The 56,262-nt window shown below is 52.3% G+C and carries 59 protein-coding genes and 2 pseudogenes (2 of these 61 running past the window's edge); 13 read left to right on the top strand and 48 right to left on the bottom strand.

Annotated features, from left to right (window positions below; genetic code table 11):
- From GQY55_RS23930 to metH, 4 genes are all read right to left on the bottom strand, one after another.
- Positions 1 to 470: the 5' portion of an Fpg/Nei family DNA glycosylase gene (locus GQY55_RS23930; RefSeq protein WP_160044430.1), read on the bottom strand. The gene continues 346 nt to the left of window position 1, outside the view; 470 of the gene's 816 nt are visible here — the first part of the coding sequence; its start codon is at positions 468 to 470; its stop codon lies off the left edge, out of view.
- A gap of 63 nt (positions 471 to 533) precedes the next feature.
- On the bottom strand, positions 534 to 1,337 hold the full coding sequence (locus tag GQY55_RS23925) for a TIGR01457 family HAD-type hydrolase (RefSeq protein ID WP_160044429.1): 804 nt from the start codon (positions 1,335 to 1,337) through the stop codon (positions 534 to 536).
- Between the two features lie 311 nt (positions 1,338 to 1,648).
- Entirely contained in the window at positions 1,649 to 2,584 is a 936-nt protein-coding gene (rnz, locus tag GQY55_RS23920) for a ribonuclease Z (protein ID WP_160044428.1), read from the bottom strand.
- A 163-nt stretch (positions 2,585 to 2,747) separates the two neighbouring features.
- A complete protein-coding gene (gene metH, locus GQY55_RS23915; protein ID WP_160044427.1) occupies positions 2,748 to 6,191 on the bottom strand; it encodes a methionine synthase in 3,444 nt (1,147 codons plus the stop codon).
- A 170-nt stretch (positions 6,192 to 6,361) separates the two neighbouring features.
- Between metH and GQY55_RS23910 the strand changes: the two genes are divergently transcribed.
- Positions 6,362 to 6,904 carry a 1,2-dihydroxy-3-keto-5-methylthiopentene dioxygenase gene (locus GQY55_RS23910; protein ID WP_160044426.1) on the top strand — a complete coding sequence of 181 codons (543 nt, stop codon included), beginning with the start codon at positions 6,362 to 6,364 and terminating at the stop codon, positions 6,902 to 6,904.
- Positions 6,905 to 7,002: 98 nt separating this feature from the next.
- Here GQY55_RS23910 and GQY55_RS23905 read toward each other — a convergent pair whose 3' ends face one another.
- The 5 genes from GQY55_RS23905 to GQY55_RS23885 form a co-directional block, all read right to left on the bottom strand.
- Positions 7,003 to 7,416, bottom strand: coding sequence for a FixH family protein (locus GQY55_RS23905; protein ID WP_160044425.1), 414 nt, complete (start codon positions 7,414 to 7,416; stop codon positions 7,003 to 7,005).
- A 231-nt stretch (positions 7,417 to 7,647) separates the two neighbouring features.
- On the bottom strand, positions 7,648 to 8,451 hold the full coding sequence (locus GQY55_RS23900) for an HAD family hydrolase (RefSeq protein ID WP_160044424.1): 804 nt from the start codon (positions 8,449 to 8,451) through the stop codon (positions 7,648 to 7,650).
- A gap of 36 nt (positions 8,452 to 8,487) precedes the next feature.
- Positions 8,488 to 9,030, bottom strand: a complete 543-nt coding sequence (locus tag GQY55_RS23895) for a hypothetical protein (RefSeq protein WP_160044423.1) — start codon at positions 9,028 to 9,030, stop codon at positions 8,488 to 8,490.
- A gap of 33 nt (positions 9,031 to 9,063) precedes the next feature.
- Positions 9,064 to 9,258 (bottom strand): DUF896 domain-containing protein, encoded by a 195-nt coding sequence (locus GQY55_RS23890; protein WP_160044422.1) that lies wholly within the window; start codon positions 9,256 to 9,258, stop codon positions 9,064 to 9,066.
- Between the two features lie 100 nt (positions 9,259 to 9,358).
- Entirely contained in the window at positions 9,359 to 9,733 is a 375-nt protein-coding gene (locus GQY55_RS23885) for a LysM peptidoglycan-binding domain-containing protein (protein ID WP_160044421.1), read from the bottom strand.
- A 194-nt stretch (positions 9,734 to 9,927) separates the two neighbouring features.
- On the opposite strand from GQY55_RS23885, the gene lexA reads away from it, so the two are divergent.
- Positions 9,928 to 10,554 (top strand): transcriptional repressor LexA, encoded by a 627-nt coding sequence (gene lexA / locus GQY55_RS23880; RefSeq protein WP_160044420.1) that lies wholly within the window; start codon positions 9,928 to 9,930, stop codon positions 10,552 to 10,554.
- A gap of 65 nt (positions 10,555 to 10,619) precedes the next feature.
- On the opposite strand, the gene GQY55_RS23875 is transcribed toward lexA, so the two are convergent.
- From GQY55_RS23875 to GQY55_RS23830, 11 genes are all read right to left on the bottom strand, one after another.
- The gene (locus GQY55_RS23875; protein ID WP_160044419.1) at positions 10,620 to 11,660 is read right to left on the bottom strand and encodes a serine hydrolase domain-containing protein; all 1,041 of its coding nucleotides are present in this window, start codon (positions 11,658 to 11,660) and stop codon (positions 10,620 to 10,622) included.
- A 217-nt stretch (positions 11,661 to 11,877) separates the two neighbouring features.
- Complete coding sequence (locus tag GQY55_RS23870) at positions 11,878 to 13,071, bottom strand: response regulator (RefSeq protein ID WP_160044418.1); 1,194 nt, start codon at positions 13,069 to 13,071, stop codon at positions 11,878 to 11,880.
- Positions 13,068 to 14,810: a sensor histidine kinase gene (locus tag GQY55_RS23865; protein ID WP_236575827.1), complete on the bottom strand. Its 1,743-nt coding sequence runs from the start codon at positions 14,808 to 14,810 to the stop codon at positions 13,068 to 13,070. Before GQY55_RS23865 ends, GQY55_RS23870 begins: the two co-directional genes overlap by 4 nt.
- Before the next feature lie 138 nt (positions 14,811 to 14,948).
- The gene (locus tag GQY55_RS23860; protein WP_160044417.1) at positions 14,949 to 15,827 is read right to left on the bottom strand and encodes a carbohydrate ABC transporter permease; all 879 of its coding nucleotides are present in this window, start codon (positions 15,825 to 15,827) and stop codon (positions 14,949 to 14,951) included.
- A 15-nt stretch (positions 15,828 to 15,842) separates the two neighbouring features.
- The gene (locus GQY55_RS23855; RefSeq protein ID WP_160044416.1) at positions 15,843 to 16,733 is read right to left on the bottom strand and encodes a carbohydrate ABC transporter permease; all 891 of its coding nucleotides are present in this window, start codon (positions 16,731 to 16,733) and stop codon (positions 15,843 to 15,845) included.
- A gap of 94 nt (positions 16,734 to 16,827) precedes the next feature.
- Positions 16,828 to 18,174: an extracellular solute-binding protein gene (locus GQY55_RS23850; RefSeq protein WP_160044415.1), complete on the bottom strand. Its 1,347-nt coding sequence runs from the start codon at positions 18,172 to 18,174 to the stop codon at positions 16,828 to 16,830.
- A 179-nt stretch (positions 18,175 to 18,353) separates the two neighbouring features.
- On the bottom strand, positions 18,354 to 18,530 hold the full coding sequence (locus GQY55_RS23845) for a hypothetical protein (protein WP_160044414.1): 177 nt from the start codon (positions 18,528 to 18,530) through the stop codon (positions 18,354 to 18,356).
- A gap of 39 nt (positions 18,531 to 18,569) precedes the next feature.
- Positions 18,570 to 18,737 (bottom strand): hypothetical protein, encoded by a 168-nt coding sequence (locus tag GQY55_RS23840; protein ID WP_160044413.1) that lies wholly within the window; start codon positions 18,735 to 18,737, stop codon positions 18,570 to 18,572.
- Between the two features lie 3 nt (positions 18,738 to 18,740).
- The gene (locus tag GQY55_RS31090; protein ID WP_201452218.1) at positions 18,741 to 18,911 is read right to left on the bottom strand and encodes a hypothetical protein; all 171 of its coding nucleotides are present in this window, start codon (positions 18,909 to 18,911) and stop codon (positions 18,741 to 18,743) included.
- Between the two features lie 128 nt (positions 18,912 to 19,039).
- Positions 19,040 to 20,413: a Na+/H+ antiporter NhaC gene (gene nhaC / locus GQY55_RS23835; RefSeq protein WP_160044412.1), complete on the bottom strand. Its 1,374-nt coding sequence runs from the start codon at positions 20,411 to 20,413 to the stop codon at positions 19,040 to 19,042.
- A gap of 576 nt (positions 20,414 to 20,989) precedes the next feature.
- A complete protein-coding gene (locus tag GQY55_RS23830) occupies positions 20,990 to 21,109 on the bottom strand; it encodes a dihydroorotate dehydrogenase (protein ID WP_160044411.1) in 120 nt (39 codons plus the stop codon).
- A 149-nt stretch (positions 21,110 to 21,258) separates the two neighbouring features.
- Between GQY55_RS23830 and GQY55_RS23825 the strand changes: the two genes are divergently transcribed.
- Positions 21,259 to 21,570, top strand: coding sequence for a hypothetical protein (locus GQY55_RS23825; protein WP_160044410.1), 312 nt, complete (start codon positions 21,259 to 21,261; stop codon positions 21,568 to 21,570).
- A gap of 56 nt (positions 21,571 to 21,626) precedes the next feature.
- On the opposite strand, the gene GQY55_RS31600 is transcribed toward GQY55_RS23825, so the two are convergent.
- The 5 genes from GQY55_RS31600 to GQY55_RS23805 form a co-directional block, all read right to left on the bottom strand.
- The gene (locus GQY55_RS31600; RefSeq protein WP_236575826.1) at positions 21,627 to 21,764 is read right to left on the bottom strand and encodes a hypothetical protein; all 138 of its coding nucleotides are present in this window, start codon (positions 21,762 to 21,764) and stop codon (positions 21,627 to 21,629) included.
- Between the two features lie 12 nt (positions 21,765 to 21,776).
- Entirely contained in the window at positions 21,777 to 22,112 is a 336-nt protein-coding gene (locus GQY55_RS23820; RefSeq protein ID WP_236575825.1) for a VOC family protein, read from the bottom strand.
- A 195-nt stretch (positions 22,113 to 22,307) separates the two neighbouring features.
- Positions 22,308 to 22,919 (bottom strand): IseA DL-endopeptidase inhibitor family protein, encoded by a 612-nt coding sequence (locus GQY55_RS23815; protein ID WP_236575824.1) that lies wholly within the window; start codon positions 22,917 to 22,919, stop codon positions 22,308 to 22,310.
- Positions 22,920 to 23,031: 112 nt separating this feature from the next.
- Positions 23,032 to 23,256 carry a hypothetical protein gene (locus tag GQY55_RS23810; protein WP_160044408.1) on the bottom strand — a complete coding sequence of 75 codons (225 nt, stop codon included), beginning with the start codon at positions 23,254 to 23,256 and terminating at the stop codon, positions 23,032 to 23,034.
- On the bottom strand, positions 23,246 to 23,458 hold the full coding sequence (locus GQY55_RS23805) for a hypothetical protein (protein ID WP_160044407.1): 213 nt from the start codon (positions 23,456 to 23,458) through the stop codon (positions 23,246 to 23,248). The genes GQY55_RS23810 and GQY55_RS23805 overlap by 11 nt, the downstream gene beginning before the upstream one ends.
- 282 nt (positions 23,459 to 23,740) lie before the next feature.
- Here GQY55_RS23805 and GQY55_RS23800 point away from each other — a divergent pair.
- The 4 genes and pseudogenes from GQY55_RS23800 to GQY55_RS23785 all read left to right on the top strand — a co-directional run.
- A pseudogene (locus GQY55_RS23800) lies at positions 23,741 to 24,409 on the top strand (FAD-binding oxidoreductase); the annotation flags it as partial.
- Positions 24,410 to 24,412: 3 nt separating this feature from the next.
- Positions 24,413 to 24,469, top strand: a pseudogene (locus GQY55_RS32155) (BBE domain-containing protein); the annotation flags it as partial.
- A 463-nt stretch (positions 24,470 to 24,932) separates the two neighbouring features.
- Entirely contained in the window at positions 24,933 to 25,451 is a 519-nt protein-coding gene (locus GQY55_RS23790) for a hypothetical protein (protein WP_160044406.1), read from the top strand.
- A 326-nt stretch (positions 25,452 to 25,777) separates the two neighbouring features.
- Positions 25,778 to 25,954 (top strand): hypothetical protein, encoded by a 177-nt coding sequence (locus GQY55_RS23785; protein ID WP_160044405.1) that lies wholly within the window; start codon positions 25,778 to 25,780, stop codon positions 25,952 to 25,954.
- 201 nt (positions 25,955 to 26,155) lie between these two features.
- Here the strand turns inward: GQY55_RS23785 and glnA are convergent, their stop codons facing one another.
- The 15 genes from glnA to GQY55_RS23710 all read right to left on the bottom strand — a co-directional run bounded on the left by glnA (position 26,156) and on the right by GQY55_RS23710 (position 44,833).
- Positions 26,156 to 27,484 (bottom strand): type I glutamate--ammonia ligase, encoded by a 1,329-nt coding sequence (gene glnA / locus GQY55_RS23780; protein WP_160044404.1) that lies wholly within the window; start codon positions 27,482 to 27,484, stop codon positions 26,156 to 26,158.
- Positions 27,485 to 27,517: 33 nt separating this feature from the next.
- A complete protein-coding gene (locus GQY55_RS23775) occupies positions 27,518 to 27,931 on the bottom strand; it encodes a MerR family transcriptional regulator (protein WP_160044403.1) in 414 nt (137 codons plus the stop codon).
- Positions 27,932 to 28,015: 84 nt separating this feature from the next.
- Positions 28,016 to 29,269, bottom strand: coding sequence for a methionine gamma-lyase family protein (locus tag GQY55_RS23770; RefSeq protein WP_160044402.1), 1,254 nt, complete (start codon positions 29,267 to 29,269; stop codon positions 28,016 to 28,018).
- Positions 29,270 to 29,300: 31 nt separating this feature from the next.
- On the bottom strand, positions 29,301 to 30,590 hold the full coding sequence (gene hflX, locus GQY55_RS23765; RefSeq protein WP_160044401.1) for a GTPase HflX: 1,290 nt from the start codon (positions 30,588 to 30,590) through the stop codon (positions 29,301 to 29,303).
- A 43-nt stretch (positions 30,591 to 30,633) separates the two neighbouring features.
- Positions 30,634 to 31,620, bottom strand: a complete 987-nt coding sequence (spoVK, locus tag GQY55_RS23760; protein WP_160044400.1) for a stage V sporulation protein K — start codon at positions 31,618 to 31,620, stop codon at positions 30,634 to 30,636.
- A 79-nt stretch (positions 31,621 to 31,699) separates the two neighbouring features.
- The gene (locus tag GQY55_RS23755) at positions 31,700 to 32,359 is read right to left on the bottom strand and encodes a YdcF family protein (RefSeq protein WP_160044399.1); all 660 of its coding nucleotides are present in this window, start codon (positions 32,357 to 32,359) and stop codon (positions 31,700 to 31,702) included.
- Complete coding sequence (locus tag GQY55_RS23750; RefSeq protein ID WP_160044398.1) at positions 32,356 to 32,913, bottom strand: DUF402 domain-containing protein; 558 nt, start codon at positions 32,911 to 32,913, stop codon at positions 32,356 to 32,358. The genes GQY55_RS23755 and GQY55_RS23750 overlap by 4 nt, the downstream gene beginning before the upstream one ends.
- A gap of 233 nt (positions 32,914 to 33,146) precedes the next feature.
- Entirely contained in the window at positions 33,147 to 35,822 is a 2,676-nt protein-coding gene (locus GQY55_RS23745) for a PBP1A family penicillin-binding protein (protein ID WP_160044397.1), read from the bottom strand.
- 187 nt (positions 35,823 to 36,009) lie between these two features.
- Complete coding sequence (gene hfq / locus GQY55_RS23740) at positions 36,010 to 36,249, bottom strand: RNA chaperone Hfq (RefSeq protein ID WP_160044396.1); 240 nt, start codon at positions 36,247 to 36,249, stop codon at positions 36,010 to 36,012.
- Positions 36,250 to 36,269: 20 nt separating this feature from the next.
- Positions 36,270 to 37,262 (bottom strand): tRNA (adenosine(37)-N6)-dimethylallyltransferase MiaA, encoded by a 993-nt coding sequence (gene miaA / locus GQY55_RS23735; RefSeq protein WP_236575823.1) that lies wholly within the window; start codon positions 37,260 to 37,262, stop codon positions 36,270 to 36,272.
- The gene (locus GQY55_RS23730; protein ID WP_160044395.1) at positions 37,246 to 38,031 is read right to left on the bottom strand and encodes a class I SAM-dependent methyltransferase; all 786 of its coding nucleotides are present in this window, start codon (positions 38,029 to 38,031) and stop codon (positions 37,246 to 37,248) included. Before GQY55_RS23730 ends, miaA begins: the two co-directional genes overlap by 17 nt.
- Positions 38,032 to 38,085: 54 nt before the next feature.
- Complete coding sequence (gene mutL / locus GQY55_RS23725) at positions 38,086 to 40,101, bottom strand: DNA mismatch repair endonuclease MutL (protein ID WP_160044394.1); 2,016 nt, start codon at positions 40,099 to 40,101, stop codon at positions 38,086 to 38,088.
- 44 nt (positions 40,102 to 40,145) lie between these two features.
- The gene (gene mutS / locus GQY55_RS23720; protein WP_160044393.1) at positions 40,146 to 42,833 is read right to left on the bottom strand and encodes a DNA mismatch repair protein MutS; all 2,688 of its coding nucleotides are present in this window, start codon (positions 42,831 to 42,833) and stop codon (positions 40,146 to 40,148) included.
- A 65-nt stretch (positions 42,834 to 42,898) separates the two neighbouring features.
- Complete coding sequence (locus GQY55_RS23715) at positions 42,899 to 44,149, bottom strand: putative amidoligase domain-containing protein (RefSeq protein ID WP_160044392.1); 1,251 nt, start codon at positions 44,147 to 44,149, stop codon at positions 42,899 to 42,901.
- Between the two features lie 123 nt (positions 44,150 to 44,272).
- Positions 44,273 to 44,833: an outer spore coat protein CotE gene (locus GQY55_RS23710; protein ID WP_160044391.1), complete on the bottom strand. Its 561-nt coding sequence runs from the start codon at positions 44,831 to 44,833 to the stop codon at positions 44,273 to 44,275.
- A 208-nt stretch (positions 44,834 to 45,041) separates the two neighbouring features.
- On the opposite strand from GQY55_RS23710, the gene GQY55_RS23705 reads away from it, so the two are divergent.
- A complete protein-coding gene (locus GQY55_RS23705) occupies positions 45,042 to 45,464 on the top strand; it encodes a hypothetical protein (protein ID WP_160044390.1) in 423 nt (140 codons plus the stop codon).
- An 89-nt stretch (positions 45,465 to 45,553) separates the two neighbouring features.
- Here the strand turns inward: GQY55_RS23705 and GQY55_RS23700 are convergent, their stop codons facing one another.
- The 5 genes from GQY55_RS23700 to GQY55_RS23680 form a co-directional block, all read right to left on the bottom strand.
- Positions 45,554 to 46,534 carry an aromatic acid exporter family protein gene (locus GQY55_RS23700; protein WP_160044389.1) on the bottom strand — a complete coding sequence of 327 codons (981 nt, stop codon included), beginning with the start codon at positions 46,532 to 46,534 and terminating at the stop codon, positions 45,554 to 45,556.
- Between the two features lie 148 nt (positions 46,535 to 46,682).
- Complete coding sequence (locus tag GQY55_RS23695) at positions 46,683 to 47,531, bottom strand: ABC transporter permease (protein ID WP_160044388.1); 849 nt, start codon at positions 47,529 to 47,531, stop codon at positions 46,683 to 46,685.
- Between the two features lie 6 nt (positions 47,532 to 47,537).
- Entirely contained in the window at positions 47,538 to 48,314 is a 777-nt protein-coding gene (locus GQY55_RS23690; protein WP_160044387.1) for an ABC transporter ATP-binding protein, read from the bottom strand.
- Positions 48,315 to 48,343: 29 nt separating this feature from the next.
- On the bottom strand, positions 48,344 to 49,354 hold the full coding sequence (locus tag GQY55_RS23685) for an ABC transporter substrate-binding protein (RefSeq protein ID WP_160044386.1): 1,011 nt from the start codon (positions 49,352 to 49,354) through the stop codon (positions 48,344 to 48,346).
- Positions 49,355 to 49,582: 228 nt separating this feature from the next.
- Positions 49,583 to 51,100, bottom strand: a complete 1,518-nt coding sequence (locus GQY55_RS23680) for a carboxypeptidase M32 (protein ID WP_160044385.1) — start codon at positions 51,098 to 51,100, stop codon at positions 49,583 to 49,585.
- A 131-nt stretch (positions 51,101 to 51,231) separates the two neighbouring features.
- Here GQY55_RS23680 and GQY55_RS23675 point away from each other — a divergent pair, with 131 nt between their 5' ends.
- From GQY55_RS23675 to GQY55_RS23655, 5 genes are all read left to right on the top strand, one after another.
- Positions 51,232 to 51,567, top strand: a complete 336-nt coding sequence (locus GQY55_RS23675) for an iron-sulfur cluster biosynthesis family protein (RefSeq protein WP_160044384.1) — start codon at positions 51,232 to 51,234, stop codon at positions 51,565 to 51,567.
- A gap of 25 nt (positions 51,568 to 51,592) precedes the next feature.
- Complete coding sequence (locus tag GQY55_RS23670; RefSeq protein WP_160044383.1) at positions 51,593 to 52,168, top strand: beta-class carbonic anhydrase; 576 nt, start codon at positions 51,593 to 51,595, stop codon at positions 52,166 to 52,168.
- 136 nt (positions 52,169 to 52,304) lie between these two features.
- A complete protein-coding gene (locus tag GQY55_RS23665) occupies positions 52,305 to 52,865 on the top strand; it encodes a PadR family transcriptional regulator (protein ID WP_160044382.1) in 561 nt (186 codons plus the stop codon).
- A 121-nt stretch (positions 52,866 to 52,986) separates the two neighbouring features.
- Complete coding sequence (locus GQY55_RS23660) at positions 52,987 to 53,433, top strand: hypothetical protein (RefSeq protein WP_236575822.1); 447 nt, start codon at positions 52,987 to 52,989, stop codon at positions 53,431 to 53,433.
- A 6-nt stretch (positions 53,434 to 53,439) separates the two neighbouring features.
- Positions 53,440 to 53,736: a YxcD family protein gene (locus GQY55_RS23655; RefSeq protein ID WP_160044472.1), complete on the top strand. Its 297-nt coding sequence runs from the start codon at positions 53,440 to 53,442 to the stop codon at positions 53,734 to 53,736.
- 161 nt (positions 53,737 to 53,897) lie between these two features.
- On the opposite strand, the gene GQY55_RS23650 is transcribed toward GQY55_RS23655, so the two are convergent.
- From GQY55_RS23650 to GQY55_RS23640, 3 genes are all read right to left on the bottom strand, one after another.
- Positions 53,898 to 54,851, bottom strand: a complete 954-nt coding sequence (locus GQY55_RS23650) for an aminoglycoside phosphotransferase family protein (RefSeq protein WP_160044381.1) — start codon at positions 54,849 to 54,851, stop codon at positions 53,898 to 53,900.
- Positions 54,852 to 55,174: 323 nt separating this feature from the next.
- Positions 55,175 to 55,981 (bottom strand): D-alanyl-D-alanine carboxypeptidase family protein, encoded by an 807-nt coding sequence (locus GQY55_RS23645; protein WP_160044380.1) that lies wholly within the window; start codon positions 55,979 to 55,981, stop codon positions 55,175 to 55,177.
- 216 nt (positions 55,982 to 56,197) lie between these two features.
- Positions 56,198 to 56,262, bottom strand: partial view of a carbohydrate ABC transporter permease gene (locus GQY55_RS23640; protein ID WP_160044379.1) — the end only. Its footprint extends 772 nt past the window's final position; 65 of the gene's 837 nt are visible here — the last part of the coding sequence; the start codon falls outside the window, past its right edge; the stop codon is at positions 56,198 to 56,200.

The following is a 56,262-nucleotide window of genomic DNA, read 5'->3' as shown; positions in this document are numbered from 1 at the left end:
AGGCTTTTTAAGGAACCGCGCCGGCCCTTCACCAGCGCTATAAAACGCTCCTTGTTCATTCGGCGGTCCAGCAGCTCCGGCCCGAGCGGCTTCAACGTTTCTTCGGTTTCCTTCGCAGACAGCAGATGAAGATACCCGAGGCGAAGCCCGATAAAATAGAGCGTACTTGACCCGAAAGCGATCTCTACCTGCGTATTCCGGCTTGGACGCTCTTCTTCGGTTCCGTAAAACAGCATGCCGCCGAGCATCAAATGCAGCAGCAAACGCCGGCCGTTGTTCAAATGGAACACAAGGAATTTGCCCCTTCTTTCCACGAAAACAACGCGCTGGCCCATCAATTCCTGAATAAAACGTTCGGCCGGGACATTCAGCGACTTCTCCCGATTGATCACCACCCGGGTGATCGGTTGGTTAATGATATGTTCCGTCAGCAGTCTTCGGTAATTTTCCATCTCCGGCAGTTCCGGCATTCGTTCATCTTCCTTTCGTTTACAGCATGGATGACTTATAGGATATCAAAATCTTTGTCAGGCCTATGATTTCGAACGGATCATTTCCGTTAACTCGTGCAGGTTTTTGCAAATGACATCCGGTTTAACGCCGGCCCCTTCGATTTGCGCCTTCAGGTTCTCTTCGGTCGTTAATCCCGTTAAAACCAAAATCGTCTGGCATCCCGCTGCCGCTCCGGCAGCGATATCCGTGCGCATGTTGTCGCCCACCATCGTCGCTTCCCCCGGGGAAATGCCCAGCCTGTCCGTCGCATATTTGATGAGATGTCCCGACGGTTTGCCGATAACGACCGGCTCCGCGCCCGATGCGGCCCGTATGGACGCGGCAAGCGAACCCGCGCCGGGAACGAGCCCATGGTCCGAAGGGAGCAGAAGATCCGGATTGGTCAACACGTATGCGGCGCCCGCGCGGATCCATTGCACGGCTTGGGCCAAACTTTCATATGTAAACGAACGGTCGATTCCTTGCACCACATATTGCGGGTTTTCATCAACGATATGTAATCCGGCATCGAGCAGCGCCTCTCTCAATCCTTCTTCTCCTAGCATAGCCACCGATGCTCCGGGTGATTCCCCGGCGACGTATTCGGCGGCGGCAAGCGACGATGTGCATACGTCTCCGGGTTCGGCGGGAATCCCCATCCCGTTTAGATGCGACGCTACGCCTTCCGCTGTTCTGGAAGAGTTGTTCGTCACAAACAGATAAGGAACCCCTTGCTGCTTTAACGTCCGGATCAGCTCGTCCGCACCGGGGATCCGGTGTTTGCCGTGGTACAACGTTCCGTCAAGATCGATCAAAAGAGCTTTTGTCTTTTCATTTTGGGCCATAACAGCTTCCTCTTTTCTTCGAAAACCTTGGCAATCATAGAGGGGATTTCCCTCATGACGCCAGTTCTATTTTAAAAAAATTGAAGGAATGCCGCAACTTCTCCGTACTTCTTGCCCCCACGCCGCGACTCATTAAACATTTTTTCTGCGAGGTTCGCCAAAGAACGTCCGCTGACACAACCGCCCGATGGCAGGTGCTGGTGCCTTATGTCATTTCCTGCGCTTTCCCGGAAAATAATTTGATTTCCCCGGCAATCCAAAAAGAAAAGAACTCCTTGCGGAGTCTTTCTGTAAATGGGGATTTCGTCTTTTTATCCTTCATCATGCCTTCTCACGGGGAACAGCATCAGCTCTTCGGCAAGAAGCGTCTTGGGAAACACGGACTGGGCTTCCTCCAGCAGCGGTTTTAAATGCTCCATATCCTTATACCGCGAACTGAAATGAGTCAGGATGAGTTCCTTGGCTCCGGCGGCGGCCGCCGCTTCGGCAGCCTGGACGGACGTGCTGTGATGGTAGTTGTACGCCGATTCCTTGAGATCATCCATAAACGTTGCTTCATGCACAAGCAAATCCGCGTCCCGGGCGAGCTTCAACACATTGCCGCATGGACGGGTATCCCCCAATACCGTGACGGTCCGCCCCTTCTTCGGAGCTCCAAGCACGTCGCTCGGATGGAGGGTCATTCCGTTTTCGAGGTCGATGCTTTCGCCTCTTTTAAGCCGTCCGTAGGCGGGTCCAGGTTTCAGACCGTATTCGGCCAGCCGTTTCAAGTCGAGGCTTCCCGGCTTGTCCTTCTCCGTGATGCGGTAGCCGTAGCTGTCGATCCGGTGATCCAGCAGCAGCGACTCGACGGCGATGTCCTCGTCTTCGTATACGAGTCCCCCGGCGTGTTCGACCACCTCAAGCTCATATTCGATTCTGGATTGGCTAAGCGTGAGGCTTACGTCGATATACTGTTTGATTCCCGGTGGCCCGTACACGGTCAATTTCGTCGTGCCGCCTTGGTATGCCCGGCTGGACAGCAGTCCGGGGAGCCCGAAGATATGGTCGCCATGCAGATGCGTTATAAAAATTTTCTCCAATTTGCTGAGCTTTAACGAAGATCGCAGAATCTGATGCTGCGTCGCTTCCCCGCAATCGAACAGCCAAAACGTTCGCCGCTCTTCGAACATGCGCAGAGCCATCGACGTGACGTTCCGCTGCAGCGAGGGCACTCCGGCATTGGTCCCCAAAAATTCAAGTTCCATAACAAGCAACCTTCTTTCCCTATATGTCAGCACAAGAAACGGCCGCTCCCGTCTTCATCAAGCGGCCGTTTCCTCGAAACAAGCCTGGCAGCTTTCATTTCGGCAAAAAAACCTCCCGAACAGGAGGATTTTTTGCCCGCTTCATCCGTTTAGGATCCGTAGATCATTTTGCCTTGTCAACATTAAAATAACGCGCTTCCGGATGGGCAAACACCATGGCCGAAACCGATGCTTCCGGTTCCATCATGAAGCCTTCCGTCAGATGAACGCCGATGTCTTCGGGCTGCATCAGCTTGAACAGAGGACCCTGATCTTCGAGGTCCGGACAAGCCGGGTAACCGAACGAAACGCGGATCCCTTGGTAACGGGCGCCGTGCCGCTGTTTCATCGTCATATCCGCCGGATCCGGGAATCCCCAAGTATCGCGCATGATATGGTGCACGCGCTCGGCGAGCGCTTCGGCCGTTTCAAGCGCCACCGACTGCAAGGCATGGGAGCGGAGATAATCCCCTTTGTCCTTCCACTCGGACGACAGTTTCGAAATGCCTTGGCCGGCCGTGACCACCAAAAATCCGACATAGTCCATCTGCCCGCTGTCGTGCGACTTCAGAAAATCCGCAAGACATAGGAACGGCGGCACGTTTTGACGCGGGAAGGTGAACGTATGAAGCACTTTGCTCACGTCTTCTGGGTCGTAAATGACGATATCGTTCCCCCGGGATTGGGCCGGGAAGAAACGGTACATCGCATGCGCCTGAATGATGCCTTCGGAAACCGCCTGCTCAAGCAAGCCGTCGACCGTCGCTTTCAATTCCAAAGCCTTTTCGTTGCCTTCGGTCAAAAGCTGCTCCACCTGCCCGCGCAGCCCCAGATGATGCCCTAGAAGCATCTGCATATTCATGTATGGAACGATGTGGGATATCGGATAATTCCGGATGATATGACGCTCCAAGTCCGGCGGCATAAACACCGGTACGTCGGTCGATACGTTGGACTTGGCCGCGCGCGTAATTTCAGGCAGCTCCTGGCGTTTTTCGCCTTCCGCCTTGAGCGCTTCTAATTCGGCGTCCATTTCCGCCTTCATCGCTTCGCGCTGAACCGGGTCCATCAGCTTGTTCGCCAAATCGAGCCCGTCCATCGCGTCTTTGGCGTATACGACAAGCCCGTTGTATTCCGGACGGATCCGGGTCTTCGTGAACTTGCGCGTCAACGCGGCGCCGCCAACCAAAATCGGCACATCCACGCCCGCGTTTTTCAAATCCTGGGCGGTAACGACCATTTGCTGCGCCGATTTGACCAACAGTCCGGACAAGCCGATCAAATCGGCTTTTTCCCTGCGGTAAGCTTCGATAATTGTTTCCGGTGCTACTTTTATGCCCAGATTGACAATCTCGTAACCGTTGTTGGACAAAATGATTTCCACGAGGTTTTTCCCGATGTCGTGCACGTCGCCTTTGACGGTCGCGAGCAGCATTTTGCCTTTGACCGAGGTTTCGTTTTTCTCCATGAACTGTTCCAGGTACGATACGGACGCTTTCATCACTTCCGCGCTCTGCAGCACCTCGGCGACGATCAGCTCATTGTTGTTGAACAACCTGCCGACTTCTGCCATGCCCGTCATCAGCGGTCCGTTGATGATTTCCAGCGCGCCGTATTTTTGAAGAGCGGCATCGAGATCCGGAATCAGGCCTTCTTTGGAGCCTTCCACCACATAGGACGCAAGTCGTTCTTCCAGCGTCAGGTTGGACAGCTTTTCTTTCTTCTCGACCTTTTTATTCCGGAATGCGGCGACAAACGCAGCGAGCGTTTCGTCGTTCGTGTCATAAATCAGCGCTTCCGCGAGCTTGCGCTCTTCTTCCGGAATCGAGGCGTAACGCTCCAGTTTTTCCGTGTTGACGATCGCGTAATCCAAGCCGGCCTTGGTGCATTCGTAGAGGAATACCGAATTGAGCACCTCGCGCCCCGCCTCCGGCAACCCGAAGGACACGTTGCTGATCCCGAGAATCGTATGGCATTCCGGCATCGCTTGTTTGATCAACCGGATGCCCTCGATCGTTTCCCTGGCGGAGCCGATATACTGCTCGTCCCCTGTCCCGACAGGGAAAACGAGCGTGTCGAAGATGATGTCCTCCGGCGCCAGCTTATACTTGTTTACGAGAAGATCATAAGATCTTTGGGCGACTTTAAGCTTGTCGTCGCGATGTATGGCCTGTCCGGTTTCGTCAATGGTCCCGACAACGACGGCCGCACCGTATTTGTGGATGAGCGGCGTCACCTTTTCGAATTTTTCTTCACCATCTTCAAGATTAATGGAGTTAATGATCGATTTGCCCTGCGAATATTTTAAGGCCAGATCAATGACCGCCGCATCGGTCGTATCGATCATGAGCGGCACCTTGACCTTTTTGACGACCAACTCCAGGAAGTTTTTCATGTCCTCCGTTTCATCCCGGTCCGGGTCCTGAACGCACACGTCGATGACATGGGCGCCGTTTTTCACTTGGGCGCGGGCGATTTCGGAAGCTTCCTCGAATTTGCCTTCGACGATGAGCCGCTTGAATTTGCGGGAGCCGAGGACGTTCGTTCTTTCCCCAACCATATACGGGCGGTTATCCTGCTCGATATAAACCGGTTCGATGCCGGAGATCGCCGGCGCGTGGAAACCTTCCAGCGGACGCGGTTCGTATTTCGCCATCGCCTCGGACATCGCCCGGATGTGATCCGGCGTCGTTCCGCAGCAGCCGCCCGCAATGTTTAACCATCCGTGCTTCGCGAAATCTTCCATCTTGTGTGCCAGCGAATCCGGCGATTCGTGGTAATTTCCGTTTTCATCCGGCAGTCCGGCGTTCGGATAGCAGCTTATGGCCGTCTTGGCCATGGCGGACAAAGACCGGATATGGTCCCGCATAAATTCGGGGCCTGTCGCACAGTTGAGACCGACCGAAATCGGGTTCAAATGCTCCAGCGAAATATAAAAAGCTTCGATATTTTGCCCGGCAAGTGTCGTACCCATCGGTTCGATCGTGCCCGAGATCATGACCGGCAGCGTCGTGCCGCTGCTTTCAAACGCTTGGCGGATGCCGATGCTCCCGGCTTTGACGTTCAGCGTGTCCTGGCTCGTTTCAAGCAGCAGCGCGTCAACGCGGCCTTCGATTAAAGCCATCGCCTGCTCCTTGTAGCTGGCAACCAGTTCATCAAACGTTACGCCGCCGGTTACCGACAACGTTTTGGTCGTCGGCCCCATCGCTCCGATCACGTATCTCGGCTTGTCCGGCGTGCTGAACTTGTCTGCCGCCAGGCGGGCGATTTCCGCCGCTTTCAGGTTGATTTCCGCGGCTTTTTCAGGTATATCGTATTCCGCCAGCACAACCGACGTTGCGCCGAAGGTATTCGTTTCGATCAGATCCGCTCCTGCTTCCAGATATTTTTCATGGATCTCTTCGATGACATCCGGACGCGTCAGCACGAGCATCTCGTTGCAGCCTTCGAGTTCTTCTCCTCCAAAATCCTGGGGACCGAGCTGGACCTGCTGGATCATGGTACCCATGGCACCATCGAGTATCAATATTCGGTCTTTCATGATTTCCTGCAAGCTAGGTCTGTTCATTCATTTTCCCCCTCGCGAAACGTTAAATTCTAGTTTAGCAGAATCCCTACCTTTAGAAAAGTGCCAAAAACGGCGGTCCGGCTGCAATCAACGCGAAAGAAACGCATCGACAAAAAATGGCGGCCTCGTTATAATATGAATTAATCCAAGTGGAAAAGAGGGGAAAGCACATGGCTGAAATTGTAATCCGCAATACGAACGAAAGAATCACCGGTGACGATAATGTTCGTGAATTTTTAAACAAACAAAATGTGTTGTTTGAAAAATGGGACGCCTCCAAGCTTCCGGCCGAGCTTCAAAATAACTACCAATTAAACGATGAGCAAAAAAACGAAATTCTGAAGGTGTACGACGAGGAAATCCGCGATTTGGCGGCGCGCCGCGGCTATCAAATCTGGGACGTGATCACGTTGTCCGAGGCGACGCCGAACTTGGAAGAGCTGCTGAACAAGTTTGAAGAGGTTCATACCCACACGGAAGATGAAATCCGCGCGATCGTCGGCGGCAAAGGCATTTTTGTCATCAAAGGCAGCGGCGATCTCGGATATTTCAACGTGGAGCTGGATGCCGGCGACGTCATTTCGGTTCCCGAAAACACCAACCATTTCTTCACGCTGATGGACAACCGCCAAATCATTGCCATACGTCTCTTTATCGAAAAGAACGGCTGGGTGGCTTACCCCGTCGAAGACCCAAGCTTCCAAAAAGCCTAACGCACGACAATAAACGAACATGCATTTTTCAGTCATTTTCAAAGCCAAAAACCCCGCTCCTTGATCAAGGGCGGGGTTTTGCTTTGCTTAGAATGCATTTATTCGCTGACCGTCAACGTTTTGGTCGGCATCGTATGCTGCGGTCCGTAGGTTACATGAGAGGTGATTTTATAGTCTCCGGCGCTGTCGAACGTTTTTTCGAGCACGTATTTCCCGTCTCCCGCATTTTTCGCCGGCACCTTTTCATGCACGCTGCTGTCTCCTTCTTTAACGATTTCGATCTCCACTTTGTCCGCTTTATCCACGTTTTTATCCTTTTGCGTGACATGGGCTTCGATCGAAACCTTTTCTCCCACTTTCGCCTGCTCCGGCGTCAAGCTTAAATCGACTTTCAAAGGCTCCATCATGCCTTCGTCCATATTCATGCCGTCATGTCCGCCGCTGCTGCCGCAGCCGGCTAAAGCCAATACGACAAGCAAAGCGACTCCGGCCAAGCCCAATTTGTTTTTCATTTCCTGCCACTCCCTTACGTATTCTGCATGTATGTATGCGTTTCACGTCGCCTCAAAATATTATACATGTTTTTAATGCTTCCAAAACGGCGGCACGTTCACAATTTATTGACAAATCATGATGAAAGCATACGGCCATTTTCTTAGGCACAAAAGAAAAAGTCTGCGCATGCAGCGAATAGACGCGTATGGCAGACTTTGATTCACATGGTGAAACTCTTTACATTCGGCTTATCTTTGTTCCTTCAACGACTCCAAAATGCCGTGAAGTTCGGATAGATGTTTGATTTCATAGTGGGGCTGGATGTTGGAATGATAAGGTTTTCCGTTGCGGTTGATCCAGACGGTCGTCAATCCGGCGGCCAAACCGCCTTTAATGTCGGTGGAAAGCTTGTCGCCTACCATGACGGCTTCTTCCGGCGCTACGTCCATACGGGAGAGCGCATGTTCAAAAATGCCCGGATCCGGCTTGCCTTTTCCGAAATTACCCGAGATGACCACTTCATTAAAGAAAGGGGCAAGTTCCGGCACGCCGTCCAGCTTTTCCTGCTGCAGGCCGGGACAACCGTTTGTCAGCAGCAAAAGCTTGTAGTTCCCCTTCAGCTCCTTCAGCACCTGAAACGTTTCCTCATAAACGTGGGGACGGGCCCGTCTTTCCACCCCGAATTGCTTCGCCAACTCATCGGCCAGCTGTTCGTCTTCGACGCCAAGCTCGGCTAACCCGCGGCGCCAGGATTCCTTCCGGTACTCAGGAACGATTTCGGCCATGCGGCGGAATTCGGGCTGCTGCCCTACCGTAAAGTCGCCCCATAAAGCTTCGAACGGATTAATGCCGATCATCGCCGTAAATGCATACGTATCATACGTTTCGTACAACGCCCGCGCTTCCTTGCGGACGGCCGCTTCAAGTTCGTCGGCATCGATTCCCGTTTTGGCTGCCGCTTTTTCGCAGGTTGCCCGGAAAGCTTCCTTCACGCTTCGTTCGTCCCACAACAACGTATCGTCCAAATCAAAAAAAACAGCGGATACACCCATCTTCCCCATCCCTCTCCCAACAAGTTATCTATTTTATTATTTTTCAAACGGAATCTTGTGTGCTTCGGCAAAACGTTCGAGACGCGCAGCCATGGCATCGGTATCGTAACGGTTGATCAAGCGGGTGAACACCCAGTTTCCCCCTTTTGAAACCTTGCCGTTTTTTCCTTTCGTGCCTTGAAGTTCGATCACGATCGAGCCGGATCCGGCTTTGATTTTTGCGATTTGATCCGCGGTCAAGCGGCGGTCGCGATTGAACTTGACCGTCGAAAGCGTGTTTTTGTCCACTTTAAGAAACGGACGGCGCAGAAAAATCATCACCGCCAGCAGGACATACAGCCCTACAACGATCCAATTCAGCGAAGTGTTCATCGAGGCCTGCTGGCTCGCCATGCCGAGCAAAAGGTAAACTACGGCAAGCGCCACCAACGTGATCGGAAGCACGAAGTTGCGCCCTCTGAATATGTCGGCCGTGGCGGATCCGTTCGAGGAATAAAGCGAAGGCTTGCCTTGCTTTTTGCGCTGTTTGTTTAGTTGTGTCGAGTTTTTCTGAACCATTCTTTCCCAGGATCGGGACATCGTTTTACCCCCTTAACCATTCAGTTCCTTATTTTATTTGCGCTTTCCGCCTTCACGATCTTCAACCCATTCGATCGAATCCAATTGGGCTCTGAAATTGCGGCGGACGTTTTGGAGATATCTTTCGCGCAGTTTGGCGCGTTCCTCGGTTTCTTCCTTCGTCAGACCCGTTTCCTTATCCTTCCGGGCAAGTTCGTTAATGCGCTGAACTAAGCTGTCGATATCCATGTATAACTCCTCCATTAATCAATTCATACCTAACTTTGCCATGAGAAAAAGAGCTTGTCAAGGCGTTAACCTTACCAAGCTCTTCGGCGTAAAACGACTATTAATATATAGGAAGAGAAAGAACATCGCCGGCTTGTATGCCGCTGGTCTTTAGATGGTTCATCTCCTTAATCATCCGAATATAAGCACGGGTATCCATGTTTTTCGGTTTGTGGTTCAACGCGATCTCCCATAGCGTATCTCCCTGGGCAACGACAACCTGCTCCACTTGCGTATCATCTTGTGGAGAACCTGCAAATACGCGCACCATGCCTGTACATCCTGCGGATATGATGACGACTGCGAGCAGCAGCTTCAGCATCAAACGGCGCGTGAGCATGACCCGCAGCACCGGCAACCGGTCCATCAAGCCGCCGCGTCCCGTTTCCGTCATTTCATGATTATATATGCTTTGGTATGTACTATATTTTAACATGTTAACTGTTCCTCCAAACGTTTGTTCTTGTATGAGAACAATATAACACGAACACATGTTTTGTTCAATAGTTTTTTCGAACAATTGTTCTTACGAAAGGAAAATTCATGTTCTCATTTTTAGAACTTGTGTTTGTACGAACGGAAGTTCTATGGTATACTTTTACCAAACGTTACTAATGGGGTTGATGGGGAATGTCGAAGATATCTAGCCGGCAGCAAGCGATACTGGAATTTATAAGGAACGAAGTCCGGGCCAAGGGGTATCCGCCTTCCGTTCGCGAAATCGGCGAAGCCGTGGGTCTGGCTTCCAGCTCGACGGTTCATGGCCATTTGGACAGGCTTGAGAAGAAGGGGTTGATCCGCAGGGACCCTACGAAACCTCGGGCCATTGAGATTTTGGGTCAGGAAGAGTCCGAAAGCAGCAACCTTTTCACGCAAACGATCGCGCGTGTTCCCGTAGTAGGTAAGGTTACGGCCGGCGTACCGATTACCGCTACGGAGAATATCGAGGATTATTTCCCTCTGCCTCAGCATTATGTCGGGGATGAGAAAGTATTCATGCTTTCCGTCGTCGGAGACAGCATGATCGAGGCGGGCATTCACAACGGGGACTATGTCATCGTCCGCCAGCAGCAGACCGCGGATAACGGCGATATTGTCGTTGCCATGACCGATGAGGACGAAGCTACCGTAAAAACGTTCTATAAAGAAAAGGATCACATCCGTCTCCAACCGGAGAATCCTTCTTATGAGCCTTTGCGCTTGAACCACGTCACGATCCTCGGCAAAGTTGTCGGTTTGTTCCGTGACATTCATTAATCCTTTTTTTGGATTCATCAACGGACAAGCCCTTGTTCTTTTTCAGGAGAACAAGGGCTTGTATTTTATGCGCCGGAATTCTCCTGCTGCCACATGTTTGCGATATATCCGAGCAAGCTGTCCGTTTGATGCACTCCCGGATCCGCGTTCATCATCAGCACCGCTCCCCTGCCTTTCCCGGGATAAGCGGTCATCATGCATTGAAAACCTTCTCCCCATCCCAGAGAGCTTAGCTCCAATTCTCCGTTCGAATCTTCCATAAATACGCCAAGTCCAGCCCATTTAAAGCCGCCTTGCGGCTTGATCATTTCTCGAGCCGTCTCCGCGGAAATGCCCAGTTTTCCTTTCCCCTGCAGCGAAAACATAAGCTCGTCCATCAACAAAGCCAGGTCCGTCGGCGTTGACCACAAACCGGCAGCCGCGGCAAAAGGATAGATGGGGTAACCTTCCAGCCGGATTCCGCGTTTGTTATGCCCTGCCGCCGATCCGTTCCGAATTTCGGACGCGTTCGTTACGAAACGGCTGTTTGCCATCTGCAGCGGCTCGAATATTTTGGTGCGCATGAGTTTATCCCAGGCTTCCCCTGTCGCCTCTTCGATCAGCAGCTGAAGGATGCAAAACCCCGTATCCGAGTATATGAACCGGCTTCCTGGCTTTGCTGCCAACGCAGCGGGCTGCTGCCGATAGGGCGTCAAACCTTTCAACAATTCCGCCATGGATGGAGTCCCTAGCGTTTTGCCGTATGTACCGAAACTTCCGTCAGGATCGGCAAATCCGCCTTGATGGCCGAGCAGCCTGCGGAGCGTAACATCGCCGGAATCAAACTCGGGATGATCGGGTACCCGCCATGACAGAAGCTGTTGGTTCACCGCTTGGTCCAAATGTAGGACGCGTTCCTCTACCAAAAGAAGGGCTAACATGCCCGCCGCAAATTTGCTGATGGAACAGGCATTAAACATCGTACTCTCGCCGACAGGTTCTCCGCTCCCGGCAGTCCGTTCTCCCCTACATTCGCGAGAAACGATTCGGCCATCTTCAATGAAAGCGATGCTTAATCCAGGGATCCGATCCTTCCGCATGCGCTCCCCGACGTTCCATCTATCCATGATGACGATTCCCCCTTGTGTGCCCCAAACGCTTTGCATCATAATAATTCAATTATAGAACATCTGTTCCCATTTGGCAATAAGCAGTCTTCTTAAGCTGACAAATCCGCACTGAAGCGGATTTCCCAACTGGCATAAGCACACAGCGAAAAGCCCTGCCGCTTGAACGGCAAGGCATCGACTATAAGATCAAACTTCAGCATATTACGGTCAATCATTACGGGCAAATCCGATTCAATCCGGCTTCCCTCCCAAATTGCTGGCGATATTCCGTCGGAGTCATGTTCATTCGCTTGCGGAAAACCTGGGTGAAATGCTTTACGTCCTGGTAACCGATTTTTTCGGCGATGTCCGCCAGCTTAAGCTGCGTATGCGCCAACAGCTCCGCCGCCTTTTCCATGCGCAGCGCGGTGACGTATTCCTTGAACCCGCTCCCCGTTTTTTGCTTAAAAACCTGGCTTAAATACGCCGGATTCAAAAAGACGATGGAAGCGACCTTTTCCAGCGTGACGTCCGTATTGTAATGGGCCCGTATGTATTGAACGGCTACTTCGACGGCCCGGTTGCCTCCCGGTGCGTAATATTCGAATTCAAGCGCGCCGGAGTTCCGTCCCATGCGCCGGATCATCGCCGGAATGCCGTTGAAATCGTTCATTTCTTCGGACAGCTGAATTTGGAACGGAACCTTCACGTATTGCTTCAGATGCTGCCGCAGCTCATCGTTCAATCGCCTCGCCCCGTCCTGCGATTCCGCGGTGACGAGTCCCAGCAGGCTTTTCCCGTCCAGACTTGCAACAAAACCTTCCCCGTATCGTTCGATAAGCTCGGTCATCACGTTTTCGACGATAAAATGCTCGAGATGAACGGCTTCGTCGCTTTCCATTTTCACGAGGACCAGATGGAACCGGGAATGCTTTTCCACAAACGGGGCGATATCCATATTCCCGATGTCCAGCCCCGCCGCCCAACGCTGAAAAACCGCCTCCCGCAAAAACTTCAGGCTGCTGTGAAGCATTTTCGCCTCCTGCTCCTGTTCGGCGTCCCGCTCCACCTCCTCCCCGAGCTGCGCGATCATGGAAATAAGCGTATCCTTTCCGATCGGTTTCAGCATATAATCTTTAGCCCCGAGCCTTACCGCTTCTTTGGCATAAGCGAATTCGGAATAGGCGGAGATAATGACCCATTTCACGTGCGGATAACTGCTTCTCGACAGCTGCATCAGCTCCAGCCCGGTCATGCCCGGCATCAAGATGTCCGTCAACACGACGTCGATTTGACCGCCGCGGAGTATCCGCGCCGCTTCGTCCGGTCCTTCCGCCAATTGCACGCCGTGCTCCGGAAACGCCCTGCGGATCGTGCGTTTGATGCCTTCCCGGATTACGCTTTCGTCGTCCACGACCAATATGTTCATCCTTCACCCTCCCCTTCTGCCGGAATCGGAATGGCGACGACCACCGTCGTGCCGTGCATCAACTCGCTCTCGACGCGCAGCCCGTAAGTTTCGCCGAACATCATGACAAGGCGGTCATGAACGTTTCGAAGCCCGATGCCGCGCCTTGGCCCCACATCTTTGGCGCCCGCATCCCGCTGATGTTTCGCTGCCATCGTCTCCCTCACCCTTTTCAGCGTTTCGCCGTCCATGCCCATCCCGTTGTCTTCGATTTTGATCAGCAGCTTTTTTTCCCGGACCTCCGTACTCACTTTCAGCAGGCCGACGCCTTCCTTCGGCTCCAGGCCGTATTTGACCGCATTTTCGATGATGGGCTGGATCGTCATTTTGGGAAGAGGGGCGTTCATCCACTTTTCATCCGCGGCAATCTCCGTTTGCAGCCTTCCGCCAAGCCTCGTTTCGATGATGGTCAAATAATGGCGGATTTGCTCCAGCTCGCGCCCAAGCGTCGTTCGGGCCGCTTCCTCCCAGTTGCTGCTGTACCGGAACATTTGCGAGAGCGCCAGGACAACCCTGCTTAGCCGTTCATTTTCCTGCTCGTCCAGCATCCAATAGATCATGTCCAGCGTGTTGTAGAGAAAATGAGGATTGACCTGCGCCTGCAGCGCTTGCAGCTGCGCGTTTTTTTCGCTGACCGTCGACGCTTTGATCGTTTCGATCAGCTCGTCCATGCGGTGCACCATCCGGTTAAACGAGGAGACCAGGCTGTTGATTTCCTCGAAGGAATCGACGTTCACGGATCCGCTGAAGTTCCCCATCTCCACCTTTTTCATCTCCCGGATCAAAAGCTTCAGCGGGGACGCAATGTTCCGCGACACGATCGAAGCCAGCACCGTGGACAAAATAATGAGCACAAGCACGACGACGATGAGAAATTTCGTTGTCCGGTAAACCTCCGCCTGGATGTCTTTTTTGGGTGTCAAGCCGTAGATGGTCCATCCGGCCAGCGACGCGTTCGCCGCGACGATCAATTCTTTCGAGGTGCCGTCCGCCACGATTTTTTCGTCCTCCGAAGGTTTCGGCAGCTTTTCCAGCTCCGGGCGTTTCGTTCCCTTTTGCTCGGAGGAAGCGATGATTTTGCCGTCATCGTCCACAATGTAAACCTGAGTTCCGGGACTGATGCTTACGTTCGATAGCGCTTCCATGATTGGCGACGGGTTCGTTTCGATCATCAACATCCCGATCTCTTTGTGGTTATCCAGATCGTACAGCTTGCGCCCGAACACGAACACCCGCTTCTGGGGCTGCATCGTGTTGATCGGCGAACCCGGGTAAAGTCCGAGCCAGACCATGTTGCCGGAAGATTCCCCCAGCTTTTTGTACCATTCGGTCTGCGCGTAATTGTTGTCGATGACGCCGGCGAACTGCCTTTCGTAGCTGTACACCTTGCCGTCCTTCGATAAAATGTGGATGCCCAGCACGTCGTCCCGCGAATAATAGGCTGCTCCGATAATATTTGTAATGGTCCGTTCATTGATAATCGAAACCGCCGGATTGGACGACTTCTCCTGGAGCAGGCGGGTAAGCTCGTAATTGCTGTTCAGCGACTTGGACAAGCTGTTGTAGCCTTGCAGCATCAGGTTAAAAAGACCCGCGGTCTGGGAAATGTTTTTTTCGGCGATGTCGCTCACCTTCGTGTGGATGATCGATAACGTCCGATTGTAATAGAGGAAGCTCATCAAAATCAAAATACCCGTCATGCATCCCATAAAAAGCAGGAACAAGCGGCTGCGTATGGATCGGAAGCGTCTCACGGACGTAACGTCCCCCTTTCAAGCATTCGACATTTCGTGACCATTTTAGCATACGCTCCGCTTGTTCCGTACGTTTTTTACAGACTAACCTTTGACCGCGCCTGCCACCATCCCCTGCGTAATTTTGTCGGCAAGGAGGAAGTAAATGATGATGACCGGAAGCGCGCCAAGCACGAGAAAAGCTCCGATCGCGCCATAGTTGACGGAATATTGGCTGACGAAGCTGTTGACGCCAAACGGCAGCGTTTTTAGCTTTTCCGATGAAATGAACGTGGCCGCCAAAATGTATTCGTTCCAAATGTTGATGAAAGTCAAAATGCACACCGTCATCACGGGCGGCACGGACACCGGCAAAATGATGCTGCGGAAAATGCGGATGATGCTGGCGCCGTCGATGACGGCCGATTCTTCGATCTCGTGCGGAATGGTTTTCATGAACCCGCTTAAAATAAACACCGCGATCGGCATCGAAAAAGCGACGTAAGGCAATATAAGCGACAAATGCGTGTTCAGCACGTGAATGTTCTTGAAAATGATCATCAGCGGCAGCAGCGTCGCCTGCATCGGAATCATCATCCCGATCAGGAACAGCAGCATCACGGCCTGCCCGCCGCGCCACCGGAACCGGCTGATCGCATACGCGCACAGCGAGCTCAGCAAAATGACCGTGATCATCGTCACCGACGTGACGAACAAGCTGTTCAGCAAATACCGAAAATAATTCCCTTCAAGCGCCGCGCTGTAATTGCTCCACTGCGGCGCATGCGGCAGGGCAAAGAAGCTCCCCGACAAAATCTCCTCGTTTGTTTTCAGCGAATACAGCACAAGCCAAAGCAGCGGGTATACCTGCGTCACCACGAGGATGGACAAAAGCAGGATGACGATCGTCTTCTGAATGGAAAACCGTCCGCGGCGGGCGGCGGCCGCCGGCTTGTTCAACGTTACGACAGAGCTGGAATCCATGGCGTTTTTCCCCCTTTACGAAAACCGTTTCTCCAGTTTGTTGAATATGAGGTTGATCAGGAACGTGGCGGCAAGGCACAGGACGACCAAAAACGCCGCGATCGAGCTGCCGTAGCCGTATTTCATGGACAAAAAGGACATGTTGTACATATGGGTCGAGATGACGTCGGTCGCATGCGCGGGTCCGCCCCCCGTCATGACCATCACCATGTCGAACGCCTGCAGCGAGCCGATAAACGCCAGCACGATCGATATTTTGAAAATCGGGATGATGTTCGGGAACGTGATGTAACGGTCGGCGGCAAAACCTTCGGCGCCATCGATGCGCGCAGCCTCGTAAATCTCTTCGGGAACGTTAAGAATCCCCGTATATTGAATCAGCGTATGGTAACCGAGGTATTGCCACAGCGCCACGAAATACAGCGAAAACATCGCGACCGAAGGATCGGTAAGCCATTCATGGGCCCATGATCCGAGACCGACCGCCTGGAGCACCTGATTCAGCATGCCGCCCATCGACGCGGGGTTGTAGATCGTTTTCCACAACTGGCCAACGACGACGACCGACAAAATGACAGGCAAAAAATAGCTGGAAACAAGAAAATTCGGCCTGCGGATGTATCGTTTCAGCAAAATGGCCACAAGCAGCGCAACCGGAATTTCCGCCATCGAAAAAACGGCGAACATCAACGTTCTTCGTACGGACGGCCAAAAGACCGGATCATGAAAAAACAGGTTTTTGAAATTTTCGAAGCCGATGAACCTGGACTCCCCGATGCCGTTCCAATCCAGCAGTCCGCTGTACATCGAAACGAGAATCGGAACAAACACGATTCCTACGTAAATGATCAAGCAAGGCAGCACAAACGCGGCGATCGTGATGCGGGAAACCTTGAGCACGTTCATGGCGAACCCCTCCTCTATTGGTGCTGGTCTTTATGGAGCAGAAGGGAACGGCATGCCGCCTAAAGCACGCGTTCCCTTCACTTGAGCGTCAATCTTATTTGTTGTTCGCTTCAAAGGCTGCCTGATGTTCCTTCGCAACTTCGGCCGAGTCCTTTTTCTGAACGAACAGGTTTTGGATGCTGGTGAGATGCGCCTGGGCCGTACCCGGATTCATCGTGTTGTCGAACGCCAGGTCCCCGCCTTTCACCCCTTTAAACAGGTTGAGCACTTCCATCGCCATATCGGAGTATCCGGCGGCTTTGAAGTCGCCGTCCACCTTTTGCCCGATCCCTACTGCGCCTTTGGCTTCAAACGCCTCTTTCGGGAAATTCACCATGAACCAGTTCAGGAACGCCTTCGTTTCATCCAGATGCTTACTGTCCGCGGAGATCGCAAACGCACTTCCCGGCGCCAACATAAACTCGTCCGGATTGCCTTTGCCGTTGATCGTCGGGAACTTGAAGACGCCGACTTTTCCGTTCACGGATGAGGTTTCGATGCCGCCCGTCGCCCAAGTGCCCATAAAATACATGGCCGCTTTGCCGGTTTTGAACAAGTTTTCGCCGGCGTTGTAGTCGAAGGACGTCACGCCCTCCTGGAAGGCGCCGGCTTGGATCAGGTTTTGGAACGCGTCCACCGCTTCCTTAAACGCCGGGTCTTCAAACGTTTTCTTTTTGTCCAATACGTCTTTCAGAAAACCCGGGCCGTTGTTGGTGCGAAGCAGCATGTTCATAAAAAGGAACGATCCCGTCCACGTATCTTTTTCGCCGATGGCCATCGGCTGGATGCCTTTTTGTTTTAACGTTTTGACGACATCCAGCATGTCCTCGAACGTCGTCGGCACGTTGACGCCTCCTTTTTCGAAAAGCTCTTTGTTGTAATACACCACGCCGATGTTGTTGCCGTCCGGCACCGCGTAGGTATGGCCGTCAAAGCTGTACCAGTCGAGAAGCCCGTCCTGGAACGTGCCCCGCAGCCCGTTTTGATCCAGCATGTCGTCAAGCGGCGCCAGCAGCTTCGCTTCCACGAATGGCTGCATTTGCGCGGCCGGGTTCACGACGGTAATGTCCGGAACCTCCTTCGATGCCGCCTGTGTTTTCAGCTTCAGCTTTTGCTGGTCGGTATTGAGGGAATCAAGCTCGATCTTGATGTTTGGATGCTCCGTTTCGTATTGCTTGACGAGCTTGTTCATCAGCTTGTTTTTCGGATCGGTCGGATCCGGATAAATATTTTGGAACGTAATCGTCACGTTTTTTTCCTTGACCGTTTCCGTCTTTTCCCCGCCGGACCCCGCATTCGAAGAAGCGCTGCCGTCACTCGATTTGCTTCCGCCGCATGCCGTCAAACTGAGGGCCAACGTGCCTGCCATTACCAGGCTGAACCATTTGGACATTTTCGCCATCGTTTATTCCCCTTTTTGTTTGGTATGAACCCATTATGCAGGGAATCGGCGGACAACGGGAGGTGAGAAATTCAGGTTTTAGGTTTGTATTCTATAGATTCTATCCAAAACGACAAAAAATCCCCCGAAACGGAGGATTCAGTGCATGGTTATGATATGGTCGGCTTGCGTCGCTGCCGTTAAGATGCCGATACGAATTGCAAAATTCCCAGTAAAATCAAAGCTAAAAAAATGCCAAAAATAACGTACAAAACGATGCGCAGACCTTTGGAACCCTTTCGCGATTCATAGAGCTGCTGCTCTAAGTCGGCCACACGCTCTTCCAACGCCCGGTAACGTTCATCCTGCTCGCTCATCATTACGCTCCTTTCGCCCCAGAATCGATTTCTATTAGATTACAGAAGATGGATCGATTTGTAAATCCAAAGCGATCCGAAACATCCCGGGTCTTCGGCTCGGGATCGGTCGGATTCCGTAAAATGCGGGGTTCGTCGTTCGATCAGCTGCCGGTATGTTCCCAAAAAAAGCACGCAGCAGGTCGGCCTGTGCGCGCTTTTTTCCATTCGTCATTTTTCTTCCAGCTCATCCGGTACGTCGTATTTATTGATATGCGAGGTCATCGCCGCAACGGCGTCGTCGACATTGGTCGTGGCGGGTTCGCGCCGAACGACATCGTCGGTCTTATCGTGAAAGTTCAAGCGGTCCGCTTCGGCTTCTTTATATTTGTTCGTTTCCATTAGCAATGCTCCCTTCTTTTTGCCTGTTTCTGAAAAGCTCCCCTATAGGGATCGCTTTTACTATGCTCTAAGGCTCCAAACCTTATGTGCGCGAAGCGGTGATGATTTGCCGGGTTACGCCGAACCTTTTAATGCTTACCCAGCGAGTTTTTCTGCAGCATCGGGATGAGCGCCAAAGCAAACGTAAACAGCGGGCTGACCCACAAAAAGGTTGCGTATGGAACGTATTCGGTCACCGGAACGCCCAGCGCAGCCGCAAAAAAGGCGCCGCTGACGCCCCATGGGACAAGCGGGTTCACGAGCGTGCCGCAGTCTTCGAGCGTTCTGGCCAGCGTTTTGGCCGGTAGGTTTCTGCGCTCGTATTCGTCCTTGAACATCTGTCCGGGTAAAAGGATCGAAAGATATTGCTCGCCCGTCATCGCGTTTACCGCGATCGAAGACGCCCCTGTCATCAGGACGATGCTGCTGCCCTTCTTCAGCGGCTGGATTGCCTTGCGGAAAAAAGCTTCGATCACGCCGCAATGCTGAAGCAATCCGCCAAGCGATAACGCGATCAGGATCAGGGAAACGGACCACATCATCGACTGCAAACCGCCGCGGTTGACGATGGAAGCGACCGTTTCATTGGCGATGGCGCTTTTATAGCCGCTTTGCATCACATCGAACCAGACGTCGACGGCTGTTTCATGCTGAACGATTGCGGTCACGAGCAGGCCGGCAGCGATGCCGACGATCAATGTCGGAAGAATCGGAATCCGTTTGACGGAACAGGCAATAACGGCAAGAGGCGGCATAAGCGTTAGCCAATGAATATGAAAGCCTTCTTTTAATGCAAGCTTCATTTGTTCGATGGACGATAAATCGAGCTGACCGGCATGTGGCGCACACAGAAAAAAAGCCGTCGTTACGATCAATGCCGGAACCGTCGTGTACATCATGTTGCGGATATGCGTAAAAATGGAGATGCCGGCGACGGCCGGGGCAAAATTCGTCGTATCGGATAGCGGCGACATTTTATCGCCGAAACACGCCCCGCAAATCACCGCTCCGGCGGCCAAAGCCGGGGAAACTCCCGTCGTGGCGGCAATTCCCATAAAAGCGACGCCGACCGTGCTTACGGTCGTAAAGGAACTGCCGGTAAACATGGAGACGACGATCGTAACATATAGCGCGCTCACCGCAAAATAATGCGGGTTGATGTAATCCATGCCGAAATATAAAATCGTTGGCACGGTGCCGCTCATCATCCAAACGGCGATCAGTATGCCGATGAGCGACAAGATGAGAATCGGAATAATGGCCGTCTGGATGCCTTGAATAATGGCGGCTTCGAGTTTTTTCCAAGGCGAACCGAACAACCGCAGCAGCACGGCCGTCCCCACCGTCGCTGCAAGCAGCGGAAGATGCGGCTCCGCCTTAAACAGAAAAATCGATACGAACAGAAACGCAAGAATAAACATGATGATCAAGATGCTTTTCGGAAAGCTTAGCTGTCGGTTCATGCTGATGATACTCCTTTACGTTGCTAAAGCGAAAACATGGTTTTGGCCTTACTGAAATCAAGAATTGCCTTTTTCACTTTTAAGCTTTTTGGCTTTTTTGCATTGAAGCACAGGGAAACAATATATACCATAACAATAAAGGCGTCAATGTTAGCAACATGCAGGACAGGATTTTTCCGCCAAAAACGGCCAAATCGCCCCGCAACAAATCTGCAGGTTCACGCGTTTAACCTATGTAAGTATTTTGAAAAATTCGATTCCGACCGCTCCCGGGTACAATTTAATAGACGAATGAAACCGTTTCGCTCTTTATATTGCTGATTAATAGTCGCTACTTGAATTTTTGCAAAATCCTGATTGTAAATGGTTTCGAAGGAGGGGCAAGCGCCATGGGCAAAACTTGGAAAAATCGGATCATCGTTATCGCAATCGGCTTACTCTGCTGCATCCCGCTAGTTTTATTGTACTTATGGCATATTTTCGCCAGCATGCCGCTGATGCCTTAAAAGACGCAATGCAGCACGAAAAGCCCCTGACGGCGTCAAGCCGGCAAGAGCTGTAAAGATTATGATTCTCTTAGTAAATGAAAGCTCTGGTGATAATAACGAGCAAAATAAAGAGCACCAGAATTGCACCTACACTGCCATACCCGCCATAGCCGTATCCTGCGCCAACGCCTCCGACGACTTCACTCATGTTTTCACCCTCCTTTTCAGAAGCATACGTTATTTTATGAGAAAGCTGTAGGGAGGTCAGGGCCAAACGGTAATGTTGCGGATAAATCGTTATTAGTCTATCAACCAAGCCGTTCGACGGCTCACTCGAAGGATTCGGAGGGAAGGGAATTGACCAGATTGCTGAATGGGATCGGATGCGTATTGATCCTCGGAGGGATCGTCATGGGATTTATTTTCGGGTTCAAAGATGATCCCGGTATTCATTGGCCTGAAGCGTTCTCCTGGTGGTTCGGCGGCACGGTTTCCGGCGTATTGTTCTTCGCGTTTAGCCTGATGCTGGAATACCTTGAGCAAAATAACGAGTTCCTCAGGGAACTGCTGGACCGCACTCAGGAGCAAGCTCAGCCGCCCCCGTCTTTAGGAAACTCGAAAGCATCGCTAAAATCGCTGCGCGGGTATAAAATGAAATCCAGGGACTAAGAAAATGAACGGAAATGGCGGATTAAAAAGTGGGCGCCCTCTTATGGATAAGCGGGTTAAAGCTTCAAAGAATTTTGAACGTATTTCATCGCTTCAACATACTCCGGCCGGCTTGCCCGTTCGGACAATTCATCGGGATCCAGTTCTTCGATCCGCTGATGGATCCACCAAACGTTGCCCAAAGGGTCTCGCACACGTCCAACCCGTTAGCCGAAGAACATGTCGGTCATTTCCGTCATCGTGGTCGCTCCCTCCTGAAGCGCCCTCCGGAATGCGGCATCGCCATCCTCAACGTAAAGGCGGAGAAAAGCCGGCGTATCGGGCCATTCTTTTTTGGCGTCAAACATCATGACTACGGCGTCGCCGATCCGAATCTCCGCATGTCCAACCGAACCGTCTTCATTGTACAACCGGGCGATTTCCTCGCCGTCAAACGTCTTTTTCATAAAGTCGATCAACCGGGCCGTGTTTCGTGAGATGATCCAAGGAGTAATAGTTGTATAACCTTTTGGGATTTTTGTCATCGCGGAATTATTTTTCACCTTTCATTCTCCTTTAAACCGTTATTGTTGTTTGGACCTTTCATAACTTCATTGTAATAAGGCATATTTGACAACGGTCTGTCAGTGTTTTGAAATATTTGCATAGACCCAACAAGCCCAATATTTACCGCAACCACAAAAAAAAGACCCTGTCATCAGGATCTTTTTTATCGATTTTATTTAAGATAAGGCCGTTTAAAAAATAGCATGCGGCGCTGTTGCCACACGCCAGTAATCGCCGACCTTCTCAAACTTCACGGTAATGTATTCTGGGCCTTGCCGGTGTTCCGGATAGGGGACGCACAGCTTGTAAACCCGTTGTGTCGGAGTCATGGACAGCATTTTGGCGGTAGCCTTGCCGAACTCGAGAATGTTGCCCGTGTCGGCATCAAGCTGGGCGAGACGCCCCTCGTGGGTAATAAAATATTTGTCCACGAAAAAAGCTGCTGCTTGCTCGGTATAAGACTGCTTCAGGTAATCCATCAGCTTTGCGCGGGTTCCGATGTCATCGGAGAGATAACGGTACTGCCGTCCGTTCAGTTCGAAGCTTTCGCTTCCCCCTTTGCCGCCGCCCATGGCATAAAAATATCTTTTTTCGGCTTCGACGACCAATGGCGCAACGCTCGTACTGTTCAGCTTCGTGATGATCGTCGGATTGGTAACGATGACTTTTTCCGCCGTATTGGCAGGCAGAGGAGCTTGTTTATTCCCCGATGCCGCTCCGGCTGCTCCGGCGGTTGCCGACAGCATGCTTACCGCCAAAACCGCTGTTGTCAGTGTAAACCCTATTTTCTGATTTAATTTCATATGTATCGCCTCCACCATCTATACGAAACAAAGTTGGAATAAGTTTCACTTTCCCGGGTTAATCCGACAATTTTTTTAGAGCCCAAAACAGAGACCGATTGCCGCCTCCGTTTTAGCCCTCCCGCTCCCACCCTTGCAAAATCCGAATCGATTCCACATGGCGTCGATCCTCCCAAAGAATGTACGACTGTTTTTCCAATTGAATCAGCGATTGCATTATATGCTGCTTGGATTTGCCGGTTTTGATCATAAGCTCATGCATCGACGGCATACGCCGCCGGCCGCTGGAATAGTTGTACAGGATTCGGAGAATCTTTCGTTCGATGTCAGCAAGCATTCGGTCTCCGCTCTCCTTTCGGAACAGGTTTCCAAGCCAAAATGTTCTCTGCCCAAAACGTGCGGGGCGCTGTGGACGTCAAACAGATGGCTCTCACGATGCCATCGCGGATCCCTTTCACCTCGATTTTCCGCTGCGTAATTTTGCCTGTGCGATCCAAATACACGATTTCAACGATTTGCCCAACGCATTTGATAGGCATGAGAACCACCCCTTTACAGGAACGTTTGTTCTTATTATATGCAAACATGCGTTCGATATTCAATGGCATAAAATTCCTTCCGCTGTTTTTACAAGGTGTAAGTAAAAGGCCCCTCGAACCTTTCGGCGCAAGGGTTTTCGAATGAGTAACGCGTAATATTGATCTCGTTCCATATCTTTCGAGGAGACCCTGGTTATGAAGCAGCTCGCAGGAATTGGGATTCGCATACGGACAGATTCCCGAAAGTTTTTGTGTTCGCTCGAAAAACACAGGATGTAGCAAACCGTATTTCACATTACTTGGCCATGGGCTCAGTTCGAAAAGGTCGTTAAAAAATGGCAAGTATGGGCTCCTAACGCTAGCACCAAGTGGGGCAGCGAATTAAGCGTCGGTCCCAAAAAAGGCGGAAATGTCAGCATGCTGGGGTTGTACCTCGGATCAAAAAGCGAAGCTCTCCGCCAGCTGGAACCTATTCTTAGCGTAGGAACGCCTACGCAAAAAATCATCCGGTTCCTGCCATACAGGGAAGCCACGAAGTTTTTGTTAGCCCCCGATCCAGTGCTTACCCAGAAGTTCAGCAACCAGTTTTCCAGCGGCTTCGGCAGACACCCATTCCCTGACAAAGCTTTTCAAGTCATGCGCGAGTTTCTGGAAAAAGCAGAGGGAGGCACTCCAGCCAGCTTTTTCTTCCTTAACTGGGGCGGCGCCGTAAGCCGGATCGCACCTCGAGCCACCGCATTCTTCTGGCGAAAAGCTAAATTCTACGTCGAATGGAACAGCTCATGGGTGAAGCCATCCCATGCCGCGAGAAATATCGCCCTAGTTCGGAACACGAGAAAGAAGCTGCAGCCATATATTGTCGGCTCCGATATTAACGTTCCAGACCAAGGTATCAAAAATTCGGGCCCGGTCTATTATAGAAAGAACTATGCCAGATCGAAAAGAGTATAGAGGAAATACGATCCGAATAACGTATTTAACAATCCGCAAAGCATTCCGCCAGCTTTATGAAAGAAGAGCTGACATCGGAGCTATATAATTAGATTCAAAAAATTAGTTGCAAAAAAAACTAACGATCACAATCCAAAAAGAACAAGCCGAGTGGCTTGTTCTTTTTGGTTGGCCTGGACTTGACCAAGAATGTATGATTTTACTGCTTCATAAATTTAGCCATTATTCATATCTCAAATTTAATTTCATGTAAGGAACAGTGACCTTTAACTTTTCATTCAAAAATTCCTTACCTATTAACATAAAAAAACGCATTACCTTCGAAGTAAATTAAGCGTTTATTGAGTAAATGGGATTTAACTTTGGAAAACATTGCCGGTGCACTAATGAATCGTATTAAACCATTTTACAATTTTTAACCAATTCTATTATATAAGTGGAGTTTTATTCAACAAAGTATATTAGATATGGAGCTATGAACAAAACTTACATGATAACGGGCAAGTTGGAGGAAAAGAGAATTATGAAAAAGAAAAAGGCAATATTAGTTTTATCCTTGGTTCTGGCAACAACGGCGGTAACTGCTTGGGCCGCTTCTCCAGGTAGACAACAAGATGCGAATGCTTCGGAATCTATAGTCGGATTTCATCCCGTGGATTCAGAAAATAATACTCATGTTAGTGATGATGGCATTGTAACCCCTGATGTCATCGACAAGGCATGGAGTGCCAAAATGATTAATGGGTCGGGGTCATCTGCAAACTCTTATTTTTCCGTTAACCCTGGAAATGGTTATCTCAAGCTTCATTTGGCTAATTACTCTAGCGCTTCAGTAAGAGTTACCGTGACGCATATAGACTCTGGATATGTATACTACGATAAAACCATTAGTCCTACCAGCTCCAAAGATTACTTCAGCTGGCTTGAAGGAGCTCCTCAAGGACTGCGTACAGGAAGCTATCTTATACAGTACATTGGTGGAGCACATTCAGTAAATGGGGAGCATTGGGGAAAACTCGCTTCATCTACTACTGATTTTTAATTATACGGACAGAAAAAAGCCGAATTTACGCCACATACCAATTACATCAATAATCACAGCGAATTGGTCTGCATACAGCGTTCGTATACTTTTATTTGTGTATCATCCCATCCATCATGCCCGTGGGAGGCCGTACTATTAGGCTGCTTTTTCTTTGTCTTTATCTTTAACTTTACACCTACACCCCTGCCCGCCCATCCCTTTCCAGATACAAATAAGCCCTCAAAAAGGCGGCTCAATCTATCAAATAACTGTTCACCTAAATAAATATATAATGGTAATTATTAAATACATATTATCCCGACAAAACTAAAGGAGGATACTTCATGAACGAAAAGAGCGTGAAATCGCTTCTAACTTCAAAAAGAAAAGTAACATACATTGCAGCATTTATAGGAAGCGCGATTCTTTCCATGTCTACACCTTGGTTTATTTGTCTCCCTGTATTATTAGTCGTTATAGCAGCAGATCTTTATTTAACGAAAAAGTCGGAACATAGCTAGGCGGGGAGTAAGATTTTTCCCTTCCTTTTCAATTAAATAATCACAAATGTCTTTTTCTAACCAGTGACTCTTTAATTTCAATTCCATTCCTGAACGGTTGAACTAGTTCATGTAACTTTGCATCTCTACACGCCTACACCCCTCTCCGCTTTCCACAAAATTAAAAACCCCTCGCACCATACGGTGCAAGGGGTTTTCGTATTAGTAAAGCGTCATATATTGATCGCGTTCCCATTGATGAACTTGCGTGCGGTACATATCCCATTCGATTTCTTTCAGTTCGTAGAAATGGGCCATGGCATGCTCGCCAAGCGCTTCGACGATGACTTCGTCGCGAACGAGCTCGTTCAGCGCTTCTTTCAGGTCAGCCGGCAAGCTTGGGATGCCTTCTTCGATGCGTTCTTCTTCGGACATCACATAGATGTTGCGGTCGATCGGCGCCGGAAGCGGCATCTCTTTGCTGATTCCGTTCAGGCCTGCACGGAGCATCACGGCAAGCGCCAAGTAAGGGTTCGCCGCCGGATCCGGGTTGCGGACTTCGACGCGGGTGCTAAGGCCGCGGGAAGCCGGGATGCGGATCATCGGGCTGCGGTTGCTGCCGGACCATGCGACGTAGCAAGGAGCTTCGTAACCTGGAACGAGACGTTTGTAAGAGTTCACGGTCGGGTTCGTAATCGCGGCAAACGCGCGCGCATGCTTAAGGATCCCCGCCATGTAATGGCGTGCTTCTTTGCTCAGGCCAAGCTCGTCTGACTCGTCATAAAATGCATTGACGTTGCCTTTGAACAACGATTGGTGGCAGTGCATGCCGGAACCGTTCACGCCGAACAGCGGTTTGGGCATAAAGGTCGCATGAAGGCCATGCTGGCGGGCGATGGTTTTAACGACCAGCTTAAACGTTTGGATCTGGTCCGCCGCTTTAACGGCATTTTCATATTTAAAGTCGATTTCGTGTTGGCCCGGCGCCACTTCGTGATGGGAAGCTTCGATTTCAAAGCCCATTTCTTCCAGCGTCAGCACGATTTCGCGGCGGCAGTTTTCGCCAAGGTCCGTCGGAGCCAGGTCGAAGTATCCGCCTTGGTCGTTCAGTTCCATCGTAGGGTTGCCTTTGTCGTCGGTTTTGAACAGGAAAAATTCAGGTTCAGGACCCACGTTCATGGAAGTATAACCCATTTTTTCGGCTTCTTTCAAGTTGCGTTTCAAAATACCGCGCGGATCACCCGCAAACGGCGTGCCGTCCGGCATGTAAACGTCACAGATCAAACGTGCGACGCGGTCCTCGGTGACCCAAGGGAAAATAACCCATGTATCCAGGTCCGGATACAGGTACATATCGGATTCCTCGATGCGAACATAACCTTCGATGGAGGATCCGTCGAACATCATTTTATTGTCGAGAGCTTTTTTCAATTGGCTCACGGGAATTTCAACGTTTTTGATCGTGCCGAGCAAGTCGGTAAATTGAAGACGGATAAAACGGACATTTTCTTCCTCTGCAATGCGAAGAATATCTTCTTTTGTGTAGCTCACAGGATCCTCTCCCTTTCCAATGGTGAATGTTGTTTATTTTTTATTAAAAAACCGGGACAATTCGCCTTGGATCAAAGATACCTGACCCGGTCTCTTACCCGAAACAAGCTGCTGCTTCAGCAGGCGGTGCAATTGCGATTCCGTCATTTCCTTCCGCTTCACTTCCGTGTCCGCGGTAATGACCGTCGCTTCCTCCGATTCCTTGGTCACCGGGTTCATCACTTGCTTAATGCCGGCGATATTGACTCCTTTTTCGATCAACGATTTGATTTCAAGCAATCTTTCCACGTCGTTAAAGGAGAACAGCCTTTGATTGCCCGAGGTGCGCGCAGGAACGATCAGGTTATGCTGTTCATAGTACCGGATTTGTCTTGCGGACAAATCGGTCAATTTCATCACAATCCCAATGGGGAACAATGCCATGTTTCTGCGGATCTCATCACCCATGACTCATCTCAACCTTCCAGTAAACTTTTCTCACTCATATTGTACCTTTCCTGATCTCATGCGTCAATGACATGTCAGAAAAACTTACAATAAATTTCGCTCTTCCATCCGCTGCAACGCCAACATGACCCCAAACTTGACATGGGAGTAAGTCAAACCGCCCTGCATATACCCTATAAAAGGTTCCCGGATCGGCGCGTCCGCGGACAATTCCAGACTTCCGCCCTGAATGAAGGTGCCTGCCGCCATAATGACCGGATGATCATAGCCAGGCATGTCCCACGGCTCGGGAACGACATGGCTGTCCACCGCTGCGGCCCGCTGAATGCCCTGCACAAAAGCGATCAAATGCTCCGCGCTCGTAAACGAGATGGCCTGAATCAAATCCGTGCGCGGTTCGTTCCAAGCCGGCTTGGTCACAAACCCCGCCTGTTCGAACATCGCCGCCGCAAAAATGCTGCCTTTCAAGGCTTGTCCCACCAGCGTCGGAGCCAAAAACAGCCCCTGGTAAATGCCGCGCGTCGTTCCGAGCATGGCTCCGACCTCGGCGCCGATGCCAGGAGCCGTCAGCCGGTAAGCGCACAAATCCACGTACCGCTGCCGCCCGCAAATATATCCTCCGGTTTCGGCTATGCCTCCGCCCGGATTTTTGATCAGCGATCCCGCGATAAGATCGGCGCCCACTTCGGTCGGCTCCATCATTTCCGTAAATTCCCCGTAGCAGTTATCGACAAACACGATGACGTCAGGTTTGATCTCTTTTACTTTTCGGATCATCTCGCCGATTTCGCCGACGGTAAAGGACGAACGCCAATCATATCCTCTCGAACGCTGAATGCCGATAACCTTCGTCGACTCATGGATTCCGGCGCGCACCGCATCCCAATCGATCCCGCCTTCCGCCGTTAGCGCCGCTTCCCGGTACGCGATGCCGAAATCCCGAAGCGAGCCCGTTCCGTCGCCTTCTTTTCCGATCACTTTATGGAGCGTATCGTAAGGGCGTCCGGTAATGTAAAACAGCTCGTCGCCCGGTCTTAACACGCCGAAAAGGGCTGTCGAAATCGTATGCGTGCCGGAAGCAAAATGCGGGCGCACCAGGGCGGCTTCAGCCCCGAATACGTCCGCATATACCAAATCAAGCACTTCTCTTCCCCGGTCGTTATAAGCATATCCCGTCGAACCCGCAAAGTGGAAATCGCTGACTTGATGGCGCTGGAACGCTTCGATGACTTTCCATTGATTGTGGTCGATGACGCGATCCAGCTTCCGAAATTGCTCCGTGATCCGCTCTTCCGCGGCTTCTTTCCATTGTTCCAACTGTTCTGCGAATTGTACCATGTCTTTCGAATTTCTCCTCTACATATCCCATTTAATCCTTGATCAGGTACGGCTCCACCATATGTCCCCATTTTTCGTAATCGGGTTTGTGAACCTGCACCTTATAGATCATATCATGTTCATCCGGTTTTTGCTCCAATACATCGCCGATCCGGTACAACATGGCCATGGCGTTGCCGTCCGCCGGCGGTACCCGGAACGACAGAATCCCCCCGGCCAACCGGTCCTGGATCGCCTGCTTGAGGGCCTGCAAATCGCCTTGGTTCAATGCGCTCATTTTCATGTATCCCGGACCTGAAGGAAGCATTTCAAGCTGCTCCGGCGTGCAGGCATCCTTTTTGTTGAACAAAATCAGCTGCGGTTTATCCGCGGCCCCGAGTTCTTCCAAAATGGCATCGACGACCTTCATCTGCTCCTCCCGCATCGGCGACGAAGCGTCGACGACATGCAAAATCAAATCCGCCTCGTTGGCTTCCTCCAGCGTCGCCCGGAATGGCGCGACAAGATCATGCGGAAGGTTTTGGATAAACCCGACCGTGTCGGTCAAAATGACCTCGCTCCCCCCGGGAAGCTCCAGCATGCGCGAGGTCGGATCCAGCGTTGCGAACAGCTGGTTTTCGATATAAACGTCTGCGTTTGTTAATTGCTTCAGCAGCGTCGACTTTCCGGCATTCGTATATCCGACGAGCGCGATTTGGATGGCTCCGCTTTTTTGCCGTCGGCCCCGGTACAGCTTGCGGTGTTTGATGACCGCTTCGAGCTGCTTTTTCAAATCGCCGATGCGGCCGCGGATATGGCGCCGGTCAGTTTCGAGTTTGCTTTCGCCCGGACCGCGCGTTCCGATGCCGCCGCCCAGCCGCGACAAATTTTTGCCGTGGCCGGAAAGGCGCGGAAGCAAATAAGAGAGCTGCGCCAGCTCGACCTGAATGATCCCTTCGCGCGTTTTGGCGCGCTGGGCGAAGATGTCCAAAATAAGCTGCGTGCGGTCAATGATTTTAACGTCCAGACTTTGCTCCAAATTGCGCACTTGCGCCCCCGACAGATCATGGTCGAAAATGGCGGTGTTCGCCTGAACCGCAAGTATGGACTGCCGAAGCTCCTCGACCTTGCCTTTGCCGATCAGCCAGCGGGCATCCGGCACGTCGCGGTTTTGACTCATGACGTCAAGCACTTCGACGCCGGCCGTCTCCGCAAGGCTGACCAGCTCCTGCAGCGAATGCTCCGGGTCGATGCCCGAACGTTTGACCTCGTCGGTCACGAGGCTGACCAGCACAGCCCGGTCGCGTGTCGTCATATTGGTATCGTATGTCGTATGTGCCAATGAATAAGTGCCCCTTTTCCGCAGCCTTCAGCTCTTCCTAGCATCATGTCGAACCCTTGGCTTCGAGCTTGAAGTCCTCCGTTCTGAGCGTCATCAGCTCAAGCTTGCCCGGATTGGTGTTCGAATACAGATTCAGCAGCCGCACGGCCTGGTTGCGTATCGATTTTTCGATCATGTTGCGCACGTATCTGGCGTTGCTGAAGGCATGTTCGGTTTCGTTTTTTTCCTGAATCAAGTGCTGCCTAAGTTTCATTATCGCCTGCGGCATCAAAATGTAATCCCGTTCCTTCGCCATCAGCTCGGAAATTTGAATCAACTGGTCCACCGTGTAATCCGGAAACTCTATCTGAATCGGAAAGCGGGAAGGCAGCCCCGGATTCGTCTGCAAAAAATAATCGATTTCGTCCGAGTAGCCCGCCAAAATAAGCACGAACTGATTTTTATGGTCTTCCATCGCTTTGACCAGCGTATCGATCGCTTCTTTGCCAAAGTCTTTTTCCCCGCCGCGGGCCAAGCTGTAGGCTTCGTCGATGAAGAGGATGCCTCCGAGCGCCTTTTTGACCAGGTCCCTCGTTTTCTGTGCGGTATGCCCGATGTATTCCCCAACCAGATCCGCCCGCTCCACTTCGATCAAGTGCCCTTTGCTGAGCACCCCCATCTTTTGAAAAAGCTTTGCGATGATCCGGGCCACCGTCGTTTTCCCCGTTCCCGGATTTCCTTTGAAGACCATATGATATACCTGCCCTCCGCTGACCAGACCCGCTTCCTGACGCAAATGCGCGATTTGCAAAAGGGCGTAAATTTCAAACACGAACTCCTTAATGTTTTCGAGGCCTACCAGTTTATCCAGCTCTTTCTGAATTTCCTGGTACAAGGTGTGCTGTACCACGCTTTTTTGCGCCGGCGCAGGTTCCTTTTCGGGAACGGCGCTGCTAAGTACAGGAGGCTCCTGGCTGCGTAAAATCACATTGATTTGTCTGGATGGCCTGCCTTCCGGCCGGCCGTTCGCGGCCGCAACACGCCCGTTCATGCATCCATCACCTCATATCTTTTCGCAAGTTGGTTTCTCTATTCAATGTATTCTAGTTCGGTGACGGTTATTAGCAGTTTCAGGCCTTTTTCCATCCAAGCCACAGCAGGAACTCATCGAGCTTCCACTTCGTATAGGCCAGCACCTCGCGCGGCTTATGATATTTCATTTGGAGCGTTTTGGACTCGGTTAACCCGAGCTTCGGATCGTCATAGTTCAAAAAGTCCGCAATATCCTTCGAGCGCATGCCGTGATATTGATGCGTCACGATCACCGCGCTTTTGAAGCCGCGGTCTTTCATGATTTGTTTGCTGAACAGAAGATTTTCGTAAGTGCTTCGCGCTTTGTTTTCCAAAATGATAGCCGATTCCGGGACGCCTTGCTGAACGAGATAGTTTCTCATCCCTTCCGCTTCGGTATATTTGTTGCCGGGCTTGTCCAGTCCGCCGCTGACGATCATGACTCCGAATTTCTTATCCTTATAAAGGATAAGCGCTTCGTCCAGCCTTTCCTTCAGCCCCGGACTTGGGGCGTCGCCCCACATGGAAGCTCCCAAGACGATGCCGACATCACGCGGTTCGTTCAGCGCAGAGCTTGCTGCGTGATCCATTTTCCACCAGACGTACCCGCACCACAGAAGTCCTGCGATGACCAAAACGGCGATGGCTGTCAGTACTCGCTTCACGGGTGAGCGCCTTTTTCTGGTCACGACAATCGGTCCTTGCTCATAACGGTTCATGTTTTCCTCCTGAAATCTCCATTCTCGAACAGCCGCTTGCGGTGATCCAGCGACATTAGGAAGTAAGGAAACGTATGGGCGTTTATCGCATGCAGCACTTCCCTGGCGGTCGTTGTCGCAAGCATGTAGTCCTCTTTCGTAATGACGCCGCGGGCGAGCGCTTCCTCCAGCTCATCCTCGTCGAGCAGAAACACCTCTCCGTTTCTCAGGACGACGATATCCAAGTACAGATCGTCGAACCAGGGAACCCCCTGTTCGGTTACGCCCTGGGTCTTGCACGTGTCTATATACCACTGAATGATTTCTTGTTTTTCATCAAACATGGCGGTCACGATATAATGGCTGTTTTTGGGGAAATACTGCAGCCAGGAGTAGCCCTTATCCGCAATCCGATACGTATGGGTTCCATAATGCTTCCAAAGCGGCTCTTTTAAGTTGTAAATGGTGTATAGCGTTATGTAGCCGGTAAATTTCTCGCTTTCAACATAACGGCAGGCAAAACGCCGGCGGGAAATCCGGCGCCAGTTCGCGCGATCTCCAAATTTTCGTTTCATGGAAATTTCCCTCTCCAATATGTTAGCTTCAGCTTATCACATTTAAGAAACACACTCAAAATATATACCACTACTATAGCGCAACCACGGGCCCGAGGAGAAGAAAAACATGATGGATACAACTCCATCCCCTATAGGACCTGCATGCGTAAATTCATTTATCCTTTCCCCAGCCTAAGAAAAAAGAGCCTCCAATCCGTGATTGGAGGCTCTTGATATCTTTTTTTGGTGATTTAAGGGTTGGTGGTCTCGCCCTCTACCGTACCGGTACTGAAGTTATCCACTCTTTGGGCTCCATCCGTGCTTCCCGGATCGGACGAGCCGCCGTTATCCGGCGGAACGGTTGTCCCTGTGTCTCCGCTTCCGGAGCCGGCTCCGGGATCGCCGCCCTGATGGGCGTTCCCGTTCCCGTTACCATTACCGTTCCCATTCCCGTTGCCAATGCCATGTCCATTGCCCTTACCATTGCCATTTCCATTTGAGTTGCCGTTATTGCTTTGGTTTCCGTTGCCGTCGGTGCTTCCGTTACCCGGATTGCCGGTGCCCTGACCGTTATCGAAGCCGCCGTTCTGGTTCGGATCCTGGCCGGTCATGTCGTCGCCGTTCTGCCCATGGTCCCCCATGTTTTCATCCGGCGGCGGGAGCTGCTCATCCTGCTGCGGCTGGATCGTGACGGTCACCGTGTTCGACGGATCGGACTCTTGGCCGGTGTCCGGAGAAACCGCGACCACGTAATACTGGTAAGATTCGCCGGCAACCGTGCCGATGTCATCGATGCTTGTCGTCCGGATGCCGTCCTGCAGCACCGTGAAGTCCCCTTCGGATGCCGCCTTGCGGTAGAGGCGGTAAACGGCGTTGCCGTTCTCGTCACCGTTCCACGATAAGGAGACGGTTTGCGTGTCGGGACTGTAGCTTGCGATAAGCCCGCTGACATGGAGTTGTGGCGTCTCTTGAGCAGGCGGTTCCGGTTCCTTCTCCTTCATGTCGGCCGGCACTTTAAATTCCTTGGCCGGGAAGTTTTCGAGTGCCTGTTTCATCACTTTGCCCCAGAACGCCGCGGCAAGCGGACTGCTGTTGTGCAGCAGATGATCTTTGTCCGGGTTGTCATAACCCATCCACACCGCTGCCGTCAGCTCCGGCGTATAACCGACAAACCAAACGTCACGGTTGGATTTGTTGCCTTTAATGCCGCTTTGCGTCGTACCCGTTTTGCCTGCGACGGGGCGATTGATTCTGGCCTTTTTACCTGTGCCGCTGTCGACGACGTTTTCCATCATCCGGGTCATTTGATAGGCCGTGCTTTCTTCCATCACTTTTTTGCCGCTGTCCTTGTGCTCAAACACGACTTTGCCGTCGCTGTCCACGATTTTCTTAATCGAAAACGCTTTGTAGAACGTTCCGCCGTTGGCAAACGTGCTGTATGCCTGAGCCATTTCCAGCGTGTTGGTGCCTTTGCTGATCCCGCCGAGCGCCATCGCGAGGTTTTTGTCCTCGTCCGTCAGCTGGATGCCCAGCTTCGTCGCGAAATCGTACCCCGCTTTGACGCCGATTTGGTTCAGCAGCCAAACCGCAGGAATGTTCTCCGATTTCGTGATCGCTTCCTCCATGCTGATGGTGCTGGAATATCCATGCAAGTTCGTCGGGCAATATTTGCCGAAGCATTGCTTCTCGTTGCTTAGCGGCGTATTGATGTTGAACTTTCCGGATTCGAGCGCCGGCGCGTAAGAAACGATCGGCTTGAACGCCGAACCCGGCTGACGGCGGCTGTTCGTGACGCGGCTGTAGCCCTTCCGCTCGTAATCGCGGCCGCCGAGCAAGGCCACCAAAGCGCCGTTCTCCTGGTTCATGATGACCATGGAACCCTGAACCTGCTTATCGTCCTTGCTTTTTTCGAAGTTGGACGCGTCCGCGAATTCCTTTTCAAGCACTTTCTGCGCATTGGCATCCATCGTGGTGTAAATTTTGTAGCCGCCGATGTTCAGGTCGTCTTCGCTGAGGCCCGTTACATCTTCGGCTTCGTTCATGACGTAATCCATAAAGTTCTGGTAATTTTGCTTTTTCTTCGGCGGTTCATAGTCATAAACGACCTTTTTCGCCTGTTCCGCTTCTTCGGCGGTAATATATCCTTGCTCGGCCATCAGGTTCAATACGACCGCGCGGCGCTGCATGGAAAGGTCCGGATTGCGGAGCGGGTTGTATTTGGACGGGCCTTTCGGCATCGCCGCCAGCGTGGCCATTTGCCACAATTTCAATTCTTTCAAATCGGATACTCCGAAGTAATATTTCGACGCTTCCTTGATGCCGTAAATCTGGCCGCCGAAATTGATCCGGTTCAAGTACATCGTCAACACTTCGTCTTTGGTCAAATTCCGGTCCAAAGCCAGCGCGATCGACACTTCCGTCGCTTTACGGAAAAACGTCTTGTCGCGCGTCAGGAAAATGTTTCTCGCCAGCTGCTGCGTGATCGTGCTGCCGCCTTCCACTTTGGAACGGGCGATCACGTCCTTGACGGCCGCACGGCCGATCGACCAGAGATCGACGCCGCTGTGTTCATAGAACCGTTTATCCTCCGTCGCGACAAAAGCTTCCTTCAGCAGCTTCGGAATGTCCTCGCTGTTGACCGGGTCGCTTTTCTGCAGCGACAGCTCGCCTATCACGTTCCCGTTGCGGTCATACACCTTGGAGTTTTCATGCAGCGTAATTTTGTCCTTGTTCGCCTGATACAGCCGTTCTCCGTTGACGGAGATGTACAAGTATCCTGCCAACGCGCAAAAAACGGCGATGGCGCATGTAAAAAACAAAGTCCAAAATATGCGTTTGCCCGACAGTTTTCTTTTCTTCTTTTTAGGCGTCTTGGACGGCTGTTCTTTGTTTTTGTTGCCTGTCCGCGACAGCTTATTGTTATCCATGGTGCCTCCTGACTCCCTTTAGGATGAATTTCGAGTTTTGGAATGAAAAGAACAACCTTGTCAAGGTTGCTCCGCTCCAGTTTCTATGCCTACAGACATCGCAGCAAGCTGCGTACCGGCCGCTTCGCTTGCCCGCTGTCTATATACTTAAACGAAAATCATCCAGAAAAGTTTCAAAATACGTCCGTTAGCCCTCTTGCTGGGTTTCCTGCATCAATGAAACATTGCGTTGAGGCGTAACCGTAGAAATGGCGTGTTTGAACAGCATTTGCTGCTTACCGTCGGTATCCACGACGACAGTGAAGTTGTCAAACGCCTTGATGGTGCCGCGAATCTGAAATCCGTTCACGAGAAAAATGGTCACTGGGATATTTTCCTTACGCAGCTGGTTTAAGAATGTATCTTGGATATTAATGGATTTGTTCATTTATCCGTACCCCCAACGTTTCATTTAGATTGTTTTGAAGTATATTCAAGATTTGAGAGAAACTTTCCTGCTATTATATCACGGATTTCCGCCATTTTCGCAGAAAAATTTACGGGCTCCGTGACGTCCACCCATGAGATTTCCTTCATGTGGCGGAACCAGGACAGCTGGCGTTTGGCAAACCGGCGGGTGTCTCTCTTGAGGATCGCGACCGCGTCTTCAAGGGATTCGCGACCTTGAAGATAGCTTGCGATCTGTTTGTAACCGAGTCCCTGCATCGAGACCAGGTCGGTTCCGTAGCCCTTGTTCAGCAGCAAAGACACTTCTTCCACCAAACCCTGCTTCAGCATTTCGTCAATGCGGGCTTCAATACGTTTATATAGCATTTGCCTATCCATTGTCAAACCGAGCAGGCATAATCGGTACGGAGACTCCCGGGTTTGCCCTTCAAGTTGGGCCGATAGGGGGATACCCGTCAAATGAAAGATTTCCAAAGCCCTAATAATCCGTCTTTGATCGTTGGGATGAAGCTTTTCCGCGCTGGCCGGGTCCACCGCCTTCAGCCTGCCGTGCAGCGCTTCCGCCCCGTTTCCCTCGGCGAAGGCGGCCTGCTCGTCGCGAAATGCCTTGTCTTCCCCCACCTGCGCGAATTGATAATCGTAGCAGACAGATTCGACGTATAAGCCTGTTCCTCCGACGATAAAAGGGAGTTTGCCGCGTGCGTGGATATCCTGAATCAGGCGGTGGCATTCCTCCTGAAATTCCGCCACGGAATACGGTTCGTCCGGATTGTGGATATCGATCAAATGATGGGGAACGCCCTGCATCTCTTCCTTCGCGATTTTGGCCGTTCCGATATCCATCTCCCGGTACACCTGCATCGAATCGCCGGATATAATTTCGCAATTCCACTCTTTCGCCAGCTCGATGCTCAGCTTCGTTTTCCCGACGGCCGTCGGTCCGACCAGCACCAGCAGTTTCGGTTTATCGATGGGCTCATTTCTCCCTGTCAACGGTGATCACTCCATAAGATATTTTAGAATGGGACCGCTCCTGCTCCGAAAATCCGAGGCGGGCAAATTCGCCGCTGCCCCGCTTTTCTTTCAGCACCACCGTTTTCCGGGCAACCCTGACGGCTTCCTTGATGCTTTCCGGTGAGAGCGGGTCGCTGTTGGCAAACCGCCGGAGAGGCCGGATCGCCGACGAATCCATCAGCGGCTCGCGGAACATCGGGTCAAAATATACGATGTCCACGCTGCGGTCCGGCATCCTCCGAAGCACGTCCAGATGATGGCCGCTTTCGATCCGGACGCGCCGCATGGCGTCATTGATCTCTTCCACGTTGGAAGTATAATATGCCATTCCCTCGGACAAAAGCGCCGACAGGGAAGCCGAACTCTCGACAGCCGTTATTGCGGAATCCCTGCCGCCTTTGACGGCGAATACGAGCGTATCCGTCCCGAGGCCCGCCGTGCAGTCCAGCACGCTGTCGCCCGGACTCATCAATGCGGCGTCGAGCATCGGGTCGCTTTCGCCTTTCAGGATCCGCTTGGCGCGGATAAAACCCATGCTGGGATGGAATTCCACGGTATCGCCCCCCGGCCTGACCAGCCTTGCGCCGCCGTCCAGGACGACGATGATTTCTTCGTCGCCATGGAGCTTCGACATTTTGGCCAGCGAAGTATGGCGCCTCGGCACGTATTGGCCTCCGGTTCGGGAGGCCAAAGCCGCGGCCCGGCGAATGACGGCTTCCCCCGCCTTGTCCCCTGTAGTAATTATCATGACGCTCTCCAATCCTGTCTTTATAGTTACCGAAACGGGTCTTCAGACGTTTCTTTACATAACCCGTTTAAACAGTTTTTCCAAATCATAGGTCGAAAACGATACGACGATCGGCCGCCCATGCGGGCATGTGTACGGCTGTCTGCAGCCTCCCAGCCGATCGAGCAGCGTTTTGGCCTCGTCTTCCGTCAGCTTTTGGTTGGCTTTGATCGAAGCCTTGCACGAGCAGAGGATCGACGATTTCTCCCGCAGCTTGGCAAGGTCGATCTTGCGTTCGCCAAGCACCCATTCGGCCATCTCCTCGATCAGCGATTTTTCTTCGCCCTTTGGAAACCAGTAGGGATGCGAACGGACGCGGAACGTCTGGCCGCCGAAATGTTCCAGATAGACGCCGACCTGCTCGAACCACTGCAGCTTTTCTTTCAGCTGTTCGGCTTCGGAAGGCGTGAATTCCAGCGTGATCGGCAGCAGGAGCTCCTGGGAGGCGTCGGCGGGCTGACCGAATTTTTCGTAATAATATTCGTAATTGACGCGTTCATGGGCCGCATGCTGGTCGATCAGGTACAGCCCTTGATCGTTTTGCGCGATCAGGTACGTGCCGTGATGCTGACCGATGAGCGTCAGCTCCGGAAACGACGGAATTTCGGCGGGAGCGTCCGCCGATGCCGCCAAGAGCCGGCTCGCCAGCTCGGGATTCGAGCTGGCGCTCGTCCGCTGCGGGGATGGATAACCCGCTTCGCGGTACGGGATTGACCGCGTTTCCCTGACCATGCCGCCGCTTGCCTGCCAAGCCCCCTGGGTAGAACGCGACGAACCGCCGTACATGCTCGCGTTCCCTGCGGCCGGCCGTTCCTCCGGTTTCGGCGCAGGGGCCGAGTCGCCGCTCCCGGATATCGAACCCGGCAAAGGACGGTTTCCCGGCAAGGCCGAAACGGCTCCGGCTTCCAGCGCGGCCGCCGTTTCTCCCGCATTGACCGGCGGGGGAGCGGCTAAGCCGCGATTCGGGAAATGGAACTGTTCCTGAATGACGGAGCCGCTGTTTTTCCCGCCGACATTTTGCTTTACCACCTGGGGAATAAGCACTTCCTGCCGCAGCACGCGATGGATGCTTTCCTCTACGAACGGAAACAGCTCCTGTTCCTTGCTGAAACGAACCTCCAGCTTGGCGGGGTGCACGTTGACGTCCACCAGGGAAGGATGCATCTTGATTTCCAGCACGGCAAGCGGGTAGCGGTTGATCGGCAGCAGCGTATGGTAGGCCCGTTGGATCGCCTGGTTCAGGCCGTAATTGCGGATGTATCTGCCGTTGACGATCGTGGACACGCCGTTGCGGTTCGATCTGGTCCACTCGGGCAGGCTCACGAAACCGGCAAGCTCGAAATCGAGGTTTTCGGCGCGAATCGGCAGCATCGCTTTCGCGGCCTGCGTCCCGTATATGGCGGCGATAACCTGGAGCAGGTCGCCGTTGCCAAGCGTCTTCAGCAGCTGGTTTTCGTTGTGACGAAGCGTAATCGCGATTTCCGGATGGGAAAGGGCGATTCTGTACATGTAATCGGACACGTGGCCGAGCTCCGTCTGGATCGTCTTCATGTATTTTAAGCGGGCCGGCGTATTAAAAAATAATTCCTTGACCTGAATGTCTGTCCCGCGCGGCGCCGGCGTATCTTCTTCCGCTACCAGCTTGCCGCCTTCGACGCGGATGCGGCGGCCCAAGCCGTCGTCTCCGCTAGAGGTCGTCAGCTGCACTTTGGCCACGGCCGCGATGCTGGGCAAAGCCTCGCCGCGAAAGCCGAGGCTGGTGATGTGAAACAAATCCCGGCTGCTGCCGATTTTGCTTGTCGCGTGCCGGTAAAAGGCGGTCTGCAGGTCATCCGGCTCGATCCCCGCCCCGTTGTCGGTGACCCGGATGCCCTCGAGCCCGCCTTCTTCGACATGCACGTCGATGCGGGTCGCGCCGGCGTCGATGGAGTTTTCCACCAGCTCCTTCACGACGGACGCGGGGCGCTCCACCACTTCGCCGGCGGCAATCTGGTTGGCAATATGCTCGTCCAATATATGAATTTTAGCCATTTCCGTCACCCCTTATCTCATGGCTTCTATCTGCGGCCGGACCGTTACAAGTCCTTGGCTTTCATCTTTAACTCGTTCAGCAGCTGCATCGCTTGAAGCGGCGTCATGTTCATCACGTCCACGCTTTTGATCGCGTCCACGATCTGTTCAAGCGCCGGATCGGGCTTCGCGGCGGAATGGGCCGCTTTCTGCGCCGGCAGTGCTTCTTCTTCGCCGAAAATGGATAGCTGTACGACTTCGCCCGCAGACTCCTCCGGCTTGACCGGTTCTTCCGCAATCGGGCTTGGAACGGACAGCGGCTTGGGCGCCTCCACCGCTTCGGCGGCTGCGGCCGCTTGGACCGCGCCGTGTTCGATCCCCTGCAGCAAGTCGTAAGCCCGTCCAATAATCGAGGAAGGCAGCCCTGCCAGGCGCGCGCAATAGATGCCGTAGCTGCTGCTTGCAGGTCCCTGCACCAGCTTGCGCAGGAAATGTACGTTTTCTCCGCTTTCCTGCACGGCCATCGAGTAATTTTTCAAACCTTGAAGGCTTTCTTCCAAATGGGCCAGCTCATGAAAATGCGTGGACACCAGCGATTTGCAGCCGATGATGTCATGCACGTATTCGATGACGGCCTGGGCGATCGCCATGCCTTCGCTGGTCGACGTGCCGCGGCCGAGCTCGTCGATGATGATCAGGCTTCGCGGCGTCGCTTTTTCCGTCATGACCTGGATATCGGCCATCTCTACCATAAACGTGCTCTGCCCACCGATCAGGTCGTCCGCCGCGCCGATGCGCGTAAAGATGCGGTCGATCATCGGCACTTCGGCCTTTCCTGCCGGCACGAAGCACCCGATTTGGGCCATGATGGAGATCAAAGCCACCTGGCGCATATAGGTGCTTTTCCCGGCCATATTCGGGCCGGTAATGAGCAGGATCGCGGCCTCGTCGCGCGTAAGCTTCGTTTCGTTCGCGATGAAGGAAGAATCCTTCATCACCGCCTCCACGACGGGATGGCGTCCCGCTTCCACGACAAGGTCATAGCCGTCGGTAAGCACCGGCTTCACGAATCCCTGCTCGGCGCTGACCGCGGCCAGCGACTGGTAAGCGTCCAGCTCCGCCACCTTTTCCGCAAGCTGCTGCAGCCTCGAAATTTCGGAAGCCAACTTTTCCCGCAGCTCAGCGAAAAGAGCGTATTCCAGGTCGACCATTTTTTCCTGGGCTTCCAGGATGAGGCCTTCCTTTTCTTTCAGCTCCGGCGTGACGTAACGTTCGGCATTGGTCAGCGTCTGCTTGCGCTCGTACCGGCCTTCGGGGAGGGAGCCGACGTTTGCTTTGGTCACTTCGATGTAGTAGCCGAACACTTTGTTGAATCCGATCTTCAGCGACCGTATGCCCGTAACCTCGCGTTCCTTCGCTTCCAGCTCGGCGATCCATTTTTTGCCGTTGACGCTTGCTTCCCGCAATTCGTCCAGCCGCTCGTTGCAGCCCGGCTTGATGAGGCCCCCGTCCCTGACGGACACGGGAGGATCTTCGACGATCGTTCGCTCGATCGCTTCACCCAAGTCCCGGCAGTCGTCCATTTCGTCCGCGAGACGGCGCAGCGTGGCCGATGACGAAGACGCGCACAGGTCCTTCAAGGCGGGGATTTGCCGGAGCGACAATTTCAGCGCGTTCAAATCACGCCCGTTGGCGCTCCCGAACGCGATTCGCGCTACGAGACGCTCCAGGTCGTAAATTTCGTTCAGGGAAGCCTTCAGGTCTTCCCGCAAAATAAACTGGTTGTATAAATGATCAACGGCCTCCAGCCGTTCTTCGATCGCTCCCCGGTGAAGCAGCGGCTTATCGATCCATCGCCGCAGGAGCCGCGCTCCCATCGACGTTTGCGTCCGGTCCAGCAGCCAGAGCAGCGAGCCTTTCTTGGAGCGGTCGCGCACCGTCTCGACAAGTTCCAGATTCCGGCGGGTAAACGGGTCCAAAATCATATAGTTTCCGGGTTCATACGGCGAAATCTGCGTCAGTTGTCCGAGCGAACGCCGCTGCGTTTCGCTCAAGTACGATATGAGCACGGCGACGCAGCGGCGGCGCTCCGGATCCAGACGGGCCCATGCCGCTTCCCCGAATTGGCTGCGCACCAGGCTTTCGTCTTTTTTATCCCACGGCGTATACACGATCGGACGGCTCCACTGGATTTGTTCCGCTTGGATCAGCTCCAGCATGCGGTTGTCGCCGATCATTTCCGCAGGTTCGTAAATGCCGATTTCGTCCCGAAGCCACTCCACGGAAGAGGGCACCGACGTCACGTACAATTCGCCCGTCGATATGTCGCAGGCGGAAAGCGCCATCATCCGGTCGCTTTCCGTGACGCAAACCAGGTAGTTGTTCGATTTGTCCGCGACGGTCTTGCCCTCCATGATGGTGCCCGGCGTAATCACCCGGACGATTTCCCGGCGAACCATGCCCTTGGTAACGGCCGGATCTTCCATCTGCTCGCAAATCGCAACTTTATAACCTTTCTCGATCAGTCGCTGTATGTAACCCTCAGCCGAGTGATAGGGAACTCCGCACATCGGTATGCGCTCATCCCCGCCGCCCTCGCGGCCGGTCAGCGTAATTTCAAGCTCCCGCGACGCCTTCACGGCGTCTTCAAAAAACATCTCGTAAAAATCGCCTAAACGAAAAAAAAGGAATGCATCCTTTGCCTGTTCCTTGATTGCCAAATATTGTTCAATCATTGGCGTATATTTTGCCATGACTTACCTCCAACCTCGAACTTTGCTCATGCCCTATTATAGCAGAAAACGCAATGATATCATCATCAAGGCCGAATTGGAATATGCCACAGCGGCCGGATGTCTCGGCTTTCGTCCCATGTTCCTCCCCGCCGGACGTGGCGCAGCAAAGGCTGGACATGCTTTTCCGCTTCCTTGTAATCTTCCAAGGCTTGAAGGTCTGCCAGCAGCGGCTCCAAATATTCCCTGACGACGTCCCGCTGCCCCGCATAATACGCCCGGTGGAGCCGTTCGTCCCGATCCAGCGGGCGGCGCTTCAGTTCGCCGTGGTTCGCCGCGATCAAATAGGCCAAATAGACGATCCCTTTGGTCAGCATGGGGGAGACGAGAAAACTCGGCAAGGTCCGGTATTCGAACCCGCCGTGGGGCTGCCTGCGAAAATCGCCGAGGTATCCGTATTTCGGGCGCCTTAACCGGCTTCCCGGCGCTTCCAGGACGGATACGGGAAGCGTCAAATAGTTGTCCAGCGCCCGCAGCAGCTCCGCCGTCAACCCGATCCCGCTAAAATGAAGATGCCCTCCGAGGGGAAGCCCGGATTTCGGCATCCCGCCGGCGAGCCAATGCAGCGACCGATCGCCGATCATTTCCCCGGCCATGCGGAGCGTCCTCATCAGCCCGATGAGCAGGCCGCGCGGGCTTTCGCTGGGCTGCGGGCGAAGCTCCGCAATCGGATATGCGGTCCCGCCTTCCCCGTGCACGGCGTCGCAGCCTACTTCCCCTTCCTTGTCAAGGAAACGCGATGCAGGAACAACCTCGCCGTTCACAGGATCCACGATCAGAAACTCCGGATCCATGCCAAGCATAAGCGACCGGCCGTTTCCCATTCCCTCCGCCTGCCTTTGTTCCTGTTCCCGTGCCCGCTTATAAAGCATTTCCAGTCTGGAATTCCCGATCCAAGCCGAAGGCGTAATTTTTTCGACGGCATACTTCCGATCGCCTCCGGCGGATACCAGGAGGACCTCCCCGGAGCTAAGTCCGAGCGCATAAAGGCTGCGGACCGCCAACTTTTCCAGCTGCTTCAGCAAGGAGGGGGAGGCGGCCGGATCCCTACCGATGGCGACCGGGATCCGCAAGTTTCGCCCCGCCCCCTGCACACCGGCGATTTCGATGGCATGCAGCCCAGAAACCTGGACGGCGTATCTGCTGCGGTACTCCCCATTCCCGTCCCGGTTTCCGCCGGGAACGAGCAGCGAGCCGACCCCGGACCTGATCAACCGCATATGCCTGCGCTGGACGGACCAACTGCCGAATCGTTCCGCTTCTTCCCGACTGTCCATGGGTTCCCTTCCCTTCCGCACGAAAATTTTTCGGCAAAAAAATAAAAAAGGAGGGCATCCGCCCTCTACGCCGCCGCCCTCTCGACATATATTAAACCATACCTCTTTTCCAGCTTCCCCGATTTACAATTCATCATCATCCAGCAAATCGGGATCCAGATCTTCATAATCCCCGTCGTCGCTGAAATCGAATTCCTTGTCTTCGTAATCGCCGTGGCCTTTGCCGCACACGAGCACGCGGACTTTGGTTTCGGCCACCAGCTCCACGCGGAACTCGCGTTCCACACGGATGATGACGTTGCCTCCCCCGGACGAAACACTGGCTTCAACGCAGCTCGGTTCCTGCGTGGCCTCCGCAGAAACCTCCACGGTTGAAGCCCGGTGTTTCGGATCGAGGTACGAAAGCGGGACTAATTCTACATAAGATACCGTTTCTTTCGCGACGTCGGTTTGAGAGTTTTTGTCATAGGAATACCAGATGTTGATATCGTAAGTACCAATAACTTCAATTCCGTCGCCTGCGGCAACCGCTTCGTACTGATGGTTTATAATCCATGCCCCCAAAATACTGGTCGGATTATGAGGCGGAGTCACGGTATGTGTTACGGTAGAGAACTTACGACCTTTGCCGCAGATCGCTTTCGTGATGATCTCTCTACATTGATGTTTATCGCTTAATGACATCTTTGAACCTCCTCCATACAATCATTCACTTAAGTGTATGCAGGACATAGGCATTTGTTGATTAAACGAGCATAAATGAATGAAATAATCTTCTTCCCCGCGAAAAAAGAATCGGAGCAAATTCACGAAAAACGCAACAATTCCGGCAAAAAAAGCGTTTGGAAACTAAAACATAGAAAAACTTGACTCTTTTGCGACGGGAGTAGATATGAAGAAAAGAACGCTGATCTACCAGTTATTGATTGGTGCGTGCTTGCTTGGAGGCTGTTCAGGCTCCTCCGGACCGGGTGTGGAGGTAACGTTTACGCCCAATGAGGCGATCGCCAAAGCCGTTCGTGAAAGCCGCCGAACCGATTTTCCCGGGAAGGCCGGCGAAATCGCAGGCATCATCAAAGGGGGCGGGCCGTCGCCGGGCATACGCGTGCCCGGAAGTTTCATATCGTCCGCCGAAAAACTGGACGATTCCGCCTACCTCGTCACGCTGACTGAAAAGTGGAGCGCCAAAGATTTCAGGACGGAAGGAGCAGCGCCTGACGGGGATTTAAGCTATTCGTGGCAGTATGAGGTCAGTCCTTCCGAAGTAAAGCTGGTACAGGAGGGCGGTGATTTTCCGCCCCAACACGTGGAATAATGCGGTCCCCAAAACTAAACCCCTGCCGGCATACCAGGTTCAGTTGGAAGTCTGCGGCAAGGGTTTTTCGTTTGGAGCTCTAAGCTTATTTATTTCGATGCGATCGCGGTTTTCCGGGCAGCCACCGAGGTCGGCGCCTTGTTTTTTTTGGCCAACTTGAGGTAAAGCGACAGCTCGCGGTTCAGCTGCAAAATAGCCGATCGGATCTCGAATTCCTCCCGGGTGGCCGGCAGCTCCATCTGCCTGAATTCCTGCTCCAGCCGGTTCAAAAGAAATTCCGTCCGCCCGGTGTAAATCTCCTCCGTCACGTCATGGCTAAGCTGATCGAAGAGCTCGGCGACATCGTCGGCCTGCGGCAGCTTGCGATAGACGTGGGAAATCAGCTGCATCATGTTCTGAATCGATTCCAGCTGCTCCTTCCGCATGTAAAAATAGATGCTCCAGGTTTCGTCGGGATGGAGCATCTGGTTTTCCATCGCCCGGTGCGCCGCCTCCTGGCCTTTCCGTATCTCTTTCCCGGCTTCGATGATTTCTTTGCCGTCCCATATATCGTCAGGGTTGCGCAGCGACTCCGCGATCATCGAAAAAATGATCGAGAACTGCCGATCCACCCGTTTGCGGATTTCGACCATTTGGTCGGCAGCGCGCGGCATATACGCCAAATTGACAATCAACGCCGAACCAAGCCCGATGATCAGCAGCTCGATTTGCGTCCAAAGCGAATGCAGCGTGATGCTTCCGTTTCCATACACCCGGAACACCACGACCGAACTCGTGACGATGCCTTCCTTGAAATTGGCGCGCGCAATGGCCGGAAACGCGACCAGGATATAGATCGCCAGCACCCAGTAATGGAAACCCAAAATTTCGAATAACACGCAGGCGAACACCAGCCCGAGGAGCGACGCAAAAAACCGGGCCGAAATCGTTCTGACGCTCCTTTTGCGGGTGACGTCCACGCCCAGCACGGCAAGCAAGCCCGCGGACAGCGGTCCCGTCACACCCAAAGCATCCGCCACCAGGATCGCCATCAACGTCGCAATCGCTGTTTTAATGACCCGAAAGCCCATGAAACCGCCTCTTTCTTGCAGAAGGATCTGAAAATCCTTCTTCTTGTTGACGTATTCCATGGTAGCGGATTTCGGCGGCCAACACAATGTTACGCGGGGCTGGCAGCTCCGTTTCGGAGCAAATGTCCCGATTTCGCAACAAATTCGGTCAGCGCCGGTGGACCAGCAGCTTACGTTCAACGTAAACCACCAGCTGGTACATGGCCGTCGCCACGACGGCGATAATCAGCAGGCTCGACAGCACCAGCGTAAAATTGAACACCTGAAAGCCGTAAATGATCAAGTAGCCGAGCCCCATTTTCGCAACCAGAAATTCGCCGACGATGACGCCGACCCATGCCATGCCCACGTTCACTTTCAGCGTCGAAATGATCGTCGGAAACGATGCGGGCAAAATCGCTTTGCGGAAAACCTGCGCTTTCGTTCCTCCGAACACGCGCACCACCTTGATCAGGTTCGCATCGACCTCGCAAAAGCTGTTGTAGACGACGAGGGTCGTCACGATGACGGTGATCGACAGCGTCGTTACGGTAATGGACAAAAATCCGGCCCCGAACATGACGATAAAAATCGGTCCCAATGCCACCTTCGGCATGCTGTTGAACACGACCATGTACGGGTCAAGCACCTTGGACAAAAACGGGGACCACCAAATCAGCACCGCAATGAGCGTGCCAAGCAGCGTTCCCAGCACAAATCCGGCGACCGTTTCATCGACGGTAATGCCCAAATGGCCCCAAAGTTCGCCGCTGGCGATATCCTTTCCGATCTGCGCGAACACCTTCGACGGGTAGCTGAACAGCAGCACGTCGATCCATTTCAGCCGGCCGGCCGTTTCCCATAACGCAAAAAACAACAGCAGAATCGCCAGCTGAACCGAAAGCACCTGGAATCGCTGTCTCTTTTGACGTTTGAGATGCGCCTGATGCAGCTCTTGTATGCCGTCGTCCGGATGAGCGGGCGTACTTACGGTAATCCGGCTGTCCAACAATGACATTTCCCCTCACTCCTTATTCCCGGCGCTCTCCATTTCGCGCCAAATTTCATGAAACAGCTCGTTGAAGCCCTGTTGCTCCCTGGCAAGCAGCGGTCTGGCGCTCCGGATATGCTCCGGGACTTCAAACGATTTCAGGATCCTTCCCGGCCGGCTGCCCAGCACGATGACCCGATCGCTGACCGCCGCCGCCTCGGACAAATCATGCGTGACCAGAATCGCCGTTTTGTTTTTTTCACGGAGCGTCCCCGCGATGAGGTCTTCAAGCTGCAGCTTCGTTTGGTAATCCAAGGCCGAAAAAGGTTCATCCAGCAGCAGGATGCCCGGATCGGTCGTCAAGGTTCGCACAAGCGCCACGCGCTGCCTCATCCCGCCGGACAGCTGCTGCGGGTATAAATTGCGGGCTTCCTCAAGCCCCATTTCTTCGAGAAGAGCCGTGGTTCGCGCCAGATGCTCCTGATCCAGCCTCCCCGTTAGCTCCAGACCGATCGAGGCATTTTCGAATATGGTGCGCCAAGGGAAAAGATAATCCTGCTGCAGCATATATCCAACCTCGGCCGTAGGTCCTTCCACTTTGCGTCCGTAAACGAACGCCTCGCCTTTCGTGGGCTTCATCAGCCCGGCGATGATCGAGAGCAGCGTCGTCTTGCCGCACCCGCTAGGTCCGACAAGACTTACGAACTCCCCCGGGTATACCTTCAAATCCAAACCGTCCAGGGCCAGCGATGCTTCGCGGTCACTGACGTATACGTGCGTAATATGCTGCAAATCGACTACCGGCTCCATGCTTCCACTCTCCTTTCGGCGCTGGAATGCTATTTGACGGAAGATTTGGCTTTTTCGGCAAAGCTGTTGTCGACGATCGCTTTTGCCGGCACTTTCTCCTTCAGCTCTCCCGCCTGGCTCATCACATCCAGCAGGTTATTCCATTCCGCGTCGTCCACGATCGGATCCGTTGCGTACGTCCCCTGATCTTTATAGCGTTTGACGGCGGATGTAATGATTTCCTTATCCGCGTCCTTAAAATAAGGCATAACCGCGTCGGCGATCTCTTCGGGACTATGCTGCTGCACCCAGTTTTGCGCTTTTTGCAGCGCGTTCGTGAATTTCTGCACCGTATCGCCGTGTTTTTTGATATAACTCCGTTTCGACATAAACACCGTATATGGCAGGTGGCCGCTTTCTTCGCCGAAGGATGCCACGACACGCCCTTTGCCTTCCTTTTCGAAAATCGACGCCTGCGGCTCGAACAGCTGCACGTAATCTCCCGTTCCGGATAAATACGCCGACGCGATGTTGGCAAAATCGATGTTTTGGATCAGGTTCAAATCCTTTTGCGGGTCGATGTTATGCTTTCTCAACGTGAATTCGCCCGCCATTTGCGGCATGCCGCCTTTGCGTTGGCCAAGGAAATTGCTTCCTTTTACTTCGTTCCAATCAAGCTTCCCTTCCGCCTTCCTCGCCATCAAAAACGTCCCGTCCGTCTGCGTCACTTGGCCGAAATTGATGACCGGATCGTCCGATCCCTGCTGATACACGTAAATCGACGTTTCCGAGCCGACCAAAGCGACGTCGATCGCCCCCGACAACAACGCCGTCATCGTTTTGTCGCCGCCCGGAATCGTCTGCAGTTCGACATCCAGCCCTTCTTCCTTAAAAAATCCTTTTTCCAGCGCCACATATTCAGGGGCGTAGAAAACGGATCTCGTGACTTCCCCCACCTTAACCTTTTCAGCGGTTTTGCTGCCCGAGCAGCCCGAAAACAACATTCCGCACAGGACTAGGGAGAAAAGTCCGATCCACATTCCGCGTTTGTTCTTTATCATGCGCCTTCCTCCATCCTCTTCATGAGCCTACTGCCATCATATGCATGAGCCCAGCAAAGGGTTATACACCGGGGTGAAGAATCCATGGCACAAGCCTTAAAATGAAGGGGCGATGCCGGATGGAAAGACGGCTTACAATAAAAAAGCCCCGAGCTCGAATCCGCAGCATAACGTCGCGGACATCGGCTTCAGGGCCAGAATCGTTTGCCTATTTCATTTTTCAAAACTTTACAGCTTATAGATTTCCTTGTACTTTTCTTCCAAGTAGTCGGCCAGATAATCCGGGTTCAGTTCTTCGCCGGTAACCTGCATGATGATTTCCGCAGGCGTGCGGCTTTTGCCGAAGCGGTAAATTTTTTCGGTCAACCATTCCTTGATCGGAATCAGGTTGCCTTCGCGGATGTATTGGTCGAGCTCCGGCAGTTCTTTTTTCATCGTATTCATGATTTGGGCGGCATACATGTTGCCGAGCGAGTAGGATGCGAAATAGCCGAAATCGCCGCCGGACCAGTGAACGTCCTGCAAGACGCCGAGGCTGTCGTTCGGAGGCGTGATGCCAAGGTACTGCCGGTATTTTTCGTTCCATACCTTCGGCAAATCCTTCACTTCAAGGCCTTCGTTAAAGATCATTTTTTCGATTTCGTACCGGATAATGATGTGCAGGTTGTACGTCAGTTCGTCCGATTCGATCCGAATCAGGGAATTTTCCACGCGGTTCACCGCACGGTAGAAGTCGTCGAGCGACACGTCCTGAAGCTGCTGCGGGAAATGCTTTTGCAGATCCGGGTAATAACGCTCCCAGAACGCGCGGCTGCGGCCGATGATGTTTTCCCACAACCGGGACTGGGATTCGTGGATGCCCATCGACGTGCCTGTAGCGAGCGGCGTACCGGCAAGATCCTTGCTGATGTTTTGCTCATACAAGGCGTGTCCGCCTTCATGCAGGGAGCTGAACAGCGCGCTGGTCACGTCATCCTGCAAATAATGGGTCGTAATCCGCACGTCACCGGAGTTCAGTCCGATGGCAAACGGGTGAACGCTTTCATCAAGACGTCCGGCGTCAAAATCGTAACCCATTTGCCCGAGGATGAAGAGCCCCATTTTTTCCTGCTGCTCCTGTTCGAAAATTTGATCCAGGAACGTCGTGTCCGGCTTGTTCGGGGATGCTTGGATCGCCGCCACAAGCGGCACGAGACGTTCGCGCAGCCGCCCGAAAACTTCATCCAGCTTGGCGACGGTCAACTCCGGCTCGTATTTATCGAGAAGCGTGTCGTACGTCGTGCCCTTGACGCCCCAATAGCCGATGAACTCCTTCAGCAAGTCGACGATTTTGACCAGGTTCGGCTCGAACGAAGCAAAATCGTTGTTTGCTTTCGCTTCCTCCCAAATCGTTTGCGTATGCGCGGATAACACGGAAAACTCCTCGATTTTTTTCGCGGGGATCCGTTTGTTCTCGTCGTAGTCCTTTTTGCATTCCTTCACGATGCGGCGGGCCGTATCATCAAGCTGGCCGTCGACTTCCGGCCGGGTGAAATAGTCTATGTACTCTCCCATTTCGTCGGACACGCGCAGCTTGAACTGCTCGGCGGACAAGGTGCCGATCACGCCGGAACGAAGCTCCACGCCTTTTCGCGGCGCGCCTGTGCGCAGGTCCCAATGCATGAGCGAGATCGCTTCATTGTATGCGGTAATTTTGCGGACAAGTTCCGTAAAGGCTTCCCATTTTGCTTTGACATCGTTATTCATTTCAAGTTTCACCTCGCCACGTATTTTTGCCTTACCTCTTGATGATACTTTTTGCGGAAAGTATAATCAATATTTAATACGAAGGTTCGCTGACGAAGCCGGATACGGTGATGCGAAGGAGGCGATATCGCATGGATATCCGGATTACGGAACGCGCGCTGCGCTTTTTGCGCGGACGGATCGGCAGCCGGTCTTCCCCCGTCAGGCTCGTTTTCGACTCGGAAGGCTGCGGCTGCGGAGTGAACGGCGTCCCCGCTTTGTGGATTTTGCCCGAAAGGGATAAAGACGATCTTGAAATACATAACGCGGACATCCCTGTCGTCGTCAAACGGGACCACGCGGTATATTTCGAAGAACATTTGTACCTCGACTCCGAGGAAACGTACCCTTCCTTCCGGCTCACGGGGGACGGTCAGCTGTACGGCCAAAACATCCGGCTGCTGGACAAGCGTGGGGACTCATTTTAAATCAAACGAAAGGTTGTGTTGCATCATGAGCCAAATATCCGAAATTATGGAGTATAACCGGCAATTCGTTGAAGAAAAGGAATACGAAAAATATTTGACGGGCAAGTTTCCGGACAAAAAGATGGTTATCATCACCTGCATGGATACCCGCCTCGTCGAGCTTCTGCCCAAAGCGATGAACCTGAAAAACGGCGACGTCAAAATCATCAAAATCGCCGGGGGCATCGTTTCGCATCCGTTCGGCAGCGTCATGCGCAGCATTCTTGTCGCCCTTTATGAGCTAAAAGCGGACGAAGTCATCGTGGTCGGACATCTGGATTGCGGCATGGCGGCGCTCGACGGCGAACATATGATTCAGGAAATCCGGAATCGCGGCATATCGGAGGAAGTCCTGTCGACGCTCGAACATTCCGGGATCGATCTGAACAGCTGGCTGCGCGGTTTCAAAGACATCAAAGCAGGGGTCACCGGTACGGTCGGCCTGATCAAAAACCACCCGCTCCTGCCGTCCGGCGTTCCGGTTCACGGCATGATCATCGATCCGAACACCGGCGCGCTCGACCTGATCATCAACGGATACGAACAAGCCCAGTCCAAATAACCCAAGCTTATTCATAAAATTGTCAAACACGGATACCTGTATCCGTGTTTTTGTTTGCCCGCTCCGGTTGAAAACCATACAGTTTAAGTGTACACTTTTTGATGAAAGAACATATCACGTATGGGAGACATTGCAAATGAACACGTTATCCTACGGATTACTGGCTTTTTTGGCGCGGGAACCTTCCTCGGGTTATGACGTCATGTTAAAAATCCAGCCGTTTTGGCAGGCTAAGCACAGTCAAATTTATCCTCTGCTTGCGCAAATGGAGGAAAAGGAGCTTCTAACCTCGCATTGGGTCAAGCAATCGGAAAAACCCGATAAAAAAATCTATTCGATCACCGACAGCGGCATACGAAAACTGAAGGAATGGATGTACATGCCCCTTCCGGATCCCGTCACGAGGGATGAGCTTTCGATGAAAACGTTCTGCATGTGGCTGACCGACCGCGACAACGCCATCGAAATCGTGGAAACGAGAAAAACTTATTTTACCCGCAGGCTCGACTTCTTCAACAAGATGCTGACAAGTATCCCTGAAGAAAAGCGCACGTTCGGCAATCGCGAATTTTACGACTACATTCTCATCAAAAAGGGCATATTTAATGCGACGGCAGGGAAAGATTGGTGCGAATGGGTGCTGGTCATGTTGAGGGAACAGCAGATCAAGGAAACGTCGGCCCAAACGGTGAACTGAATTCAAAAATTTAAATAGTTGTATATTTTTTTATCAAAAAATGAAACTTTAAGATACTAAGCACGTAAAGCATGGTAGGCAGCTTTCATGCCAGCAAAATATTCGGGAGGTATTTGACTTCATGATGAACAAATCGCTCAAAAAATGGGTCATGATCGTCATGGCGTTTACGTTTTTCTTCGCCATCACGGTTCCTGCGGACAACGCGGATGCGCGCCGTGGCGGTGGCGGCGGATTCAGATCCGGAACGAAAGGGTTTACCAACACGCCGAAAAAATCGACGACTACGGATAACTACAAAAAATCCACGAATACCAGCAATTCCACGACAAACGCTCCTGCCAAGCGCGGATTTTTCAGCGGCGGAGGCTTTTTTAAAGGGCTGATGATCGGCGGTCTTGCCGGCATGCTGTTTGGCGGATTGTTCGGCAATATGGGCTTCTTCGGGGATATTCTCGGCCTTCTTATCAACCTGCTTGCGATTTATGTCGTCATCGCCCTTGTCGTCGCAGCGGTGAGAGCCTTTAAAAACCGGCGCAAACCGGATACGCGCAACGGACGGTATTAAGCCATGATGGTTCTCACGATGGATGAAATCGTCAATGCGATATGCCTTCACATCGCCGAACGCAAGCAAATCCGTCCCCAGGACGTTCAAGTCGAGCTGTTTTGGGACGAGGATACCGGTTATTCCGCGGAGGTATGGGCCGAAGGGCGAAGCCAATATCTGGTGGAATCGAACATGATCGAAGCGATTATGCGTTATTTGTACAGCGAATACAACATTCGCGCATACCGCGAACAGATTACGCTCGATCTGGACGAGGAGATTACCGCGCACGTCGATGTGGAAATGGAGCAGGCATACTGATTTTTATATAAGAAATGGAAAAAGCATGGGACCTAGGTTCCATGCTTTTGTTTGAATTCGGGATATCGTATACAGAATTGTAAATCTAGATCCATCCTTATAAAAACGGCTGCTATTCATATCATGCACAACGAAACTTTGGCTCGTTCGAACCAAGCGGCCTAATATATGCCTTCGTCGATTTCTTCCAGTTCTTTCGCCAAGTTCTCCATCGTATGCGCTCTTTCCGTTTCCGTCTGTCCATCGAACAGAAGCTGCTCGATAAATTCCCAAATGTCCTCCAGCTTGCGACGATCTTTGTAAAACCGAAGCGCATCGGGATGAATTTCGAAGTCTTTATGTTTTTTTCGATAAATCTCAATAAATTCGGGATAATACGGCTCATCGATCAAAAACATCAAGTCGGATTCGGCCGGCGCCAATCGCAATCCTTCCCAGTCGATCAACATCAGCTGCCGACCGGCTTGCATTAAATTCCAGGGATGCAGATCGGTGTGGCATAAAACCATTTTGAGCTGTTCGCTTTTTAAGGATTTCGATAACCTTTCGACGCGTTCGACCAGGCTAAAGATCTGTTTCAAGCGAGGTTCGACCACTGCTTTGACGTCAGCCGGCATTGTGCCGGATGTTTGGCTCGTGACGCCCTTCAACTGGCGCAAAAACGGAACGTCAAAATGCTCCTTGATTTTTTCCGTATTCACGGGGATTTCGTCTCCGTAGGAATGAAGCTCCGTAATGATTTCAGAAAACTGGAACGTTTGCGCTGCGGTCAACTTTTTATCCCCGACCGTTTCTCCGTCGATAAAATCATAAAGCATGTAGATCCCTTCATCGTCTTCGCACTTGTATTTTCCGGAAGCCGTTAACAAGGGCACGGGTATTTTGCCTTGTAAAAGGCTGTTTTGCGTAAGCCATCCGAGAATAGGCGCATATTCATCGATTAAGGCCGTCCATTTGGGCGTCGACGTTCTTCTTTTTTCATACATTTTCAAAAAATAGCTGCGGTTGCCCGCGGATATTTTGTAAGCGAGCGCGGCCCAGCCTCCCTGACGAGGTACAACCTCAGTGGGTTCTATACCATCATAATGTTTAAGTACGTTAAAGATGTCGGCCATGAAGTCTCCCCTCCCTTTCAAACGTCTCACAATAGACAGCAACCTCAACGTTGTCCATGTTTATCACTTTCTATAATTTATGGTCGAACCCGCCAATTTTAATGCCCGCGTTTTTTCTTTCCGGAAAAATATGTAATCCGGCCCCTCACGTCTTATATATTACCTTATCTACTGCTACGATTGCGAGTATGGGACATCCACAATAATGTTGGCGTGAAACCTGGGCCATTATACGGCATCATCCAAACGAAAAAGCATGGGACCGCTGTCCCATGCGCTGCCCCATGCTTTTGTTTCGAACGCATCTTTTGCGGACGAACAATCTATGCGAAAAACGACTTCCCGCGAGAGTGTCTCCGGGTCATTTGGCGATCAACGAAACGACGCTGTAAAGAAAGATCCAGCAGTCCGGCCATTTCCTTGTCTCTCTTCCGAACCGTAGGTTCGCCCATGACGACCGCAACGACCCGGGTTCCTTGTTTTTTGGCCGTAGCGGTAAGACAATACTTGGCTTTATCCGTAGTTCCAGTCTTTAATCCATCCACGCCCCGGTATTTACCAAGCAATGTGTTCGTATTTTTCAGCATCATTCGCGTTTGGCTATTCCTAGGTATGGTTGCATATTTCAAAGAAGTTAACTTTAAAATCCTTTGATGCCTTAGTAGCGATTTAGCGATGATAAACATGTCATAGGCACAGGAAAAATGATCTTTATGATCCAATCCGTGCACATTTACAAAATGGGTGTTCACCAAGCCAAGCGTTTTCGCTTTGTTGTTCATCAGCTTGACAAAGTTGGCTTCGGTGCCGGCCATATGTTCAGCCAACGCAACCGTCGCATCGTTGCCCGAGACAAGAACAATCCCCTTGAGCAGGTTCCGGAGCGGCATGACCTCCCCCGGTTTTAAGAAAAGACTTGAACCTTCCGTTGATGCGGCGTGTTTGGATACCTTTACAAGATCGCTCGTTTTTATTTTTCCCTGCTGCAGCATTTCCATGGCTAGAAGCAACGTCATCATTTTTGTCATGCTGGCGGGAGGCAATTTCTTGAAGGGATGTTTTTGAAATAATATGTTGCCTGTATTCAAATGAACTGCAATGGCAGATTTGGCAAACTTAGCGTACTTCATTCGAACGCTGCATTCTTTCCGTTTCCGACATCCGTTTGGTTTAGACACCCTGCTGTTTTGCTCATTTCCAACCGATCTTCCCCCTTCACAGGAACGCAAGCCGACCCTCGTCAAAACAATGTATGCCTCTGAAATATCCTTTGACAAGGCTTGTATCACGGCTTCGGGAGATTTGTTATCGGTGTGCCCGGCCAAAGGATCGTTCGATATCGTCCCTTATCCTTTTATACCGCTAAACGTTATACCGCTAATAAACGTTTTCTGAAGAAAAAAGAACAGAA

The organism is Paenibacillus sp. USDA918EY (assembly GCF_009870825.1).
Lineage (GTDB): Bacteria > Bacillota > Bacilli > Paenibacillales > Paenibacillaceae > Paenibacillus_AQ > Paenibacillus_AQ albilobatus.
Note: the sequence above shows the minus strand (reverse complement) of the source record. Positions and strands in the feature narration are given on the sequence as shown.

Excerpts from the sequence above, each read along its gene's own strand:
- GQY55_RS23925 (WP_160044429.1), bottom strand. The coding sequence starts at position 1,337 with ATGGCCCAAAATGAAAAGACAAAAGCTCTTTTGATCGATCTTGACGGA.
- rnz (WP_160044428.1), bottom strand. The coding sequence starts at position 2,584 with ATGGAACTTGAATTTTTGGGGACCAATGCCGGAGTGCCCTCGCTGCAG.
- metH (WP_160044427.1), bottom strand. The coding sequence starts at position 6,191 with ATGAACAGACCTAGCTTGCAGGAAATCATGAAAGACCGAATATTGATA.
- GQY55_RS23910 (WP_160044426.1), top strand. The coding sequence starts at position 6,362 with ATGGCTGAAATTGTAATCCGCAATACGAACGAAAGAATCACCGGTGAC.
- GQY55_RS23905 (WP_160044425.1), bottom strand. The coding sequence starts at position 7,416 with ATGAAAAACAAATTGGGCTTGGCCGGAGTCGCTTTGCTTGTCGTATTG.
- GQY55_RS23900 (WP_160044424.1), bottom strand. The coding sequence starts at position 8,451 with ATGGGTGTATCCGCTGTTTTTTTTGATTTGGACGATACGTTGTTGTGG.
- GQY55_RS23895 (WP_160044423.1), bottom strand. The coding sequence starts at position 9,030 with ATGTCCCGATCCTGGGAAAGAATGGTTCAGAAAAACTCGACACAACTA.
- GQY55_RS23890 (WP_160044422.1), bottom strand. The coding sequence starts at position 9,258 with ATGGATATCGACAGCTTAGTTCAGCGCATTAACGAACTTGCCCGGAAG.
- GQY55_RS23885 (WP_160044421.1), bottom strand. The coding sequence starts at position 9,733 with ATGTTAAAATATAGTACATACCAAAGCATATATAATCATGAAATGACG.
- lexA (WP_160044420.1), top strand. The coding sequence starts at position 9,928 with ATGTCGAAGATATCTAGCCGGCAGCAAGCGATACTGGAATTTATAAGG.
- GQY55_RS23875 (WP_160044419.1), bottom strand. The coding sequence starts at position 11,660 with ATGGATAGATGGAACGTCGGGGAGCGCATGCGGAAGGATCGGATCCCT.
- GQY55_RS23870 (WP_160044418.1), bottom strand. The coding sequence starts at position 13,071 with ATGAACATATTGGTCGTGGACGACGAAAGCGTAATCCGGGAAGGCATC.
- GQY55_RS23865 (WP_236575827.1), bottom strand. The coding sequence starts at position 14,810 with ATGACGGGTATTTTGATTTTGATGAGCTTCCTCTATTACAATCGGACG.
- GQY55_RS23860 (WP_160044417.1), bottom strand. The coding sequence starts at position 15,827 with ATGGATTCCAGCTCTGTCGTAACGTTGAACAAGCCGGCGGCCGCCGCC.
- GQY55_RS23855 (WP_160044416.1), bottom strand. The coding sequence starts at position 16,733 with ATGAACGTGCTCAAGGTTTCCCGCATCACGATCGCCGCGTTTGTGCTG.
- GQY55_RS23850 (WP_160044415.1), bottom strand. The coding sequence starts at position 18,174 with ATGGCGAAAATGTCCAAATGGTTCAGCCTGGTAATGGCAGGCACGTTG.
- GQY55_RS23845 (WP_160044414.1), bottom strand. The coding sequence starts at position 18,530 with ATGAGCGAGCAGGATGAACGTTACCGGGCGTTGGAAGAGCGTGTGGCC.
- GQY55_RS23840 (WP_160044413.1), bottom strand. The coding sequence starts at position 18,737 with ATGGAAAAAAGCGCGCACAGGCCGACCTGCTGCGTGCTTTTTTTGGGA.
- GQY55_RS31090 (WP_201452218.1), bottom strand. The coding sequence starts at position 18,911 with ATGGAAACGAACAAATATAAAGAAGCCGAAGCGGACCGCTTGAACTTT.
- nhaC (WP_160044412.1), bottom strand. The coding sequence starts at position 20,413 with ATGAACCGACAGCTAAGCTTTCCGAAAAGCATCTTGATCATCATGTTT.
- GQY55_RS23830 (WP_160044411.1), bottom strand. The coding sequence starts at position 21,109 with ATGAGTGAAGTCGTCGGAGGCGTTGGCGCAGGATACGGCTATGGCGGG.
- GQY55_RS23815 (WP_236575824.1), bottom strand. The coding sequence starts at position 22,919 with ATGAAATTAAATCAGAAAATAGGGTTTACACTGACAACAGCGGTTTTG.
- GQY55_RS23810 (WP_160044408.1), bottom strand. The coding sequence starts at position 23,256 with ATGCTTGCTGACATCGAACGAAAGATTCTCCGAATCCTGTACAACTAT.
- GQY55_RS23805 (WP_160044407.1), bottom strand. The coding sequence starts at position 23,458 with ATGCCTATCAAATGCGTTGGGCAAATCGTTGAAATCGTGTATTTGGAT.
- GQY55_RS23790 (WP_160044406.1), top strand. The coding sequence starts at position 24,933 with ATGAAAAAGAAAAAGGCAATATTAGTTTTATCCTTGGTTCTGGCAACA.
- GQY55_RS23785 (WP_160044405.1), top strand. The coding sequence starts at position 25,778 with ATGAACGAAAAGAGCGTGAAATCGCTTCTAACTTCAAAAAGAAAAGTA.
- GQY55_RS23775 (WP_160044403.1), bottom strand. The coding sequence starts at position 27,931 with ATGGGTGATGAGATCCGCAGAAACATGGCATTGTTCCCCATTGGGATT.
- GQY55_RS23770 (WP_160044402.1), bottom strand. The coding sequence starts at position 29,269 with ATGGTACAATTCGCAGAACAGTTGGAACAATGGAAAGAAGCCGCGGAA.
- spoVK (WP_160044400.1), bottom strand. The coding sequence starts at position 31,620 with ATGAACGGGCGTGTTGCGGCCGCGAACGGCCGGCCGGAAGGCAGGCCA.
- GQY55_RS23755 (WP_160044399.1), bottom strand. The coding sequence starts at position 32,359 with ATGAACCGTTATGAGCAAGGACCGATTGTCGTGACCAGAAAAAGGCGC.
- GQY55_RS23750 (WP_160044398.1), bottom strand. The coding sequence starts at position 32,913 with ATGAAACGAAAATTTGGAGATCGCGCGAACTGGCGCCGGATTTCCCGC.
- GQY55_RS23745 (WP_160044397.1), bottom strand. The coding sequence starts at position 35,822 with ATGGATAACAATAAGCTGTCGCGGACAGGCAACAAAAACAAAGAACAG.
- hfq (WP_160044396.1), bottom strand. The coding sequence starts at position 36,249 with ATGAACAAATCCATTAATATCCAAGATACATTCTTAAACCAGCTGCGT.
- GQY55_RS23730 (WP_160044395.1), bottom strand. The coding sequence starts at position 38,031 with ATGATAATTACTACAGGGGACAAGGCGGGGGAAGCCGTCATTCGCCGG.
- mutL (WP_160044394.1), bottom strand. The coding sequence starts at position 40,101 with ATGGCTAAAATTCATATATTGGACGAGCATATTGCCAACCAGATTGCC.
- mutS (WP_160044393.1), bottom strand. The coding sequence starts at position 42,833 with ATGGCAAAATATACGCCAATGATTGAACAATATTTGGCAATCAAGGAA.
- GQY55_RS23715 (WP_160044392.1), bottom strand. The coding sequence starts at position 44,149 with ATGGACAGTCGGGAAGAAGCGGAACGATTCGGCAGTTGGTCCGTCCAG.
- GQY55_RS23710 (WP_160044391.1), bottom strand. The coding sequence starts at position 44,833 with ATGTCATTAAGCGATAAACATCAATGTAGAGAGATCATCACGAAAGCG.
- GQY55_RS23705 (WP_160044390.1), top strand. The coding sequence starts at position 45,042 with ATGAAGAAAAGAACGCTGATCTACCAGTTATTGATTGGTGCGTGCTTG.
- GQY55_RS23700 (WP_160044389.1), bottom strand. The coding sequence starts at position 46,534 with ATGGGCTTTCGGGTCATTAAAACAGCGATTGCGACGTTGATGGCGATC.
- GQY55_RS23695 (WP_160044388.1), bottom strand. The coding sequence starts at position 47,531 with ATGTCATTGTTGGACAGCCGGATTACCGTAAGTACGCCCGCTCATCCG.
- GQY55_RS23690 (WP_160044387.1), bottom strand. The coding sequence starts at position 48,314 with ATGGAGCCGGTAGTCGATTTGCAGCATATTACGCACGTATACGTCAGT.
- GQY55_RS23685 (WP_160044386.1), bottom strand. The coding sequence starts at position 49,354 with ATGATAAAGAACAAACGCGGAATGTGGATCGGACTTTTCTCCCTAGTC.
- GQY55_RS23680 (WP_160044385.1), bottom strand. The coding sequence starts at position 51,100 with ATGAATAACGATGTCAAAGCAAAATGGGAAGCCTTTACGGAACTTGTC.
- GQY55_RS23675 (WP_160044384.1), top strand. The coding sequence starts at position 51,232 with ATGGATATCCGGATTACGGAACGCGCGCTGCGCTTTTTGCGCGGACGG.
- GQY55_RS23670 (WP_160044383.1), top strand. The coding sequence starts at position 51,593 with ATGAGCCAAATATCCGAAATTATGGAGTATAACCGGCAATTCGTTGAA.
- GQY55_RS23665 (WP_160044382.1), top strand. The coding sequence starts at position 52,305 with ATGAACACGTTATCCTACGGATTACTGGCTTTTTTGGCGCGGGAACCT.
- GQY55_RS23660 (WP_236575822.1), top strand. The coding sequence starts at position 52,987 with ATGATGAACAAATCGCTCAAAAAATGGGTCATGATCGTCATGGCGTTT.
- GQY55_RS23655 (WP_160044472.1), top strand. The coding sequence starts at position 53,440 with ATGGTTCTCACGATGGATGAAATCGTCAATGCGATATGCCTTCACATC.
- GQY55_RS23650 (WP_160044381.1), bottom strand. The coding sequence starts at position 54,851 with ATGGCCGACATCTTTAACGTACTTAAACATTATGATGGTATAGAACCC.
- GQY55_RS23645 (WP_160044380.1), bottom strand. The coding sequence starts at position 55,981 with ATGAAGTACGCTAAGTTTGCCAAATCTGCCATTGCAGTTCATTTGAAT.